The sequence below is a fragment of the Massilia sp. LjRoot122 genome, assembly GCF_964252725.1.
Lineage (GTDB): Bacteria > Pseudomonadota > Gammaproteobacteria > Burkholderiales > Burkholderiaceae_D > Telluria.
The window spans coordinates 340575-396011 of record NZ_CAXUPB020000001.1 but is presented as its reverse complement, the minus strand read 5'-3'; the positions used below and the strand labels follow the sequence as shown (position 1 = coordinate 396011).

The window sequence follows — 55437 nt, the reverse complement described above, 5'->3', positions numbered from 1 at the left end:
ACCGGGTCCACCTGCGCCGCGATGACCTCGTGCATGCGCAGGGTATCGGTCCAGCGCGCCTCGTCGCCGAAGCTGTCGAAGCGGAAAATCTTGCGTCCCTCGGCGACCAGGTCCGGGTCGAGCGGCGGCTCGGGCTTGTCGGGCCTGTCGTCGCTGCCGCAGGCAGCAAGGAAGCTCATGCCGAGCAGCGCCGGCACACGCAAAGTCCTGGTCAACATGGGAGACTCCCTTCGTGGGTACGGTTGAATACACCGTACACCGCGCACAGCCGGGCGGAGGCGATCTGGCGCAATGCGGGGGCAGCCGCGCTTCAGGACTGGCTCAGGGCATTCGACAGCAGCTTCGCGGTGATATCCACGATCGGGATCACGCGCTCATAGGCCATGCGCGTCGGCCCGATCACCCCCAGGGTGCCGACGATGCGGCCGTTGACCTCGTAGGGCGCGGTCACCACGCTCATTTCGTCCATCGGCACCAGCTTCGACTCGCCGCCGATGAAGATCTGCACCCCGCCCGCCTTGCTCGACACGTCGAGCAGCTGCATCAGGCCGGTCTTCTGCTCGAACATCTCGAACATCTGGCGCAAGGAGCTCATGTTGGACGACAGGTCCGACACCGACAGCAGGTTGCGTTCGCCCGCGATCACCATGTCGTCGCCCTCGGCCATCGCCTCGCTGCCCGCCTCCACCGCCACCTGCATCAGGCGGCCCATGTCGTCGCGCAGCTGGCGCAGCTCGCCGCCCAGGCGCTTGCGCACCTCGTCGAAGGTGAGTCCCGCGTAGTTCTGGTTCAGGTAATTGGCCGACTGGATCAGTTGCCCCGGCGTGTAGTCGACGTCAGTCAGCAGCAGCCGGTTCTGGACGTCGCCGCGCGGGTCGACGATCACCAGCAGGATGCGCTTTTCGGACAAACGGAGGAATTCGATCTGCTGGAACACCGATTCGCGCCGCGGGCTCTGCACCACCCCGGCGAAGGTCGACAGCGAGGACAGCATCTGGGCCGCGTTGGCGATGAGCTTCTGCGGATGATGGCTCGGCAGGCGCATGTTCTGGGCGCCGACCGCGTGCTCGTCGATGTGCTGCACGGTGAGCAGGGTATCGACGAACAGCCGGTAGCCGCGCGGGGTGGGAATCCGGCCGGCCGAGGTGTGCGGGCTGGACACGTAGCCCATTTCCTCGAGGTCGGCCATGATGTTGCGGATCGTGGCCGGCGACAGGTCGAGGCCGGAAATCTTCGAGAGCGCGCGCGATCCGACGGGCTGGCCGTCGGCGATGTAGCGCTCGACGAGGGCTTTGAGCAGGGTCTGGGCGCGGGGTTCGAGTTGCATGCTCATATTATGCACGCGTTGGTAGACGCGGCGCCAGTTCAGTCGTGCTCGCGCTTGAGCCAGTCCAGCAATCCGTCCAGGCTGTGCACCTCGGCGTCGGGCTTGACCTCATCCGGCAGGTAGTTCACCTGGCCGGTCCGGTTCATCCACACCGCGCGCAGCCCGGCGCGCTGGGCGCCGTAGACGTCGAGCCGCAGGTCGTCGCCCACGTAGACCGCCTCCTGCGGCGCCACATCCAGCAGCCGGCAGGCTTCCAGGAAGATCTTTACGTCCGGCTTGGCGACACCGAAGCTGGGCGCGGCCACCGAAGCGTCGAAATGGCGCGCCAGGCCGATCGTCTGCAGGTCGGCATTGCCGTTGGTGACGGAGCCGATCTTCACCCTGCCCTTCAGGCGCAGCAGGCCGGGCAGCACGTCGTCATAGGGGATCACCGCGTTGCGGGCGGCGAAGAATTCGGCCATGGCCTGCTCCACCTTGCCGGCATCCTCGCCGGCCTGCTCGAAGGCGGCGATCAGGCCGGCCCGGCGCAGGGCGCCCAGGTCGAGCTGGAATTCGGGCTGGCGCGCCAGCAGCTCGAGCCGGGCCTGGCGCAGCGTCTCGATCGTGTACTGCTGCGCCACCCGCGGCGCATGCGCGCGCAGCCAGGCGAACAGGATCTGCTCGGCCTCGATGATCACCGGGGCGATCGGCCACAGGGTCTCGTCGAGGTCGAACAATACTGCTTTGGGCCAGGGGCGGCGCTGCGTCATGACGTGGTCGATTGGGAGATGGGTAGCTGGTCCAAGCATAGCGAGCACGCCCGTAGAAAGCAATCGGTCTCGGTTCCGGATCCCAAATACCGACGGTTACACCGTGATACAAAGGCAAACCGTCCAGCTGCTTGCCAAATGCACTAAAATGTTGGGCGATAAATGTTGGGCGATGAGCGTCCAACTGCGTGTCCGCTGATCACTTGCACACGCTTTGCACGTTCACCAGTCAGATTTTTTGGAGAAATTATGAAGAGTTCCTACCTGCGTGCCGGGGCTGCACTGGCATGCGCGCTGGCGCTGTCCGCGTGCGGCGGCAGCGATGGCGACCTGTATGTCGGCGGCACCTTCACCGGCGTGACCAAGCCCGGCCTGGTCGTACAGAACAACGGCGGTGCCGACCTGGCCATCAATCCGACCAACAGCGGCGTCGGCGAGTTCTATTTCCCGGAGCTGGTGGAAACCGATTCCAGCTACAACGTCACGATCAAGAGCTTCCCGAGCAACGCGGCCGACTGCCAGGCGACGGACAACAAGGGCAAGGTGGCGTTCAGCATCAATACCATCCGCATCACCTGCACCATCCGCCAGCATGAGCTGAAGGGCACGGTATCCGGCCTGGTCGGCAACAACCTGGTGCTGGTCAACGGCGCGGACCGCGTTCCGGTTCCCGCGGGCGCCACCTCCTTCAGCATGGCCAAGGTCAACGAAGATGCGCCCTACGGCGTCGCCATCCTGACCCAGCCCGACAACCAGACCTGCACGGTCGCCAACGGCACCGGCACGGTGGGCGCGAACGACATCACCAATGTGGCGGTCACCTGCGGTCCCCGCACTTAAACTGGAGCAACCTTCATGACGTTTTCCCTGATCCGTCCGGCAAGCATGCTGGCAATGGCAGTGACCCTGGCATCCTGCGGTGGCGGCGGCGACGATGATTACACCGTGGGCGGCAGCGTCGACGGCGTGGTCTACCCGGGCATGGTGCTCACCAATAACGGCACCAGCATCAACCTGGCCCCGCCCGCCAAGGCTGGCGACCCGGTCACCTTCAGCTTCCCGAACAAGCTCGAGTACGGCGACACCTACAGTGTGACGGTGTCCAGCCCGCCGCTGCACCAGAACTGCCGCGTCCACCAGTTCTTCCCGCTGAGCAATGCCGACACGGCCGGCCGCCTGGCGTCGATCAACGCACGCTTCGAGTGCTTCATCAATGAATTCCGGATCGGCGGCAAGGTCACCGGGCTGACCAAGGACAATACCGGCCTGGTGCTGACCAACGGCAGCACCACCGGCTCGACCATCATCATTCCAGCCGAAACCAACACAACGGGCGCTGCGTTCGACTACTTCATGGCGGGGTCGGTACCGTACAACCAGACCTACGGCGTGACCATCGTCACCCAGCCGAAGGGCCGCGTCTGCACGGTCGAGAACCCGACCGGCACCATGGGCGACGCCGACGTCACCAACATCAACATCAACTGCGTTCCGACCTGAGATATTCGCAAAACTTATGTCGAGTATGCGAAAGGGAAATTGGACTTATATGCTGTAACGCAGCATACTAACTCCTGTCTCCTCCAACTCTCCTCAGAAAAGAATTGGATTTAAGCCCGCCTCAACAGCGGGCTTTTTTTTCGCCTGCATATCCGGGTCAGGCCGGACGCTTGGCCGTTACCTTCACGACGGCGACCTGGGCATCGCCGACCGACACCTGGGCGTTGTAGGCCTCGGCGGCGCGGCTGTTGGCGGCCTGCGCGAAGCTGCTGGCGCCGGCGAGGACCAGGGCGGCGATGAAGATGGCTTCCATGTGCTTGAGGGTGTTCATTGTCGTGCTCCTTCGGTTGGCTGGTTGGCCGCTTCTTGATGTATTGCGGCTGTCGATGGATGCACTGTATCCAATGGGCCCCGAAGGCTCCAGCGGGCTGCGACGGACTGCAAAAAACGGCGGATGAAGGGACGAAATGCGGGATGCGCCGCGATTGTGCGGCGCAATGTAGAGCAGGGGTTTAAGTATTTGCCAGCTATGCACTGGCGATTACGATAATCGTTAGTCTTGGATCCGTCATCCCGGCGAAGGCCGGGATCCAAGTTTGCTGGCGTACCGCTTCTGCCAGCTAGTGCACGCGACAGCGGAACGCAACGGAATTGGGTTCCGGCCTTCGCCGGAACGACGTTGGTTACCTATACAGGTTTCTAATACCGCGACTTCGGCACTGATCAGAGCAGATTCGCCAACGCCACGTACTGCTCCAGCCCCACCGCCTCCGGCCGCGCCCCCGGATCGATCCCCGCCTCGACCAGCTGCGCCTCGGTGAACATCCCTGCCACGCAGTTGCGGATCACCTTGCGGCGCTGCGAGAAGGCCTTGGCCACGACCTTTTCCAGCGTGGCGCCATCGACTTCCAGCATCTGGCGCTTGGGGATCATGCGCACGATGGCCGAATCGACCTGCGGCGGCGGGTCGAAGGCGGTCGGCGGGACGATGAACAGCAGGTCCATGTCGTAGCGCCACTGCAGCATCACCGACAGGCGGCTGTAGGCCTTGGTGCCCGGCTCGGCCACCATGCGTTCGACCACTTCCTTCTGCAGCATGAAGTGCTGGTCCTCGACCAGCGGCGCGAATTCGGCCAGGTGGAACAGCAGCGGGCTCGAGATGTTGTACGGCAGGTTGCCGACCACGCGCAGCTTCTGCCCTTCCGGCACCGGAATCGAACCGAAATCGAATTTCAGCGCATCGCCCGAGTGCACGGTGAGCTTCTCGCGCGGGTAGGCTTTTTCCAGGCGCGCCACCAGGTCGCGGTCGAGTTCCACCACGTGCATATGGTCGAGCGACTTGAGCAGCAGCGCCGTCATGGCGGCCAGGCCGGGGCCGATCTCGACCATCGTCTCGCCGCGGGACGGCCCGATGGCGTCGATGATGTTGTCCAGGACGAGTTTGTCGGTCAGGAAGTTCTGGCCGAAGCGCTTGCGTGCGACGTGTTTCATGATTACTTTCTTGTTGTTGATGCCATCTGCATGGCGGCGCGGATCGCCTCTTCCATGCTGCCGCAGTCGGCCAGGCCCAGCCCCCGGGCCGCGAGGTCGAGCGCGGTACCGTGGTCGACCGAGGTGCGCACGATCGGCAGGCCGAGCGTGACGTTGATGCCGCGTCCGAAGGTGGCGTGCTTCAGCACCGGCAGGCCCTGGTCGTGGTACATCGCCAGTACGCAGTCGGCCCCCGAGAGGTACTTCGGCTGGAACAGGGTGTCGGCCGGATAGGGGCCGCGCGCGTCGATGCCGCGCGCCCTGGCCTCTTCCAGCACCGGCGTGATGACCTCGATCTCCTCGCGCCCCAGGTAGCCGTTCTCGCCCGCGTGCGGGTTCAGGCCGGTGACCAGGATGCGCGGCGCGGCGATCCCGAATTTGCCCTTCAGGTCGGCGTCGATGATGTCGATCACCCGCGCCAGGTTCTCGTGCGTCAGCGCGCCGGGGACATCCTTGAGGGGCAGGTGGGTGGTGGCCAACGCCACCCGCAGGTAGGGCTGATCGCCGCCCGGCTGCCCTGCCAGCATCATCACGACCTTCGGGGTAGCGGTCTTCTCGGCCAGGTATTCGGTATGGCCGGAAAAGGCCACGCCGGCGTCGTTGATGGTGCTTTTCTGGAGCGGCGCGGTGACGATGCCGTCGAACCAGCCTACTTTAGCGCCTTCGATCGCGAGGTCCAGGGTGGCCAGCACGGCGCGTCCGTTCTCGGCGTCCAGCCGGCCCGGCACCACGTGCGCGGCGAGCGGCACGTCGACCACGGCCAGCCGGTCCTTGCCGAACTGTGGCAGGCCGCCGTTACGCAGGGCCTGGATCGACAGTGCCGACAGGCGGATGGCGGGATCGATCAGGCTGGCGGTAAGCGCCAGGAAGGCGGCGTCGCCGACCAGCACGCAGTTGGCGGATTCGCGCAGCGCCCAGGCCGCGCGGATCGAGATTTCGGGACCGATGCCGGCCGGCTCGCCGACCGTGACCGCGAGGGTTGGCCGGGCCGCGCAAGGCCGGCGCAAATCGCCCGCGGTCATGGATTACTGCTCCTCGCGGAACTCGACGTAGGCGCGGTCGCGCACCTGGCGCATCCAGTCTTCCAGACCTTCCTGCATCTTGCGCTCGCGCAGGACCTGGCGTGCCGCGTTGCGTTCCTTCTGCGCGCTCTGGTCTTCGGACTTGCGCTCGGTAACGCGCAGGATGTGGAAGCCGAACGAGGACTCGATGACGTCCGAGATCTCGCCCGGTTTCAGGGTGCTCAGGGCCTGGTCGAATTCCGGACCGGCATCGCCCGGTTCCAGCCAACCCAGGTCGCCGCCCTTGGCCGCGCTGCCCGGTTCCTGGCTGTTCTGGCGTGCCAGGTCTTCGAAGGTGGCGGTCTTGTTGACGACCTTTTCCTTCAGTTCGAGCAGCTTCTTCTTGACGTCGGCCGCGGTCATGGTCGGCGTCGGCTTCATGAGGATGTGGCTGACGCGGGTCTGCTGGACCACGGCCGGCTCGTTCGCGGCGGCTTCGGCCAGCCTGCGCTTGTCGGCCACGCGCAGGATGTGGAAGCCGACGTTGGTCTTGATGATCGGGGTGACCTGGCCGGCATTCAGCTTGCGCAGCTCGGTCGCGAAGACCGGCGGCAGGCGGTCCGGATCGCGCCAGCCGATGTCGCCGCCCTTCAGGGCGTCGGGTGCGTCGGAATAGGTCGCGGCCATCTTGCCGAATTCGGCGCCGGTGCGCAGCTGGCGCGCCACTTCCTCGGCGCGCGCGCGGCGTGCGGCGATCTGCTCGGGCGAAGCGTTCTCGGGCACCGCCACCAGGATCTGGGCCAGGTTCATCTCGACCCGCTCGGCTGCGGCGGCCTTGGAAGCGGCGAGGTAGGTGTCGATCTCGGCTTCCGAGACCTGGATCTTGGAATCGACCTCATGCTCGCGCAGCTGCTGCATCATGATTTCGTTGCGGATGTCTTCGCGGAACTGGCCGTAGGCCAGACCCTCTTTTTCCATCTGGTTGCGCAGCTCCTGCACCGACATCTTCTGGTTCTCGGCGATGCGGCCGATGGTGGCGTCGAGCCGGCGGTCGTCGACGCGCACGCCCATTTCCTTGGCCAGCTGCAGCTGGGCACGCTCGACGATCATCGACTCGACCACCTGGCGTTCCAGGGTGGTCTGGTCCGGCAGCTGCACGTTGCGCGCCTTCAGGTTCTGCACGGTCTGGGCCACGCGGTTGCGCACTTCGTTTTTCGTGATCACTTCGTCATTGACCACGACGTGGATCGAATCGATCACCTTGGCGCTGCTGGACGCCGGCGGCAGGAAGCCGCTGCCCGGCTTGGTGGCCGGGGCGGCAGCTTGGGCCATGACCTGGCCCGCGGTCAGCGCACACAGCAGGGCTGCGGCAAGCTTGAGTTGGTGCATACGGGTGGAACGCGTCATCGGGAAAGCACTCATTCAGGGTGAAGAATCATTCAATTGTCCGGCGGGGAGTGTACTCCACGGCGGTTAAGGCGTCCTTAAAAATCAGGGACGCCCCACATTCGTGTTCAGCTGCTGGTAGCCCGGGACGCTCTTGTTGAACGTCTCGAGCGGGTTGCCCGATCCCAGGCGCGACAGCCCATTGAGCTCGAGCTGGAAGAAGATCGGCGTCGAGGTGGTCTGGGCGGCGGTCACGAAGCGCTGGACGCCGGCGCGGAACACCCAGCAGTCGGCCTTGTACTCGAGCCCCACGAGGCTCTCGAGCAGCTTGCCCTTGCCTGGCGTCGCATTTCCCACGGTGTAGGAGCGCAGCGCGTAGCTCACGCGGCCGACGCCGTACCAGCGGGACGACAGGGGCCACTGGCCCGACAGGTCGACGTTGCGGAAGCTGCCACGCTGGTAACGGTATTCGGCGTTCAGGACCTTCATCGCGGCCGGCCGCCACTGCGTGCTCAGGTTCGAGCTGTACAGGTTGCTGCCGGTCGCGTCATATTGTACGCCGCTATCGAAGCTCCAGGTCTCGGAAATGCGGCCCGAGGCCGCCAGCAGCACGTCCGAGCGGCTCTGGTGCAGCGCTTCGCCCGGCAGGCGGACGCGCGGCTCCTTGAAGTACATGCGCTGGCCGAAGGCCAGGCGCAGGCGCTCGGCGCCGTCCGGCTGGATGAAGCGCGACACCAGGGCGGCGGTCAGCTGGTTGGCGTCGGACACGCGGTCCAGGCCGACATAGCGGTTCTCGCTGAACAGCTGGGCGTAGTTGAAGCCCGAGCGGCCGGTGTCGAATACCGGGAACAGGTCCTGGTTCTTGTACGGCGTGTAGACGTAGAACAGGCGCGGTTCCAGGGTCTGGGTCATGGCGCTCTTGAACAGCGTGGTATCGCGCTCGAACACCAGGCCGCTGTCGAGTGAGACGGTGTTCAGGCTGCGCGACAGCTTGGTCGGGCCGGTGTAGCCGTTGGCGCGGTCCAGGTCGTACTTGCTGTGGTGGCTGATGACTTTCGGCGTGATGAACCAGCCCGGGCGCACGATCGGGTAGCTGACCTGGGCCACGGCCACGGCACGGTTGCCGCGCAACAGGTCCGGGTGCCAGAAGCTGACCGCCTCGGCATCCACCGCCCAGTCGAAGCCCTTGACGTCGTAGCGGCCGGCGTGGAAGTTAATCTGCGGCATGCGGTCGTAGGGGCGCGGCACCGTCAGGCTCGGGTTGTTGGCCGCGGCCGGGTCTTGCAGCACCTGGTAGTTCTGGGCGCGCGCGCTCAGGTTCCAGTACTGGCCGACGAAGTCGGTGCGCACTTCGCGCAGCAGCTGGCGCTCGGCGCTGGCGGCCACGGTACGCGAGAAGTCGCTCGGGTATTCGTCGTCGGAAGCCGCATGCAGGTTCCAGCCGTAGGACCAGCCCGGGCCGAGTGCCTGGGTGTGGACCGAATCGACGCGCCAGCGGTCCTCGCCGGTCTCGCGGTCCTTGCGCAGGCCCTCGAGGTGGGTCTCGCCCTGGTAGGCACCGAGCCCGGTGACGCCGAGGTAGCGTCCGGTGGCGCCGAGCTGCAGGCCGCGGTCGAACATCATGCGCGGATACAGCGTCAGGTCGCGGTTGGGCGCGATGTTGAAGTAATACGGCACCATGATCTCGGCCTTGCCCTTGGAGCCGAAGCCCACGGTGGGCGCCAGCCAGCCGGAGCGGCGCGCGCCCGACAGCGAGAACGACAGGGCCGGGGTGCCGATGATCGGCACGTCCTTGAAATAGATGACGGTCTTGCCGGCCAGGCCGACGTCGCGCCCGCTGTCCAGGCGCAACGTGCTCGATTTCAGGTACCAGTCCGGATCCGGGCCTTCGCAGGTGCTGTAGGTGCCGTCGCGCACCAGCGCCACGTCTTCGCCGAGGAAGTCGATGCGCGAGGCATTGCCCTGGGCGTTATTCAGCTGCAAACGGTATTCGGGACGCAGCACGTAGCCCTTGCCGGTCTCCAGGTTCAGCTGCAGCTCGTCGCCCTTGTAGCGGTCGCCGAAGCGCCACATCTTGACGTTGCCGGTGGCCGTCACCTGGTCTTCGACGCGCATGTAGCAGGCGCTGTCGGCGGTCAGGCGGGTCTGGCCACGTGTCAGTTCGACATTGCGCTCGAGGTTCAGCTGGCGGTCGGGACGGCCGCTGATGTCCTCGGCGTGGATCGTGATCGGCAGGTCCTGCTCATCCGGGTGTGGCGCCGGTACTACGTTCTGTGCATGCAGGGGCAAGGACATGCCGGCCGCTGCGCTGGCCAGTACATACAATGCGAGCGCCTGGCGCGGGGGAAATGGGTGGGCCGAAAACCAGCTCATGGAGAATCTGCGTGCGCCATAAAGGGCGGTATTTTTGGGATGAATCCCTTATTATATGGGAATAATTTCGATCAACCCGTTTCACCAGGCCGCTTCATGTCTTCTTTGTATCAAAATTCCTCCACTTCCGGCAGCCAGGACGCGCGCCTGCAGCAGCTGACCGAATGGCTGGCATCGACCGGCCTGGTGGAAGTGGAAACCGGCCGCCCGGCATCCGCGGATGCCAGTTTCCGACGCTATTTCCGTTACGACGTTGTGCCAGCGATGCGCGAGAAGCTGGGCGCCACCCTGGTCGCCATGGATGCGCCGCCCGAGCGCGAGAACGTGCCGGCCTTCATCCACGTGCAGGGCCTCCTGATGGACGCCGGCGTCACGGTGCCGGCGATCGTCGACCGCAAGGTGGAGAGCGGCTTCCTGCTGCTGTCCGACCTCGGCGTGACCACCTACCTGCAGCGCCTCGATTCGGACAATGCCGCCTTCATGTATTCGGACGCGGTCGACGCCCTGCTCAAGTTCCAGCTGGCCAGCCAGCCCGGCAAGCTGCCGGAATTCGACCGCGCCTTCGTGCTGCGCGAGATGAACCTGTTCCCGGAGTGGTTCATCAACCGCCACCTCGGCGTGACGCTCGACGACAAGCAGCAGGCGACGCTGGACAAGGTGTTCGAAGCGATCACCGCCAACGTGCTGGCCCAGCAGCAGGTCTACATGCACCGCGACTTCCATTCGCGTAACCTGATGTGGCTCGAACAGGGCAACCCGGGCGTGCTCGATTTCCAGGACGCGGTCTACGGCCCGGTCACCTACGACCTCGGCTCGCTGCTGCGCGACGCCTACATCCAGTGGGACGAAGAGATCGTGCTGGACTGGGTGGTGCGCTACTGGCAGAGCGCCAAGCAGGTGGGCCTGCCGGTGAATCCGGACATCGACGCCTTCTACCGCGACTTCGAGTTCATGGCCCTGCAGCGCCACCTGAAGATCCTCGGGATCTTCTGCCGCCTGAACTACCGCGACAGCAAGCCGAATTACATGGGCGACCTGCCGACGGTGATGGAGTACGTGCGCCGCACCGCCAACCGCTACACCGAACTGAAACCGCTGCTCCGCCTCCTCGACGCGCTCGAGGACAAGGCGCCGGCGGTCGGCTACACCTTCTGACGACGGGTCCATTCTCATGAAAGCCATGATTTTCGCCGCCGGCCGCGGCGAGCGCATGCGCCCGCTCACGGACGCCTGCCCCAAGCCGCTGCTGAAAGTGCGCGGACGGCCGATGATCACCTACCACGTGCTGAACCTGGTGCGTGCCGGGATCACCGACATCGTCATCAACCACTCGCACCTCGGCCACATGATCGAGGAAGAGCTGGGCGACGGCAGCAAATACGGCGCCCGCATCGTGTACTCGCACGAACCGACCCCGCTCGAGACCGCGGGCGGCATCGCCAATGCCCTGCACCTGCTGGGCGACGAACCCTTCCTGGCGGTGTCGGGCGACATCTATGCGCCCTACTTCGATTTCTCGCAGGTGGTCGACGTCCTGAAGGACAAGGACATGCTGGGCATTCCCTACCCGCCGGATAAACGCGACATCGCCTGGCTGTGGCTGACGCCAAACCCCTGGCACAACCCGGACGGCGACTTCGCCCTCGACATGTACACCCTGCGCAACGAGGGTGAGCTGAAGTGGAACTTCGCGGGCATCGGCGTCTACCGTCCCGAGATGTTCGAGGGCATCAAGGCGGGCGAGTTCGTCAAGTTCGGTCCCCTGATGCGCAAGTTCATCGAGCAGGGCCGCGTGGGCGGCGAGCTGTACGATGGCCTGTGGGTCAACGTCGGCACCGCGCGCCAGCTGGAAGAACTGAACGCGCCGCTGGGAGCGGCCAAGACGGGGTCATGACCGCGGCCGCGGCTCCCTACATCGAACGCCGTGCGCGCCTGGCGGCGTGCATGCAGCCGGGATCGGTCGCGGTGCTGGCCACCGCGCCCGAGGTACTGCGCAACGGCGACAGCGACTATCCCTACCGGCACGACAGCTATTTCTATTACCTGAGCGGTTTTACGGAACCGGAAGCGGTGCTGGTGCTCGTCGCCGCATCAGGCGAGCTGCCGGCGCGCTCGGTCCTGTTCTGCCGCGAAAAGAACCTCGAGCGCGAGATCTGGGACGGCTACCGCTACGGGCCGGAGGCGGCGCGCCTCGCTTTCGGCTTCGACGAAGCCTTCCCTATCGGCGAACTGGATGCGCAGATGGGCAAGCTGCTGGCCAACGCGCCGGCGCTGTACTACGCCCTCGGCCACAGCGCCGCCCTGGATGCGCAGGTGAGCGGCTGGCTCAAGGCCGTGCGCGCGCAGGGCCGCAGCGGCATCGCGGCGCCCGGCACCACCCACCACCTGCTCGGCATCCTCGACGACATGCGCCTGCTGAAGGATGCGGACGAACAGGCGATCATGGGGCGCGCGGCAAGCATCGCCGCCGCGGCCCACGCGCGCGCCATGCGCTTCACGCGTCCCGGCGTCTTCGAGTACGAGATCGAAGCCGAGCTGCTGCACGAATTCCGCCGCAACGGCGCCCAGTTCCCGGCCTATACCCCGATCGTCGCGTCCGGCGCCAACGCCTGCGTGCTGCACTACAACCAGAACAATCGCCAGTGCCGCGAGGGCGAACTGGTGCTGGTCGACGCCGGCTGCGAGCTGGACGGCTACGCCTCGGACATCACGCGCACCTGGCCGGTGAGCGGACGTTTCAGCACGCCCCAGAAGCTCCTGTACGAGCTGGTGCTGCAGGCCCAGCAGGCGGCCTTCGCCGCCATCGTCCCGGGCCGGCCCTACAGCGGCATGCACGAAGCGGCGGTGCAGGTGCTGGCAAGCGGCATGCTGGACCTCGGCCTGCTCGATCGCCAGAAATATGCGTCGGCCGAGGACGCGATCGCCGACAAGGCCCACCTGCAGTTCTACATGCACGGCACCGGCCACTGGCTCGGCATGGACGTGCACGACGTCGGGCCCTATCGCGACCTGAGCGTCGCCGAGCGACCCTCGCGCGCCCTGCTGGCAGGGATGGCGCTGACGGTGGAGCCGGGCATCTACGTGCGGCCGGGCGAAGGCGTGCCCGAGCAGTTCTGGAACATCGGCATCCGGATCGAGGACGACGTGATCGTCACCGCGGATGGCTGCCGCATCCTGTCCGGCGACGCGCCGAAGAGCGTCGTGGAGATTGAAGCACTGATGGAGGAGCGTTGATGGCGGACGAGCGGATCGATGTCGATGTGGCGATCTGTGGCGCCGGTCCGGTAGGACTGGCACTGGCCGCCTTCCTGGTGCGGCGCGGGGTGGACGGCAAGCGCATCGCCCTCATCGACGGCAAGTCGCTGGGCCAGGCGATCAGCGATCCGCGCTCGATCGCGCTGTCCTGGGGCAGCGTGCAGCTGCTGGAGGAAGTGCGGGCCTGGCCGCTGCCGGCCACGCCGATCCACGAGATCCACGTCTCGCGCCGCGGCCAGCTTGGCCGCAGCCTGATGGACCGCGCCGAGCACAAGCTGCCGGCACTGGGTTACGTCGCGCGCTACGGCGCCGTGGTCGACGCGCTGGCGCGCGCCTGCGACCAGGCCGGCGTGGCCACGCTGCGCCCGGCGCGGGTCGAGTCCTTCGATGAAGAAGACAGCGGCGTAGCGCTGCGCCTGGACGACGGCCGCAGCGTGTTCGCGCAGGTGGCGGTGCAGGCCGAAGGCGGCGTGTTCGGCCAGCAGGAAAGCAAGGCCCGGCAGCGCGACTACGGGCAGACGGCCCTGATCGCGCGCGTGACCGTGAGCGAACCGGTCGCGCACCGCGCCTTCGAGCGTTTCACCGACGAAGGCCCGCTGGCGCTGCTGCCGCAGGACGATGGCGACGGCCACCAGTACGCGCTGGTGTGGTGCATGCGCCCGGAGCGTGCGACGGACGTCCAGTTGCTCGACGATGCCGCGTTCTTGAAGCAGCTGGGCGAGGCCTTCGGCACCCGCCTCGGCGCATTCACGGCCAGCTCGCCGCGCGTCGCCTTCCCGCTCGGCCTGAACGCCGAAGCGCGCGCCACCGCGCGCACGGTCGCGATCGGCAACGCCGCGCAAACCCTGCACCCGGTCGCCGGCCAGGGCCTGAACCTCGGCCTGCGCGACGCCGCCGTGCTGGCGCGCCAGCTGGCACGCGGCGCCACGCCGGAAGCGGTCGAGGCCTTCATGAGCGAGCGCGCGCAGGACCGGCGCCTGACGATCTCCCTGACCGACACCATGGCCCGCGCCTTCACCGGCGGCGGCCCGCTGCAGCCCTTGCTGGGCCTGTCGCTGGCCGCGCTGGACCTCGTCAAGCCCGCCCGCCTGCTGCTGGCCGAGCTGATGATGTTCGGCCGCCGCTGACCCACTAACTAAATAGGGTCAAGGGTAAACGCGCTCGACGGTGTTGTGCTTTGGGGTGGCATCTTCGTGGAACAGGTCGTCCAGATACTCGGCCATGCCATCTTCCGTGACGTCGTCGGGAATGATGAAGTCGGCCGGCCTGCACGTCCCGTTCGTGCCCGGGTAGAAGGCCTGCCATGATCCCGGCTGTCCTACAACGGCGATCAATTTGCCGAAGACCTTGAAGAACAGTATTTCCACGCCGCTTCGCGGCGCCGCCCAGACCAGCTCTCCATCCTGATATACCTTCGCTTCATGGCAGGGGAACACGTGATTCCCGCAGTGCTCGGTGAAGACTGCGATGGCGCGTTTTTCCTCGCTGACGATGGCTATGCAAAACTTGAAGTCGAGGCAAGAGCCGTCCATCAATTCAATGCGCACGAGCTGGTTTGGAAAGGACAACCATGGCCGAACCTGGTGGAACACGTCCTCTTCCGCCCTGCCAAAGTAGGTCGCGAGTTCCTTGGCCCACTCCTGTTCGATCTGCTCGGACAGCCTTGGTACGGGGAATCGATGCGTCATATAAAAAATAGGGTCAGCGTCGATTTATTACTCTGACCCTCATTTGTTTGCAGGGATAGTGATTACTCGACGGCCTTGACCATCGATTCGATCACCTTCTTGGCGTCGCCGAAGACCATCATCGTGTTCGGCTGGTAGAACAGGTCGTTGTCCAGGCCCGCGTAGCCGGAAGCCATCGAGCGCTTGTTGACGATGATGCTCTTGGCTTTGTAGGCCTCGAGGATCGGCATGCCGGCGATCGGCGATTTCGGGTCCTTGGCCGCCGGGTTCACCACGTCGTTCGCACCCAGCACCAGCACCACGTCGGTCTGGCCGAACTCGCCGTTGATGTCTTCCATCTCGACCACCTGGTCGTAGGGCACTTCGGCCTCGGCCAGCAGCACGTTCATGTGGCCCGGCATGCGGCCGGCCACCGGGTGGATCGCGTAGCGCACCTGCACGCCGTGCTCGGTCAGCTTGTCGACCAGTTCCTTCACCGAGTGCTGGGCGCGCGCCACCGCCAGGCCGTAGCCGGGGACGATGATCACCGATTCCGCGTTCTGCAGGATGAAGGCGGCATCGTCCGCCGAGCCGGATTTCACCGGGCGCTGTTCCTTGGCGCCGCCGTCGTCCACGACCGCCTCGCCGCCGAAGCCGCCCAGCAGCACGTTGAAGAAGGAGCGGTTCATCGCCTTGCACATGATGTACGAGAGGATCGCGCCGCTCGAGCCCACCAGCGAGCCGGCGATGATCAGCATCGAGTTGTTCAGCGAGAAGCCGATGCCCGCCGCCGCCCAGCCGGAATAGGAGTTCAGCATCGACACCACCACCGGCATGTCGGCGCCGCCGATCGGGATGATGATCAGCACGCCCAGCACGAAGGACAGCGCGGCCATGATGATGAAGGGGGTCCAGGCTGGCGCCACGTTGGCGTCGAAGCAGAACATCAGGCCCAGCGCGACGATCGCGATCGCCAGCACCAGGTTCAGGATGTGCTGCCCGGCGAAGCGCACCGGCGCGCCCTGGAACAGGCGGAACTTGTACTTGCCCGACAGCTTGCCGAAGGCGATCACCGAACCCGAGAAGGTCACCGCGCCCACGAAGGTGCCGATGAACAGTTCCAGGCGGTTGCCGAAGGGGAGCGGGGCGTCGCGGGTGGCGATGTTGAAGGCCCAGGGCTCGGACACCGCGGCGATCGCGATGCAGACCGCGGCCAGGCCGATCAGCGAGTGCATCGCCGCGACCAGCTCCGGCATCTTGGTCATCTCGACCTTCTTCGCCGCCACCGCGCCGATCGCGCCACCCACCACCACGCCCAGGATCACCAGCGGGAAGCCCATGCCATGGCCGGTCGCCAGTTCGGCCTGCAGCTTGAAGATCAGGGCCACCGTGGTCAGCACGGCGATCGCCATGCCGGCCATGCCGAAGCTGTTCCCGAGGCGCGCCGTCGACGGCGAGGACAGGCCCTTGAGCGCCTGGATGAAGCAGATCGAGGCCACCAGGTAGAGCAGGGTCACCACATTCATGCTGATGAAGTTCATGCCCGCTCCTCCGTCGCCGGAGCCTTGGCAGCCTTGGGCTCCTTCTTCTTGAACATCTCGAGCATGCGGCGCGTGACCATGAAGCCGCCGAACACGTTCACCGCGGCCAGTGCCACCGCGAGGGTGCCGGATACCTGCCCGGCCAGCCCTTCGGTGAGGCCGGCGGCCAGCATGGCGCCGACGATGATGATGGCCGAGATCGCGTTGGTCACCGCCATCAGCGGCGTGTGCAGCGCGGGGGTGACGTTCCAGACCACGTGGTAGCCGACGTAGATGGCCAGCACGAAGATGATCAGGTTGATGATGGTATGGCTGATTTCCATGCTTCGCTCCTCTTCTTATGTCCGCAGCACTGTCCCGTCGGCGCACACCAGGGTGGCGCGCACGATCTCGTCCTCGCGGTCGATCACGAACTTGTCTTCCTTGTCGATGACCAGCTTGAGGAAGTCCAGCACATTCCGTGAATACAGGGCGGAAGCATCGGCCGCCACCATGGACGCCAGGTTCGGTTCGCCGATGATGTGCACCCCGTGCTTGATCACCGTGCGGCCCAGCTCCGTCAGCGGGCAGTTGCCGCCCTGCTCGATCGCCATGTCGACGATCACCGAGCCCGGTTTCATGGCCTGCACCGTCTCTTCGGATATCAGGGTCGGCGCCTTGCGGCCCGGGATCAGGGCGGTGGTGATGATGATGTCGGCCAGTTTGGCGCGCTCGTGCACCAGCGCGGCCTGGCGCTGCATCCAGCCGGCCGGCATCGGCCGCGCGTAGCCGCCCGCGCCCTTGGCGATCTCGCGCTCCTCGTCGGTCTCGTAGGGCACGTCGATGAACTTGGCGCCGAGCGACTCGACCTGCTCCTTCACCGGCGGGCGCACGTCGGAGGCTTCGATCACGGCGCCCAGGCGCTTGGCGGTGGCGATGGCCTGCAGGCCGGCCACGCCGACGCCCATGATCAGGACTCGCGCCGCCTTGACCGTGCCGGCCGCCGTCATCAGCATCGGCATGAAGCGTCCATAGGTGTTCGCGGCCAGCATCACGGCCTTGTAGCCGGCGATGTTGGCTTGGCTCGACAGCACGTCCATCGACTGGGCACGCGTGATGCGCGGCGCGGCCTCGAGCGCGAAGGCGGTCAGGCCGGCGCCGGCCAGCGCGGCCAGGTTCTCGGTATCGAAGGGGTTGAGCATGCCGACCAGGACGCTGCCGGGGCGCATGCGGGCGAGTTCGCCGGCGTCGGGACTGCGCACCTTGAGCACCATGTCGGCGCCGAAGGCGGTGGCGGCGTCGACGATGGTGGCCCCGGCCGCTTCATAGGCGGCGTCGGGAATCGACGCCTTGACCCCGGCGCCGGCTTCGACCTGGACCTGATGACGCGCGGCCAGCTTCTTGACGGTTTCGGGAGTTGCAGCAACGCGGGTCTCGCCCGGCCTGGTCTCGGCCGGTATGCCAATTCTCATGAAGCCTCCGTTCGGTGGACACATCTGCCGACAATCTAACATGTAAACACAGCAATTGCTTAATAACAAATACTAAAAAGCCAATGTTCGATTGTGTCCACGAAGTCTGATGAATGCCAGCCGCACTGCCCAGTTATTTGCAATAGATCAAGGCCATTTAACGACAGGCAAGCGCACAGGAAGCGCCCCGGATGAGCGAAGATGCCCGCTGTCAAGGTAGAATGTCGGCTCATTTTCAAGGACGCGCATGACCGATATCTTCAAACCATCCGTGACCGTCGCCGCGATCATCGAGCGCGATGGACGTTTCCTGCTGATCGAGGAAGAGACGAGCGAAGGCGTGAAGCTGAACCAGCCGGCCGGGCACCTCGACCCGCACGAGTCGCTCGAACAGGCGGTGGTGCGCGAGGCGCTGGAGGAAACCGCGCACGAATTCATCCCGACCGCGCTGGTCGGCATGTACATGTCGCGCTACCATTCGAAATCGCGCGGTACCGACGTCACCTACCTGCGCTTCACCTTCTGCGGCCACGCCGGCCGCGAGCTGGACCAGCCGCTCGACGAGGGCATCCTGCGCACCTTGTGGATGACGCGCGACGAGATCGCCGCCACGGCCGAACGCCACCGCAGCCCGATCGTGCTGCAATGCGTGGACGACTACCTGGCCGGCCACCGCACCCCGCTGCACCTGCTGTATACCCATCCCTCAGTCTTCGAGGGCGGGATTTAAAAGAACGGAAACAGAAATGAGCAAGAAAAAAGTCGTGATCGGGATGTCGGGCGGCGTCGACTCCTCCGTCGCGGCGTGGATGCTGAAGGAACAGGGCTACGAGGTGATCGGCCTGTTCATGAAGAACTGGGAAGACGACGACGACTCGGAATACTGCTCGACGCGCCAGGACTGGATCGACGCGGCCAGCGTGGCCGACGTGGTCGGCGTCGACATCGAGGCGGTCAATTTCGCCGCCGAATACAAGGACCGCGTGTTCGCGGAATTCCTGCGCGAGTACCAGGCCGGCCGCACGCCGAACCCGGACGTGCTGTGCAACGCCGAGATCAAGTTCAAGGCCTTCCTCGACCATGCGATGAAGCTGGGCGCCGACCTGATCGCGACCGGCCACTATGCGCGCGTGCGCGAGAACGCGGGCCGCTTCGAGCTGTTGAAGGCCTTCGATCACACCAAGGACCAGAGCTACTTCCTGCACCGCCTGAACCAGGCCCAGCTCTCGAAGTCGCTGTTCCCGCTGGGCGAGATCCCGAAGACCGAGGTGCGCAAGATCGCCGAGCGCCTGGGCCTGCCCAACGCCCAGAAAAAGGACTCGACCGGCATCTGCTTCATCGGCGAGCGCCCCTTCCGCGAATTCCTGAACCGCTACCTGTCGCACAAGCCGGGTCCGATGAAGCTCGATACCGGCGAAACCGTGGGCGAGCACATCGGCCTGTCCTTCTACACGCTGGGCCAGCGCAAGGGCATCGGGATCGGCGGCCTGAAGTCGCGCAAGAACGCGGACGGCATCAGCGAGCCGTGGTTCGTGGCGCGCAAGGACGTGGCCACCAACACGCTCTACATCGTGCAGGGCCACGACCATCCGTGGCTGCTGTCGCCGAGCCTGGAAGCCGGCCAGGCCAGCTGGACTGCGGGCGAGCCCCCAAGCGCGCCTGGCGAAGGCCGGGTACTGTCGGCCAAGACCCGCTACCGCCAGGCCGACGTGGCCTGCACCGTGCGCGCCGACGGGATGGAGCGCTTCACGCTCGATTTCGTGGAGCCGCAGTGGGCGGTGACGCCGGGTCAGTCGGCCGTGCTGTATGACGGCGACGTCTGCCTGGGTGGCGGGATCATCGACACCAGCGCTGCCTGAGGCAGCCGCCGGCGCCATCGGGCGTCCATGGTAGTAAGCCTGCGCCTCGTCGCAGCCCGCCGCGCGCAGCAGCTGCGCCGCTTCCTCCGTCTCCACGCCTTCCGCCACCAACCGGTGGCCGAGGTCGTGCGACAGCTTGATGATTCATGCGGCAGCCGTATTATCGAAAGTGACGATTATGCGGGCATATTCAGGCTATGCAATGCTTGCGGCCAATAGTTTATGCGAGTTTCGCGCATTTTCGTCAAATATTGCCGGGATTCGGGTAGAATAAATATATCTACTACAAATCACCAAAAATATGAGCGAGGACGATCCGATCCTGACGACGCGGGAAGCAGCGGACATGCTGGGCGTTGCCGTCAGCACCACGCAGCTCTGGATGGAGAGCGGCGCACTGCCGGCCTGGAAGACGCCCGGCGGGCACCGGCGCGTGCGCCTGAGCGCGGTGCGCCAGCTGCAGGCGCGGCAGGATCGGGGCGCGGCCCAGGCAGGGTCCGACGGCGCAGCCGCCGCAGCCGTCCCGCTTGTGCCGGCCGCGCGGGCCTTCGAGGCGCTCTCCACCCACCCACTGCTCGATACGCCGCCCGAGGAAGTGTTCGACCGCCTGGTGCGGCTGGCCGCGCAGGTGACGGACTGCCCGATGGCGCTGCTCACGGTGCTGGCGGGACAGCGTCAGTGGTTCAAGGCGCGCGTCGGCCTCGAGTTGCGGGAGACGCCGCGCGAGTGGGCGTTCTGCAACCAGGCGCTGGCCACCGGCGAAGCCTTCATGGTGGGCGACGCCGCCAACGATGCGCGTTTCGCCGCCAATCCGCTGGTGACCCGGGCGCCGCACGTGCGCTTCTATGCCGGGGTGCCGCTGGAAGATGCGCAGGGGCGCCGCTTCGGCACCCTGTGCGTGCTGGACCGCGAGCCGCGCCGTCTGCGCGAGCGCGAATTGCACGCCCTGTGCGCACTGGCGGCGATCGCGTCGGACGAGCTCAAACGGCGCGGCTGAGCGCCGGCCCGGCTATTCCGCGCTGCCCGCGGCCGCCTGTTGCTTGCGGACGACCGCGATCACGGTATTGCGGATCGTCTTGAGCACGGCATCGGCCTTGAAGGGCTTGACGATGAAGCCGTGTACGCCGCGCCCCAGCGCATCCTGGATGGCGGCGGCATCGAGCGTGCCCGACACCATGAAGATCATCGCCTTCGGCAGCCGGGCGCGCAGTTCCTCGACGATGCGGCTGCCGTCCTCGACCTGCTCGCGCGCGATGCAGACGATCTGCGGACGGTGCTTCATCGCCAGGCCGTAGCCGAGCGTGCCGGTGTGCGTCTGCGCGACGACGTCGTAGCCGCCGTCGAGCAGCACGGTGTTGAGCAGGCCGCGCGCGATGGCGCTGCCGTCCACGATCACTGCCTTCAGCATCGCCTCTTCCCTTCAGTGTGATTCATAGGCCAGCATGTTCCAGGTCACGCCCAGCCGCACGTCCAGCTTGAGCTCGACCAGCCGGCGCGATATCGCGAGTATCTCCCGCTCGGCGCGCAGCCTTTCGCCCAGCGGGGTCTTGAGGATGCCGGCCCCGGCGACCACGGCGTCCAGGCTGCCGTAGGCATTGAGCAGGCGCGCCGCGGTCTTCATGCCGAACTTCGAGACGCCCGGCACGCCGTCGGTCGGGTCGCCCATCAGGGCCAGCAGGTCGTGCAGCAGTTCCGGTGCCACGCCGAAGCGCTGGCGCACCCAGGCGTCGTCATGCCATTCGTTCTTGAAGTGGTCCCACACCAGCGCCCCGTGCGCGATCAGGATGTGCAGGTCCTTGTCGGTGGTCGCCACGATGGCCTCGCCCCGCCCTTCCTGCAGCCAGCGCATGACGCCGGTCGCGATCACGTCGTCGGCCTCGACCTCGGGCAGCGCCAGCACGTGCAGGCCGGCCTGGCGCAGGCGTTCGTGGAAGTCCGGCAGGGCCTCGCGCAGCGGCGCGGGCATGGCGGCGCGTCCCTCGCGGTAGCGCGGGTAGAGGGTGTGGCGCCAGTTCGGACCGCCGTAATCGAAGGCCGCCAGCACGTGGGTGGGCGCATGCGCTTCCAGCACGTTGCGGAAGGACGAAAACGCATGGCGCAGCGCGATGCTGGCCTTCAGGTCGGAATCCGGTTCGGGGCTGGCTTCGTAGACGCGGCGCACGATGTTCAGGCCATCGATCGCGAGCAGCTTTCCCTGTTTGCTCATGGTGGTGGTTCGGTTGATGCGGCGCCGCCATGATAAACCGGACGGGCCGACCCGTACTATGCGTAATCGTATTTTCCGCCGCGCTCCAGCGCGCGCTGGTAGGCCGGACGCGCGTGGATCGTCTGGAGGAAGGCGGCCAGCTTCGGGTACTGGCTGCCGAGCCCGCCGCGCGAGGCGGCCGCTTCCAGCGCAAAGCTCATCTGGATGTCGGCGGCGCTGAACTCCTCGCCGGCGAACCAGCTTGATTTGCCCAACTCGCTCTCCAGGAAATCGAGCTGGCTGCGGATGTTGGGCATGATGAAGCCGGCCTTGACCTTGCGCGCGATCGCGCGCGCGATCGGTTTCGCGAAGAAGGGCATCGGGCCGTTCTCGACCTTGTCGAACACCAGCTTCATCAAGAGCGGCGACATGGCCGAGCCTTCGGCGAAGTGCAGGAAGTAGGTGTAGCGCAGGCGTTCCGGGGTGCCGGCGGCGGGCACCAGGCGCCCGTTGCCGTAGCGGCCGGTGAGGTATTCGACGATCGCGCCGGACTCCGCCACCACGGTGTCGCCGTCGGTGATCACCGGCGACTTGCCGAGCGGGTGCACCGCCTTCAGTTCCGGCGGCGCCAGCATGGTCTTGGGGTCGCGCTGGTACTTCTTGATCTCGTATTCCAGCCCGAGCTCTTCGAGCAGCCACAGGATGCGCTGCGAGCGCGAATTGTTCAGGTGGTGGACGACGATCATGGGCTGCTTCCGTGGAGTTTCGCGAGGCTGCCAGCTTAGCATGCTGTGCGCCTGCCGACGGACCCGCCGGCGTATCCTTGCACCATGAGCGGATCGGTCTACATCGGCATTTCCGGCTGGCGCTACCTGCCCTGGCGCGGCGTGTTCTATCCAAAGGGACTGGCCCAGCACCGCGAGCTCGCATACGCGGCAAGCCAGCTGCCCAGCATCGAGATCAACGGCTCCTTCTATTCGCTGCAGCGGCCGGAAAGCTACGCCGCCTGGCATGCGGCGACGCCGCCCGGCTTCGTGTTCGCGCTCAAGGGCAACCGCTTCCTGACCCACATGCTCAAGCTGAAGGACATCGAAGGCCCGCTGGCCAATGTGCTGGCCTCGGGCGTGTTCGAGCTGCGCGAGAAGCTCGGCCCCTTCCTGTGGCAGTTCCCACCGGTGGTGAAGTTCGACCCCCAGCGCTTCGAGCACTTCCTGTCGCTGCTGCCCCAGGACACCGATAGCGCCCGCGAACTCGCGCTGCAGTACCAGCCGCGCATGGAAGGCCGGGTCTCGCTCGAAGCCGGGCCGAAGCGGCCGATGCGCCACGCGGTGGAGATCCGCAACGAGAGCTTCCTGGATCCTGCCTTCATCGCCATGCTGCGCCGCTACAACGTCGCCCTGGTGGTGGCCGACACCGCCGGCAGGTGGCCGCTGTGCGAAGACGTGACCGCGGACTTTGTCTACATCCGGCTGCACGGCGACAAGGAACTGTATGCGAGCGGTTATGAAGACGCGGCCATCGCAGCCTGGGCCGCGCGCATCCATGCCTGGCGCAAGGAACGCGACGTCTACTGCTACTTCGACAACGACATCAAGGTGCATGCGCCCTATGACGCGCAGCGGCTGATCGCAGCAGTGGATGCCTTGGCGGCGCAAGCGGACTAGAATGGACGTCCACCCACGCAGTGAACGACCAGGAGGCTATATGAAATTGCTTCGCGTCAGTACCGCTGTTCTCGCCCTGCTGTTCTCTTCCACCGCCCTAGCCACCGACCCGGCGCCCTTGCCGGCCGCCGGCGGCATGCTCGTCAATAGTGCCGGCATGACGATCTACACCTACGACAAGGACGTACCGAACAGCGGCAAGAGCAGCTGCGTCGCGACCTGCGCCAAGAACTGGCCGCCGGTCATGGCCGAAGGCACGCCGCCGGCGCCCTACTCGGTCGTCACGCGCGAGGATGGCGGCAAGCAGCTGGCCCACAAGGGCAAGCCCCTGTACACCTTCGTGAAAGACAAGAAAGCGGGAGACAAGACCGGCGACGGCGTCGGCGGGGTCTGGCACACCGTCGCGGGGGATTAACTTAACGCCGTTCGTGGATCTTGATGACCCTGCCGCTGCCCTTGCCGGGCGGCGGCGCGGGCTCGGACGGCCCACAGGTATTGCAGCTGTTGCAGCCGCTGCCGCAGCTGGCCGAGGTGTCGAGCCACTTCACCAGCGTCGATTGCTTTCCGCCCTGCGACAGGCGGTGCACGATGGCGCGGCGCCAGCTGTCGGGCAGGTACTTCGCGCCGACGTAGAGCACGGCCAGCGCGACGATGATTCCGGCTACCAGCTCCTGCCACATGCTCAGCCCCCCGTGAAGTACAAGGTCACGCGGTAGACGATGAAGGCGGCCACGTAGGCCAGGCCGAACATGTAGCCGGCCATGATCCAGGCGTAGCGGCGGTTGCCGGTCTCGCGCGCCACCGTGGCCAGGGTCGGCAGGCAGTGCGGCGCATACACGTACCAGGTGAGCAGCGACAGGCCGGTGGCCAGCGACCAGGATTGCGCGATCAGCGGCGCCAGGGTGTTGCCGACTTCGTCGCCGCCCGACAGCGCATACACCTGGCCCAGGGCGCCGACCGCCACTTCGCGCGCGGCCATGCCCGGCACCAGGGCGATCGCGATCTCCCAGCCGAAGCCGATCGGGGCCAGCAGAAATTCCAGGGCGCGGCCGATCATGCCGGCCACGCTGTAGTACACCGGCGGATGGGTCGCGCCTTCCGGTGCGCCCGGGAAGCTCGACAGCACCCACAGCAGGATCATCATGGTGAGGATCAGGGTACCGACCCGCTTCAGGAAGATCTTGGCGCGTTCCCACAGGCCCATGGCCAGGGCGCGCGGCTGCGGCCAGTGGTAGGCCGGCAGTTCCATCATGAGGGCGTGCTGCTTGTAGTCGCTGCGGCGCTTCATGAACCAGGCCACCGCCATCGCGCTCAGGATGCCGGCCATGTACAGCACGAACAGCACCAGGCCCTGCAGGTTCATCAGGCCGGCGACCTCGCGGTCCGGGATGAAGGCGGCGATCAGGAGCGCGTACACCGGCAGGCGCGCCGAGCAGGTCATGAGCGGCGCGATCATGATCGTCACCAGGCGGTCGCGCGGGTTCTGGATGGTGCGCGCGGCCATGATGCCGGGGATCGCGCAGGCGAAGGAGGACAGCAGCGGCAGGAAGGCGCGGCCCGACAGGCCCACGCTGCCCATGATGCGGTCGAGCAGGAAGGCGGCGCGCGGCAGGTAGCCCACGTCTTCCAGCAGCAGGATGAAGAAGAACAGGATCAGGATCTGCGGCAGGAACACCAGCACGCTGCCGACGCCGGCGATGATGCCGTCCACGATCAGGCTGTGCAGCACGCCTTCGCCCAGCAGCAGGCCGACCTGCTCGCCGAGGGCGCCGACGCCCGCCTCGATCAGGTCCATCGGGGTGCCGGCCCAGCTGAACACGGCCTGGAAGATCAGGAACATCAGCGCGGCCAGCAGCACCGGGCCGAGCACCGGGTGCAGCACCACGTTGTCGATCTTTTCGGTCAGGTTGCCGCGGTCGGCGCCGCTGGAGACGGCGAGGTCGAGGATGCGGCGCACTTCGCGCTGGGTTTCCTCGACCGGCACCGCGTCGATCGCCGAGAGCGGATTGGCTTTGACAGGGGCGTCGAAGGCCATGCGGTCGAGTTCAGCCAGCAGGCCTTGTTCGCCGCCGGCCTGGATGGCGACGGTTTCGACCACCGGCATGCCCAGCGCCGCCGACAGCTTGGCGGTATCGATGGCGATGCCGCGCTTGCGCGCGACGTCGACCATGTTCAACACGAGCACCATCGGCAGGCCGAGGCGCTTGAGCTCCAGCACCATGCGCAGGTTCAGGCGCAAATTTGTCGCGTTTACCACGCACAGGATGGCGTCGGGCGCGGCTTCGCCGGCACGCAGGCCGGCCACCACGTCGCGCGTGATGGCTTCGTCCGGGGTCTGGGCGCTCAGGCTGTAGGCGCCCGGCAAGTCGAGCACGCGGAAGGCGCGGCCGGCGGGCGACGTAAAGCTGCCTTCCTTGCGTTCGATGGTCACGCCGGCATAGTTCGCGACCTTCTGGCGCGAGCCGGTCAAACGGTTGAACAGTGCGGTCTTGCCGCAGTTGGGATTGCCGAGTAGTGCGACCAGGGGCGTACGCGACGCCACCTGTTGTTCCATGACTCCCATCCGCTTATTCCGGCTTGATCGACACGAGGGCCGCTTCGAAGCGGCGCAAGGCGAAGGTGGACTCGCCGACCTTGACCGCCAGCGGGCCGCCCAGCACGCGCTTGAGCACGCGGATGCGCTCGCCCGGTACGAAGCCGAGTTCCATCAGGCGGCGCTGGACGTCGCCGGCGCCCTGCTGCTCCGCCGGTGCAAGGTGGATCACAGTGGCGCTCTGGCCAGGCTGGAGGGCGTCGAGGGTGGTGAGGCTGGGAGCTAAGGTCATGGTCGCGTCCGGATAGTAGGACTACATATGTAGCGCTGATGAGACAGATATGTGCATGATAAACCTAAATGCGAATTATTTCTATTTGCAGGGTGATCATTCTCGCCTGAATTTGCGCGCACATCACAAAAATCAGTTGCAAACGCCGCCGAGTTTCAGCAGAATAGAACACGAATGAGATTGATTCTCATTCATGTGATGATAATGGCAAGGAGCCGCAACGATGATCGTCTGTGTTTGCAACAACATTTCTGACCGCGAAATCCGCCAGGCGGTCGACCTCGGCATCTCCTCGGTCGCCGAACTGCACAAGGAACTGGGCGTCGGCACCATGTGCGGTAAATGCGTCAGCTATGCACGCGAAGTTCTCAACGAACACCTGGACAGCAAGACCACGATCACCGAAGTGCGCCGCGTTCCCCAAGCGGCCTGAGGCAAAATCGGCTCTCTCCTGCCCCGCCATGTGCGGGGTTTTTTTTCGTAGTGAGAAGCGTTCTCGCGATGGAACGAGAACGCTTACTATTACGGCGCATTTCGATGATTTTCCCTGCTTTTGAGGCGGTTTTTTCGGGATTTTCGCCGGTTTTTAGCCGATTTCCGACAGCTTGTTTGCTATCATGGTGTCTATCCAACATCACCGAAAGCATTCCATGAAGGGCGATCCCAACATCATCCGTCTGCTCAACGCGCAGCTGACCAACGAACTCACCGCAGTCAACCAGTACTTCCTGCATGCGCGCATGTACCGCCACTGGGGCTTCGGCAAGCTGGCGAAGAAGGAATACGACGAATCGATCGGCGAGATGAAGCATGCCGACAAGCTGATCGACCGCATCCTGATGCTCGACGGCCTGCCGAACCTGCAGGCGCTGCACAAGCTGCTCATCGGTGAATCGACCCAGGAAATGCTGGAATGCGACCTGAAGCTCGAGCGCGCGGCCCAGGTGACGGTCAAGGAAGGCATCGCGGCGGCGGAAGCGGCGGCGGACTACGTGACCCGCGACCTGTTCCTGATGATCCTCGAGGATACCGAGGAGCATATCGAGTGGCTGGAGACGCAGCTGGACCTGATCGTGAAGGTCGGCATCCAGAACTACCTGCAGAGCCAGATCAGCGAGTAAACCGCGCCGGCTCTTCAGCCTGGCGCCACTTCCTCATCCACTGGTCATACAAGCCGAGATCCCGCGGCACCGCGCCCGGGATCGCGCAGATCGCTCCCGCGAACTCGTTGGCCCTGGCCAGCGACACATCGAGCGGCCAGCCCCGCATCTTCCCCAGCAGGAAAATCGCCGAGAAGGCATCGCCCGCGCCGACCGTGTCGATCACGAAGGGCGGCGCCGGGTTATCGCGGTGCATGAGCACGTTCCCGTCCGCGCTGAAGTAGACCGAGCCGCGGTGGCCCAGCGTGACGATCAGCGCATCGAGCGAGAACATCTGCAGCAGCGCCTGGCACGAGGCGCGCACCTCGTCGGCCGACATTGCCGGCGCATCCGCCTTGATCTGGAAATACCAGCCGAACAGGGCCTGCAGTTCTTCCTCGTTGACCTTGGCGATATTCGCTTCCTGCAGCGAGCGCGTGACGACGCGCTCGTCCACCTGGCCCTCGCGCAGGTTCAGGTCGAGGTAGCGCAGCGCCGCCGTGGTCCCGAGCAGGGACATCAGGGTGGCGCGCGAGCGCTCGTTGCGCTGGGCCAGGGTGCCGTAATAGAAGATGCCGGGCTGCGCCTGGTCGAGCGCTGCCCGGGCCTGGGTGCGGTCGATGAAATCGTAGGCCTGGTTCGGCAGGATCGTGAAGCGGTGGCCGCCGCGCGCGCCGCGTTCGACCAGCACGCGGCCGGTCTCCTCGATGGCGTCGAGCTGCAGCCCGGCTTCGCTCATCGCGAAGCGCTCGAATTCGGCGCGCACCGCCAGGCCAGGCTTGTCCTTGCCGATGCGGGTGATCATCAGCTGCGGCGCCATGAAGGCGGCCAGGTGGCGCGCCACGTTGAAGGGCGCGCCGCCGACCACCTGCTCGGTGCTGAAGTCGTCGACCAGCGCCTCGCCGAAGATGACGGTGCTCACGCGACTGGAGGCGCAGTGTCGCGGAACGAAGGACGTTCGGCGAGTTTATCGGCCAGGCGCGCCAGGTTCGGGTAATCGCCGCGCCAGCCGATCTCGGGGAAGCGCAGGGCCAGCCAGCCCAGTGCGCAACCGACGGCGACGTCGGCCAGCGTGTAGTGGATGCCCATGCACCAAGCCGAATCGCCCAGTTTGGCGGACATCTCGTGCAGGCCTGCGTGCATCTTGCCCAATTGACGTTCGATCCACTTCGCGCTCTGCAGCTCCGGCGCACGATCGCGCCGCTCGACGAAGACCAGGACGGCAGCCTCGATGACGCCGTCGGCCAGCGCTTCCCATAGCTTGACTTCGGCACGGTCACGGCCGTTCGGCGGCAGCAGCTTGCAGACCGGGGAGATGGTGTCGAGGTATTCGGCGATCACGCGCGAGTCGTACAGCGTGCTGCCGTCTTCCATGATCAGGCAGGGAACCTTGCCCAGCGGGTTGACTTCCTGGATGGTGGTTTCCGGACCCCAGACGTTTTCCTGTTCAAAACTGAAGTCGAGCTTCTTGTCCGCCATGACGACACGGACTTTGCGCACATAGGGACTGGTGAGGGAACCGATGAGTTTCATACATGCCCGGAGTAGAAGATTGGATGCCAGTATAGCATCGCCGTTTCGGCGCTTGTCTGCGCCAAAGTAGCGTCGCGGCCGGCCGGCGTGGCCGCGCGCGCAAAGCCGGGGAAGCCACCCGGTGGTAAAATCCGCGTTTTTGCACGGACCGCCCGCCATGACCTCTACCGTTCCCTCATCTGCCCAATCGGCTACCCTGTCGGCCCTGTCCCCGCTGGATGGCCGCTACGCGTCGAAAACCGACAAGCTGCGCCCGATCCTGTCGGAAGCGGGCTTCATGCACCACCGCGTGAAAGTCGAAATCGCCTGGCTGCAGGCGCTGTCGCAGGCCGGCTTCCCGGAGATCAAGCCGTTCTCCGCGGAAGCGAACGCTCACCTCGAACGCATGGCCGCGAACTTCGGCGATGCCGAGGCGGCGCGCATCAAGGAGATCGAGGCGGTCACCAACCATGACGTCAAGGCAGTGGAGTACTGGCTCAAGGAGCAGGTGAAGGACGTGCCGGAGCTGGTCGCGGCGAGCGAATTCATCCACTTCGGCTGCACCTCGGAAGACATCAACAACACCTCGCACGGCATGATGCTCAAGAGCGCGCGCGACGGCGTGCTGCTGCCGGCCCTGCAGAACATCATCGCCAAGCTGACCGAGATCGCCCACACCAATGCGGCGCTGCCGATGCTGTCGCGCACCCACGGCCAGACCGCCAGCCCGACCACCCTCGGCAAGGAATTCGCCAACGTGGTCGCGCGCCTGCAGCGCGCCGTGCAGCGCATCGCCTCGGTCGAGATCCTCGGCAAGATGAACGGCGCGGTCGGCAACTACAACGCCCACCTGTCGGCCTACCCGGGCTTCGACTGGCCGGCCTTCTCGAAGGAGGTCATCGAGAACCGCCTGGGACTGGTCTTCAATCCCTACACCATCCAGATCGAGCCGCACGACTACATGGCCGAGATGTTCGACGCCATCGCGCGCGCCAACACCATCCTGCTCGACCTGAACCGCGACATCTGGACCTACGTCTCGCTCGGCTACTTCAAGCAGAAGCTGCGCGCCGGCGAGATCGGCTCGTCGACCATGCCGCACAAGGTCAACCCGATCGACTTCGAGAACTCGGAGGGCAACCTGGGCCTGGCCAACGCGGTGCTGCGCCACATGGCCGAGAAGCTGCCGGTCTCGCGCATGCAGCGCGACCTGACCGATTCGACCGTGCTGCGCAACATCGGCGTCGGTTTCGGCTACGCGCTGCTGGCCTACGACAGCTGCCTGCGCGGCCTGAACAAGCTGGAAGTGAATGCGGCCCGTCTCGAAGCGGACCTGGACGCGAGCTGGGAAGTGCTGGCCGAGCCGGTGCAGACCGTGATGCGCCGCTACGGCATCGAGAACCCGTACGAGCAGCTGAAGGAACTCACCCGCGGCAAGGGCATCACCCGCGAAGCGCTGCAGGAGTTCATCGGCAAGCTGGCGGTGCCGCAGGAGGCCAAGGATCTTCTGATGCAGATGACGCCGGCGAACTACACCGGCCTGGCCGCGCAGCTGGCAAAAGCCATCTGATCGGCAGGGGGCCGGTCGCGGCCCCCTCCTCCTCCACCTACAAGCTCCACTCCAGCTTCACGCCCAGCCTGCGGTCGACTTCCGCCCGCGTCCCGGCCGCGCCGTACTCGGCGTGGCTGCCGTTCAGGTTCTGCCCCACCACCGACAATGCCAGATTGGGCGCCAGGCGCCAGCCGAAACGCGCGTCGAGCGCCCAGTAGGCGGGCACCGCGGGGTTCTCCAGCGCAGCCACTTTGCGCAGCGCCAGGTCCAGCTCGCGCCGGTCGTCGAAGCTGTACTGCGAGCGCAGCTGCAGCGTATGCTCCGGATCTTTCCCGGCAGTGCCGGGACTCACGCGGTCGGTGCTGCCCGGCTTCGTGTGCAGCCGTTCGCGCAGCGCCGTGAAGCCGGCCGACAGGCGCCAGGCGTCCGTCATCTGGTAGCTTCCCCACATCTCGATGCCGCTCGCCTTCCCTTCCATCAGGCTGTCGAAGGTGATGAAGGTCCGGGTCGGATCGACTTCCTGCGTGCGCAGGTGGTCGTACTGGTTATGGAACAGCGTGACGGTGGTCGACAGGCCGTCCATCGGCTGGCCGCGGTAGCCCACTTCGACCACGCGCGCCACTTCGGCCCGCACGCGCGGTCCGCCGCGCAGCAGATAGGGCGGGCGGCCGGGAATGAAGGCGTCCACGTCGAGCCGGGTCGGTGCGCGTACGGTGCGCGACAGCGCGCTCCACAGCGCGTGGCGCGGCGCCAGGCGCCAGGACAGGCGCGCGGTGGGCAGGAATTCGTTGCCGGTATAGTCGTTGCGCTCGATGCGGCCACCCAGGGTCAGGCTCAGGTCGGGCCTCAGTGCGATCTCGTCCTGGGCGAACAGGCTGGCCCAGGTCTGCTGTGTGTGCGCCGGCAGGAAGGCGATCACTTCGCTGTTCGCCACCTTGTCCCAGCTGTGGCGCAGGCTCGCTCCCCACACCAGGCTGTGGCGGCCCCAGGCCGGCAGCGTGTGCTGGACCTGCAGGTCGGCGATCTGCAGCGATTCGGTGAAGGTGGGCGGCACCTGGCGCCGTGTGTAGTCGAGATAGGCCTCCACTGACAGCTGCCCGCCGGCGGCCAGCGCATGTTCCCAGCGCGCGCTCAGGTTGGCGCCTTCGGTATCGATCTCGCCCAGGCGGAGCGCGGTGCCGCTGACCGATATCTCGCCCGGCTCGGGTTGTTCAAGCCGGCCGCGATACGCGTTGCCATTCACGCTGACACTGTCCGCCCCGCGCTTCCAGTCGGTCCGGAAGCCGAGCTGGGCCTGGCGCCAGGCATCGTTGACGCGTGCTCCCGCCTCCGTCTCGCTATGCGAGCGCTGCAGCACCTTGCCGTAGACGCGCCAGCTGGCCTCGCCGCTTTGCCCTCCCTGGCGGAATGCGGCATCGGCGCCATCGGTGGTCCCGCGCAGCACCGCCAGGCCGCCCTGGGTCGCCCCGGCCGGGCGCGTGGTAATGTTGATGACGCCGTTGACGGCGTTGACGCCCCAGAGGGTGCCGCCCGGACCGCTGATGACCTCGATGCGCTCGACGTCTTCCAGCATCAGGTCCTGCATGTCCCAGAACACGCCCGAGAACAGCGGCGCGTATACGGAGCGCCCGTCGATCATCACCAGCAGCTTGTTGGGGGCGCTGTTGCTGCTGCCGTTGAGGCCGCGTGCGCTGATCGCGTAGCCGAAGCTGGAGCGCTGCCCCACGTGCAGGTTGGGGGCGAGCCGCAGCGCTTCGGGCAGGCTGCGCGCCCCCGAGCGCCGGATATCTTCGCCGGTGATGACGAACACCGAGGCAGGCGCGTCGAGCAGGCGCTCCGGCTTCTTGGAAACGGACGTGATCTCGATGTTTGCCAGTTCTTCGATCGACAGGTCGGCCAGGCTGGCAGGTCGCCCGGACATGAGCTCTTCGGCAACAGCCGGCAGTGCCATCATCACGCCGAAGCAGCTTGCAATCAGACGCAGCGGGGGACGCAGGGAAAACAGAAAGGATGGTGCGCGCATAGCTTACTCCCCGGCATTAAAAGTATCCGCCAGCAATTAGTGATAACGGTGTTGTTTGCTGATTTTACATTCTGCTTGCTGCGCCTGGGCATGTTTTGCATTCCGTGCTAGTGTACTTAGCGGAAAAAATTACTCCCGGCAGCAGCGGGAAGTAAAGACTGGTATAGTTAGTTCTAACGCGTACAACTTTCCAAAATATAAATTTTATGTCCCGCTATACCATCCCGGCCATTGTTCTGCACTGGCTGATCGCGCTGCTGATCATCGGGACGTTCACGCTCGGCCTGGTCATGACCGATATCCCCGGCATCACGCCGGCCAAGCTGAAGTACTTCAACTGGCACAAGTGGGCCGGCGTCACCGTGCTCGCCCTGGCTGCCCTGCGCCTGCTGTGGCGCCTGTTCCGCCACCCGCCCGCCTACGCCGACCAGATGTCCGCCTGGCAGCGCGGCGCGGCCCATGGCCTGCACTGGCTGCTGTACGTCCTGATGTTCGCGGTGCCGCTGTCCGGCTACTTCTACAGCCTGTCGACCGGCTATCCGGTGGTCTGGTTCGGCGTGCTCGAACTGCCGGTCCTGATCGGTCCCGACCCCGCCCTGAAAGTGGTGCTGAAGGATGTCCACTACTGGCTCAACATGCTGCTCGCCGCGCTGGTCGGCGTGCACGTGGCGGCTGCGTTCAAGCACCTGCTCGTCGACCGCGACGGCGTGATGGCGCGCATGCTGCCTTTTTCCAAGCGTAAGGAGTTCTCATGAAGACAATCAAGGGCCTGCTGCTGGCCTCCCTGTTCGCCACTGCCTTCGCGGGTGCCGCGGTGCTGAAGACCGACCCTGCGAAAAGCAGTGTGACGGCCACCTTCAAGCAGATGGGCGTGCCGGTCGAGGCGAAGTTCAAGCAGTTCACGGCGCACATCGACTATGACGCCGCCAAGCCGGCCGCCTCGAAGGCGACGGTCGAGATTCAAACCGCCAGCCTCGACCTGGGCGATCCCGACTACAACAAGGAAGTCACCAAGAAGGAGTGGTTCAACACCGCCCAGTTCCCGAAGGCGAGCTTCGTGTCCTCGAGCATTGCCGCGGCCGGCGCGGGCAAGCTGAACGTCAGCGGCAAGCTGACCATCAAGGGCCGCAGCGCCGACGTGCGCTTCCCCCTGACCGTGAAAACGGAAGCGGGCAAACAGGTATTCGAGGGCCAGTTGCCGATCAAGCGGCTGGCCTTCAACATCGGCGAGGACGAGTGGAAAGACACGAGCATGGTCGCCGATGAAGTCGTCATCAAGTTCCGCGTCGCCGCGGCCCAGTAATCCACACGCAGCTCCACACTCAACACATCAGCAAGGAATAGTTCAATGAAAATCAAGCACCTGATCGCGGCCCTGGCCGCTTCGAGCACCCTCGGCGCCGGCTTCGCTTTCGCCGCCGACACCTACAAGATCGACCCGAACCACACCTACCCGAGCTTCGAGGCCGACCACATGGGCATCTCGGTCTGGCGCGGCAAGTTCAACAAGACCGAGGGCAGCGTCACCCTGGACCGCGCCGCCAAGACCGGCAGCATCGACATCGTGATCGACACCACCACCATCGATTTCGGCCACGAGGGCATGAACGCGCACGCCAAGAAGGCGGACATCTTCGATGTCGCCCAATTCCCGACCGCGACCTTCAAGGCCAAGTCGATCACCTTCACCGGCGACGTGCCCACCTCGGCCCAGGGCGAGCTGACCCTGCAAGGCGTGACCAAGCCGCTGGCCCTGACCATCAACAAGTTCAAGTGCATCGACCACCCGCGCCTGAAGCGCGAAGTGTGCGGCGCCGATGCCAGCGCCACGTTCAACCGCGGCGATTTCGGCGTCACCTTCGGCCTGCCGGCCTTCTCGCCGGAAGTGAAGCTGGCGATCCAGGTGGAAGCGGTCAAGCAGTAATCCCTTTCGCCAAAAGGAAAAGCCTCGGTGCCGTGAAGCACCGAGGCTTTTTTTACGCTAGCGAATCTGCTGCTTAGCGGCCGTCGCGGTCCGCATCACCCGGAATGGCGCGCTCGACCTTGTGCCATGCAGCGCGCGAGGCGTGCTTGGCCTGGTCCCAGCTCAGGCGCGAATTGCCCTTGGTGCGTTCCCATTCGCTCGACAGCTCGTTCTCGTGCATGTCGTAGCTGCCCGGATAGCGGCCGGCCGAGTTGTAGCCCAGCGCATAGGCTGGCTGATAGTCATCGTAGGTGTAACCCGGGGTGTAGTACGGCTGGGTCTGGTACTGGCCGCGCCAGTGGGCGTCTTCTTCCGCCGGGTTGACCATCTTGGCCACGCCCTTGCCGGCCATGCCGCCGACCGCCGCGCCGATGCCGGCACCCACCACCGCGCCGACCGGGCCGCCCACTGCGCCGCCGATCACCGAACCGCCTACCGCTGCACCTGCGCCGGCGCCGACGCCGGTGCCCAGGTGGTGGTCACGCAGTTCGTCGCCCGGTTTCGGGTTGACGACTTCGCCCGTACCCTGGCCGGCCGCGCCGCCTGCCAGGCCGCCGATGACCGCGCCCGCAGCGGTGCCGACCGGGCCCGCCACCGAACCAACCGCCGCGCCGACGGCTGCGCCGCCTGCACCGCCCACGCCCTGGGCCAGGTTATGGTCGTTCAGGTCGTCGCCCGCTTTCGGGTTCACGACTTCGCCCGCGCCACGGCCGGCCGCGCCGCCCGCCAGGCCGCCGACCACCGCACCGGCAGCCATGCCGATCGGGCCGGCCGCCGCACCCGCCATCGCGCCCACGGCCGCGCCGCTGCCGGCGCCGACGCCCTTGGCCAGATAGTGTTCCGACAGGTCGTCGCCCGCTTTCGGGTTGACGACTTCGCCGACGCCCTTGCCGGCCATGCCGCCGGTGACCGCACCGATGGCGGCGCCCGCCACGGTGCCGATCGGGCCGGCCGCCGAACCGATGCCTGCGCCAAGCGCCGCGCCGCCGAGCGCGCCGATGCCGGCGCCGATCACGTGGCTGCCGCCATTGTCGGTGAAGGATTGTTCGATATGACGGGCATCTTCGTCCGAACGGGCATTCACGCCCATCACGATGCCGCCGCGCTTGATGCCTTCTTCATAGTGTGCGGCGCGGTCTTCCGGAATGCCGGCACCGATCAGCGCGCCGATCAGGCCGCCGGTGAGGCCGCCGGCGCCGGCGCCGGCCAGTGCCGCTGCCAGCGGACCGGCCACCACCAGGCCGAGCCCCGGGAGTACGAGGGTGGTGCCGACAGCGGCGATGCCTGCCAGCACGGCGCCGATGGTGCCGCCGATGCCGGCGCCGATGCCGGCGCCTTCGGCGGCCTTGCTGCCCAGTTCAGTATCGGTGTCCTTGAAGTGCGTCTTGCGGGCTTCGTCCGACATCATCAGGTTGACGTCGTCCTTGGTGTAGCCACGGGTCGAGATCGAGGAATAGGCACGTTCTGCGCTGGCACGGTCGGGGAACAGGCCGGTGACCATGCGGGAATTCTTATTGGTGTTTTGGTTGTTATTCGAATCGTAGTTACTCATGGCGAATCCTTTCAGAAGGTTCAGGTGCTGGGTCCTGCAAACGGATAAACATTGCAAGTGTTGAAACCTTATTCCCCGCACCGGACCTCTTCTGTTCGCTGACGCACCCTACCCGTTTCTTTTCGCTCGACGGTTCGGAATGCCAGAACAGGCTTGGAGTTTCGCCGTCTAACGTTCGTTGCCGCACCGACCTGAAGGGGACTGGTCTCTAGACTTTTCTCCATGGCCACGGCAATTCAATCGGCCTGGGGGTATGTTTTCTTACACTTGAAGGAGGTACACCATGTTATTCATCATTTGGATCGTTGTCGGTGGCATTCTGGGCTGGCTCGCCAGCATGATCATGAAGACCGACGCAGAACAGGGCATGATTCTCAATGTCGTGGTTGGTATCGTTGGCGCCTTCCTGGGTGGCTGGCTCCTGTCGCCGCTGTTCGGCTCGGGCACCATCAACTCCGACGACTTCAGCGTCTCGTCGCTGCTGGTCTCCTTCCTGGGCGCTGTCATCCTGCTGGCCATCGTGAACCTGCTGCGTCGCGGCCGTGTTCGTTAATCAGCAGTGATGTGCTCTTCCTAAAAACCAACGCTTCATGCGTTGGTTTTTTTACGCCCGCATTCCCTTTATGTCACCCAAACGATTCTGGACCATCCTTGTCACGGCCGCCCTCACCCTGGTCGGAGGCGTGCTCGCGCTCAATTTCATGCCGAGCGAAAAGCAGATCGAGGCCCGCCTGGTCCGCCTGTACGATACCAACGACCCGCAGTTCCGCCGCTCGCTGGGCGTCCTGCTCGGCCCGCCCATTCTTGAAGGTAACAAGGTCGAGGCGCTGCTGAACGGCGACCAGATCTTTCCCTCCATGCTCGAAGCGATCCGCTCTGCCAAGAAAACGATCACCTTCGAAACCTATATCTACTGGTCGGAGTCGATCGGACGCGAATTCGCCGATGCCCTGATGGAACGCGCCCGCGCCGGAGTGAAAGTGCACGTGATGCTCGACTTCATGGGCAGCGTGAAAATGGACCTGGCCCAGATCGACGCGATGAAAGCGGCCGGCGTGCAGGTGCAGCGCTACCACAAGCCTGTTTGGTGGAAACTGGCGCGCCTGAACAACCGCACCCACCGCAAGCTCCTGGTGATCGACGGCAAGGTCGGCTACACCGGCGGGGTCGGCATCGCCGACCAGTGGCGCGGCAATGCCCAGGACGAAAAGCACTGGCGCGACACCCATTTCCGCATCGAAGGCCCGGTGGTGGGCCAGGTCCAGGCCGTGTTCAACGACAACTGGCTGAAAGCCACCGGCACCGTCCTCGACGGTCCCGATTATTTCCCGGCCCTGCAGCACGTGGGCGACATGCCGGCCCAGATGTTCTCCAGTTCGCCGACCGGCGGCAGCGAATCGATGCACCTGATGTACCTGATGGCGATCACCTCGGCGCGCAAGACCATCGACCTGGCGGCCGCTTATTTCGTGCCCGACGACCTGACCATCCGCACCCTGATCGAGGCGGCGAAGCGCGGCGTGCGCGTACGCATCCTGATGCCGGGCAAGATCATCGACTCGGACCTGGTAAAGGCGGCCTCGCGCGAGCGCTGGGGCGAACTGCTGGCCGCGGGCGTGAAGCTGGCCGAATACCAGCCCACGATGTACCACGTGAAGGCGCTGATCGTCGACAAGCTGCTGGTGTCGGTTGGCTCGACCAACTTCGACAACCGCTCCTTCAGCATCAACGACGAGGCCAACCTGAATGTCGTGCACGAAGGCTTCGCGCGCGAACAGAGCGCCATTTTCGAGGACGACTGGCGCCGCGCGAACCCGGTAACGAAGGTCGAATTCCGCGAGCGTTCATGGTGGGATCGCATCACGACGAGCATCAGCTCGCTCATCAGCGCCCAGTTGTAAACACATTCTTTTGAGAAAAAAAGTATCGCTTTGTCTGAACGAAATATTGGTTGACGATGCATATGTGGATTACGGATACTCTCGGATGCTCCGCGGAGCCCACGAGTTCCCATCCCAACCAGACAGACGCGAATGAAAAAGACCCTCCTCTCGCTCGCCATCCTCACCAGCTTCGCCGCACACGCGGACGAAGGCATGTGGATGCCGCAGCAGCTGCCACAAGTAGCCAAGCAACTGAAAGCCGCCGGCCTCAAGCTGGATCCGTCCACCCTGACCAAGCTGACCGAATTCCCGATGGGCGCGATCGTGAGCCTGGGCGGCTGCTCGGCCTCGTTCGTCTCGCCGCAGGGCCTGGTGGTCACCAACCACCACTGCGTGTACAACAGCGTGGCGGTCAACTCGACCCCGGAACGCGACCTGCTGGCCAACGGCTTCCTGGCCAAGACCTTCGCTGAAGAACTGCCGGCCGCCCCGGGCAGCCGCGTCTACGTGACCGAGGAAGTGGCGAACGTCAGCAGCCAGGTCATCACCCCGGAAGTCGCCAAGCTGAGCGGCAAGGCGCGCATCGACGCCATCGAGAAGAACCAGAAGAAACTGGTGGCCGAGTGCGAACAGTCGGCCGGCTACCGCTGCACCGTGGCCAGCTACTACGGCGGCCTGGAGTTCTACCGCCTGAAGCAGCTCGAGATCCGTGACGTGCGCCTGGTGCACGCACCGCCGGCCGGCGTCGGCAAGTTCGGCGGCGACACCGACAACTGGATGTGGCCGCGCCACACCGGCGACTACGGCTTCTACCGCGCCTACGTGAGCAAGGACGGCAAGGCCGCCGAGTTCTCGAAGGACAACGTGCCTTACCAGCCGAAGCACGTGCTGAAGGTCGCCGCCCCGAGCGCCAGCGCCAAGGAAGGCGACTTCGTGATGGTGCTGGGCTACCCGGGCCGCACCAACCGCCACCGCCTGCCGTCGGAAGTCGCCTCGACCTTCGACTGGAACTACCCGGCGTTTGTTGCGGCATCGGGCGAGACCCTGGCGATCATCGAGCGCGAGACCAAGACCGATCCGGCCGCCAAGCTGAAGTACGCCGGCCAGATCGCCAGCGTCAACAACTACTACAAGAACCGCAAGGGCATGCTGACCTCGTACGCGAACAGCGATTTCCTGCAGCGTAAGACGGCCGAGCACAATGCCCTGAAGGCATGGGTCAACGCCAACCCGGCCCGCAAGGCGCAGTACGCCGCCGACATCGAGCAGGCCGAGAAGCTGATCGCCGAGCGCGACGCCAACGCCAAGAAGGGCTTCTACCTGGGCTACGCGCAGCCGAAGTTCCTGTCCTCGGCACGTTCGCTGTACCGCCTGGCCAACGAGCGCACCAAGCCGGACGCCGAGCGCAAGTCGGGCTTCCAGGAACGCGACCTGCCGCGCTGGAACTCGGTCATCGCCGGCCAGGACCGCACCTACGACGAAAAGGTCGACAAGGCGCTGGTGCTGAACTTCCTGAGCAAGTACAACGCGCAGCCTGCCGCCGAGCATGACGCCGCCTTCGACGCCGCCCTGGGGCTGCGCGCCGGCATGAGCGAGGCCGAGCTGAAGGCCGCACTGGACCGCATCTACGCCGGCTCCAAGCTGGCCAACAAGGAAGAGCGCAGCGCGTGGCTGAAGAAGTCGCCGGCCGAATTCCAGGCTTCGAACGACAGCTTCATCAAGGCCGCCGTCGCCATGTACGACGCCGGCATGAAGGATGAAGCCAAGGAAGAGGAACTGGCAGGCAAGATCCAGCAAGCCTACGGCAACTACATGCGCGCCAAGATCGCCTACATGAACAGCCGCGGCCAGGCCGTCTACCCGGACGCCAACGGCACCCTGCGCGTCACCTTCGGCAAGGTCGCCGGCCGTGACGTCGGCGCCGACGGCACCGGTTCCTGGACCGCGTTCACGACCCCGAAAGGCATCGTGGCCAAGCACACCGGCGAAGGCGAGTTCAACGCACCGGCAGCCCAGCTGGCGGCGATCCAGTCCAAGGACTTCGGCAAGTACGTCGATCCGAAGCTGAAGACCGTGCCGGTCAACTACCTGGCGACGCTGGACATCACCGGCGGCAACTCGGGTTCGGCTGCGCTGAACTCGAAGGGCGAACTGATCGGCCTGGCCTTCGACGGCACCCTGGATTCGATCATCTCGGACTGGGACTTCAACAAGGCCATGACCCGCTCGATCCAGGTCGACAGCCGCTACATACTGTGGAACATGAAGCATGTGGACAAGGCCGACAACCTGCTGAAGGAAATGAACGTGCAATAAAGCGTCCTGCTGGCGCCTGCGGGCGCCACGCATGAGGAAGCCACGCCGCCGCAAGGCCGCGTGGCTTTTTTATTGGCGCGTGGGGATCAGCACATCATCGCTTCCAGCTCGGCCGCGATCTGCTGCGCCAGCTGGTGGATGTGGAAGCCGTCGACGAAGCCGTGGTGGGCCTGCACCGAGAACGGCAGCTCGAGGCGGCCGTGTGCGCCATCCCTGAATTTCCCCCACGCGAACGAAGGAATGTCCGGCTGCGCCAGCGAGGCGCTCGGATGCTGGATCGAGGTGAAGGCCAGCCAGGGGATGCAGGTGACGAAAACCTGCTCCCTGGCCTCGCGCGGCGTCCTGGCGGCGTATTCCATGTTCAGGGCCGCCATGCTGCTCGCCTGCTCGCGCGCAGCGATGCCGCGTGCGACGAACTCGCGCAAGTCGTCCGACCAGTCGAACTGGGCGAAGTTCAGGTCATTGTGCTGGTTGACCACCGTGAAGGACGGGATCAGGCGGTCGATGCGGATCACGTCGCCGTCCAGGATGCGGTAGCGGAAGTTCTCGACCTTCAGCACCGCGCGCAGCACGGCGCACAGCAGCACGTGGAAAGGCGCCAGGCCCTGTTCCTTGCACCAGGGCCGGAAGTCCGGCAAGTCGAGCGGGAAGCAGATGTTGACCGCGGCGCTCTCCATCGCATCGAACAATGCGAAGCGGTCGCGCCGCCTTTCGAAATTCTCCAATCCGGTACTCCGCTTACTGCGCCTTGTTCAGGCGGCTGTGGCGCACGCTGTACAGGAAGTAGGTCGCCACCGCCACGCCCATCCAGATGAAGAATACGCGGAAGGTGGCCGGCGACAGGTCCTTCATGATGTACAGGCAGGCCAGCACCGACAGGCCGGGGATCACGTAAGGGCCGAAGGGCACGCGGAAGTTGCCTGGCTCGCCGCGGCCCTGCTTGGCGCGGATCACCGGCACCGCGATCGACACCACGATGAAGGCGGTCAGCGTGCCCATGCTCACCATGTCCCACAGGAAGGTGGCGTCGACCAGGCCGGCCACCGCGCCCACCACGAGGCAGACGATGATGGTGTTGCTGACCGGGGCCAGGGTACGCTTGTTCACCTTCTGGAAGGTCTTCGGGATCAGGCCGTCGCGGCTGATCGCATACAGGATGCGGGTCTGGCCGTAGATCGTCACCAGGGTCACCGAGAACACCGACACCACCGCGCCGAGCGACAGCACCAGGGCCGGCCAGGCCTGGCCGGTGACGTTCTGCAGGATCACCGACAGGCCGGCTTCCTGGCCCGCGAACATGCGCGCGGGCTGGGCGCCCATCGCGGCGAAGGCCACCAGCAGGTAGAACACGGTCACGATCAGCAGCGCGGCCAGGATCCCGATCGGCACGTTGCGGCGCGGGTTGTTGGTTTCCTCGCCGGCGGTGGCGATGGTGTCCAGGCCGATGAAGGAGAAGAACACGGTGCCCGCGGCGGCGGTCACGCCGGCCATGCCCACGTAGCCGCTGTCGGGGTCGGGGCTGAAGAAAGGCGTGAAATTGGCGGCGTCGAAGCCGGTGAAGGCGATCACCGAGAAGAAGATCAGGATCGCCAGCTTGACCAGCACCATGATGGCGTTGGTGGTCGCCGATTCCTTGGTACCGCGGATCAGCAGGATGCAGCACATCGCCACCAGGATCACCGGCGGCAGGTTGAAGTTGCCCGGGTTGAAGTGGACGTTGTGGTGGTCCGACACGAACATCGGCGAACGCAGCTGCGCCGGGATCTCCCAGCCGAAGGCGTTCACCAGGAAGTTGTTCAGGTAGTCCGACCAGCCGATCGCCACCGCGCTTCCGGCCAGACCGTACTCGAGCAGCAGGCAGGCCGCCACGATGAAGGCGGCGAACTCGCCGACGGTCGCATAGGCGAAGGAATACGAGGAACCTGCGGCGGGAACGCGGCCCGCCAGCTCGGCGTAGCACAGCGCGGTCAGGCCGGCGGTGAGGGCGGCCAGCAGGAAGGACAGGATAACGGCCGGACCGGCCTTCGGCACCGCCTCGACCATGGTGAAGAAGATACCGGTGCCGATGGTGGCGCCGACCCCGATCATCGTCAACGGAAACAGGCTGAGCGAGCGTTGCAGGCCACCGCCGGTGCTGCTGTCTTCATGGTGACGTTCAGCCTGTTTGGTACGAATCAGCTTTTGGCCCAGGGTCAGATTCACGGCAAGTCCTTTGGTGGCGCGGCCTGTCGCAGCGCGGTTTGTCTCGGTTCGGCTGCTTGATAGAGCGCCAATCAAACCAGCGATTATAGGGGTTTTGAGTTCTCGCAATAAAAATGTTTGCTCAAAGATGCATTTGCTCAGCATCTTTTGGTAGAATGCTTGCGTCCGCACGGATCAGCCCATCCAGTCCGGACCATTTTTTCAGCTTTAAACATGCATTGTCTATGCATCTATTAAGGAAAACACCATGATCTCGAGCGCTTCCCGCCCCTACATCGACGCCTCCGTCCCCGTCCTGCGCGAGCACGGCCTGGCCATCACCCCTACCTTCTACCGCAGCATGTTCGCGGCCCATCCGGAGCTGACGAAGCTGTTCAACATGGGTAACCAGGCCAGCGGCGCGCAGCAGCAATCGCTGGCGTCGGCGGTGTTCGCGTATGCCGCCAACATCGGCAACGCCGCGGCGCTCGGCCCGGTGGTGAGCCGCATCGTGCACAAGCACGCCTCGGTGGGCATCCGTGCCGACCACTACCCGATCGTCGGCCACCACCTGCTCGGCGCGATCAAGACCGTGCTGGGCGATGCCGCCACCGAGCCGCTATTGAAAGCCTGGGAAGAAGCCTATACCTCGCTGGCGCGCCTGCTGATCGATGCGGAAGCGAAGATGTACGAAGAGGCCGGCGTGCAGCCGGGCGAGACCCGCGCGATGCGCGTGACGGAAGTGGTGCGCGAGAGCGACAACGTGATCTCGATCCGCTTTGTCCCGCTCGACGGCGGCGCCCTGCCGGCCTTCAAGGCCGGCCAGTACGTGAGCGTGGCGGTGGACTTCAAGGACGGCCGTCGCCAGCTGCGCCAGTACAGCCTGTCGGATGCGAACGGCAAGGACAGCCTGCGTATCTCGGTCAAACGCGAGGATGGCGGCGCCCACCCGGCCGGCGAGGTCTCGACCTGGCTGCACGACAATGTCAACGTGGACGACGTGCTGCACGTGACCCATCCGTTCGGCGACTTCCTGCCGGATACCGAATCGAACGAGCCGGTGGTGCTGCTGTCGGCCGGCGTCGGCATCACGCCGATGATCGCGGCGCTGAACCGCATCGCGATGGTGAATCCGGAACGCCGCGTGATCTTCGCCCATGCCGCCCGCAACGCGGCCCACCACGCGCATCAGGCTGATGTCGCCGCCGCCCAGGCGCGCATGCCGCACCTGCACGTGCTGAGCTTCCACGAGGAAGGCGAGCTGCCGGGTGTATTGAAAGGGAAGATGGACCTGGAGCGCCTGCCGTCGTGGCCGCGTACCGAGACCGAGGTCTACATGTGCGGCCCGCTGCCCTTCATGCAGGCCCAGTGGAACGCCCTGCTGGCGGCAGGTGCCCCCGCAAGCCGCCTGCACCGCGAGGTGTTCGGTCCGGACCTGCTGGACAACCTGCTGTAACTCCCCCCATCAATCCAGCAGGTGCACGTTACGGCCCGTGACGCTGCTCCTGGCTGGATGCCCGTACACCCGGATACCGCCCGACCCGCCGCCGTGCGCAATCAGCGATTGCTTGACGGTGGCGCGGATCCCGCCCGAACCGTCGGCCGCCAGGTCGGCGTCCTGGGTCGACAGGCCCGCCAGGTCGACGCTGCCCGAGCCCGCGACGCGCGCGTTCAGCGAACGCACCGCGCCGCCGGCCTGCAGCACGCCCGAACCGGCCACCGAGACGCGCGCATAGTCGCCGCGGATCTCGCCGATGTTCATGCGACCCGAACCCGCCAGGCTCAGGTCCGCGCTGGCACTGCGCAGCTCACCCGCATCGAGGACGCCCGAACCGCTCACGCGCGCCTGCAGGCTGTCGACCTTCCCTGCCAGCCGCACCTGTCCCGAACCGCTCTTGCGCACCGCCAGCGGTGCGCCGTCCAGGCCCGACACCACCACCTGGCCCGAGCCCGAGGCGCGTACCTCGGTCAGGCGCGGGGTGGTGTAGACGATCCGTACCGGCGTCTTGCTGCGCAGGCTGCGCTCGTTGGCGATCTTCAGCGTATTGCCGCTCGCCTCGGTGCGGATATAGGGCAGCAGGTTACCGTCGGCTTCGACCAGCAGCGAGGGCGCCGGGCCGACGCGCACCTCGACCTGCATCGAACCGCTCACTTCCAGCTCACCGTGCGCAGCCACCTGGCGCTGGTCGCGCGCCGCAATGCCGTCGCCCTCGACCGCGCTGTCGCTGAACACCGTCCGCATGCGCACGTCGCCGTCGTTCGGCGACACGATGATGGCGCAGCCGCCCAGGGAGGCGAGTGCGGCGACGGCAGCGAGGGCAAGTAAGGCACGTGGCGTACGCATGGCGGGAATCCTTTGTGGTGGTTGAAGCTGCGACTGTAACAAGCCCTCCATCCCGCCGCCCTCCCCGTGCGACAGGCTGCAGGAAATGCTCCCTGAACTGCGCTCCTATCCCACACGCATACTGCCGAACAGCTCCTTGTGTTCACGCGGCTGCGAGCGCCAGTACTGGGGCGGCGCGGCCACCTGGGCGCCCAGCTCGGCCGCCGCATGCCAGGGCCAGCGCGGGTCGTACAGCATGGCGCGCGCCAGGCCGATCAAGTCGGCCTGGCCCTGCTGCAGGATGCTTTCCGCGTGCTGCGCTTCGGTGATCAGGCCCACGCCGATGGTCGGCATGCCGGTCTCGCGCTTGATGCGCTCGGCGAACTCGACCTGATAGCCCGGCTTGACCGGGATCTTCTGCAGCGGCGACAGGCCGCCGGTGGAGACGTGGATGAAGTCGCAAGCGCGCGCCTTGAGCGCCTGGGCGAAGCGCAGGCTCTGCTCGATCTCCCAAGCGCCTTCGACCCAGTCGGTGGCCGAAATGCGCATGCCCACCGCCATCTCGCGCGGCACGGCGGCGCGCACGGCCTCGAAGACCTCGAGCGGGAAGCGCATGCGGTTCTCGAGTGAACCGCCGTACTCGTCGTCACGGGTATTCGACAGCGGCGACAGGAACTGGTGCAGCAGGTAGCCGTGGGCGGCATGCAGCTCGATGCCGTCGAGACCGAGCGCGTGGGCGCGGACGGCGGCGGCGACGAACGCTTCCTTGACGCGCACCAGGCCCTCGGTCTCGAGCGCCAGCGGCGCGACCTCGTCCTGCCCGTGCGCCAGGGCGGACGGCGCGACGCTCTGCCAGCCGCGTGGCTGGTCGGGAGCGATCTGGGCGCCGCCTTCCCACGGCACCTGGGTCGAGGCCTTGCGGCCGGCGTGGGCCAGCTGGATGGCGATCTTGATGGGCGAATGGCGGCGCATGGCGCGGATGACGGGAGCCAGCGCTTCCTGGTGGGCGTCGGACCACAGGCCCAGGTCGTCCGGAGAGATGCGGCCATGCGGCGTGACGGCCGTCGCTTCGATGATGAGCAGGCCGGCGCCGGACAGGGCCAGGTTACCGAGATGAATCATGTGCCAGTCGGTCGGCAGGCCGTCGACGGCAGAGTACTGGCACATCGGCGCGATGGCGATGCGGTTGGGGAGTTGCAGGGGCCCCAGGCTGACTGGGGAGAAAAGCATGCTGCTCATGAAGCCTCCGCTTGTTCGGGCAAAGGCTTCAGTCTAGTGCAGTGGTAATTTTGATGCTGCGACGTTGGTGAGGAACTTGGATCCCCGCCTGCGCGGGGAGGCATGGCCGCCGGTGGCGGGCATGACGGTCTTAAAGCCAACACAATAAATACGTCGTTCCCGCGCAGGCGGGAACCTAAGTTTGCTTGATCAGCCAATCCGCGTGACCATCAGCCCCGCACGCAAACCAACCCTGACATCCGGATTCGGAAACACCACCAGCTCCTCGTCGTGCTCCACACGGTACACCGTGTCCCCATCCGTCGCGATCACCTCACCCTTCTTCATCGGCGTGAAGTTCCAGGTCTCGCGCCCCACCGACATGCTGAAGGCATCCGACAGCTTGATCACCTGGCGCGCCGTCGCGAACACGTGCGGCGCCGCCCTGGCCGGCAGGCCGGGCAAGCCACGCAGCAGACGGTCGAGCGCTGCGGAAGCATCGGCGAACTGCGACAGGTCGTTCTGCCCCAGCGTCCCGACCCGCCCCAGCTCCACGGTGCTGCCCGCGGCGCCATGGTGCTCCGCGGAGTAGTAACTATAGGTGCCCACCGACTTCGGATTCATGATGACGGCGCCGATCGCCGCCTGCCCCAGCCAGTCGATCAGCGCCTTGCGCGGCGCATCGGGAATGATCTCGGGCACGATCGCGAACATCGGATAGTGCGAGGGCCGGATCGCCGTGTGCAGGTCGAGATGCCAGCGCTGCGGCCCCGCACCCTCGAAGAAGGCGCAGGTGGCGGCGATGAGCGCGTCGGCCCGCGCCGCTTCGAAAGCAGAGGCCAGCGAACCGCGGTCGGCACGGAACATGCGGTTCAGGTCCGCATCGATGAAGCGTTTGCCGGCCGCGATCGCGTCGATGTTCCCGACGCAGAGCATCAGGTCCACCGCCAGTTCTCGCGGCGTGCGCGACAGGGCTTCGAGCAGCCAGGCCACCATCTCGATGGGCCCGGTCTCGTCGCCATGCACGCCCACCGACACCAGCACGGCGGGACGCTGCCGATCCTGCGCAGCGCCTTTCACCGTGATGATGCCGGGCGCCGGCAGGCCGACCGTGAAGCCGGCCTCCGCGAAGCGCTGCGCGACCGCGCCGAAGTCGGCTTCGGCCAGGGCGCGCACCGCTTCCGGCAGCGCAGGGTTTGCGGCTGCGCTCATACCTTATGCAGCCAGACGGTCCGGGCTCGAACCTTCCGACAGCGCCCAGACGTCGAGCATGGCCTGCTCGAGCTCGACCGGCTGTGCGAAGCCGGTCAGGCCGCGCGCCTTGGTGACTTCGCCAACGGCTGCCAGCGGGTCGCCGCCCATGCCGGCACGCTCGATCACCTGCAGCAGCAGGCGCTGCTGGGTGCGGCGCAGGGCCTGCATCGCGTAGTTGCGCAGCTGTTCCTGCGACTTGCTCTGCGCCGGCAGCTTGAGGCCGCGCTCGAGCGTGTCGATGCCGGCCTGCTGGCGCAGCGCCATGCCGACCTGCAGGAACTGGGCCAGGCTCATGCCGCTCGGACGCTGCACCGACACCGCTGCGAACAGGAAGGTGGCCAGCGACTCGATGGTCTCGACCGCCTTCCAGGCCGCGGTGAACGAGGCCGGCAGGCCGCTGTGGCCATCGGCTTCCGAACGGGCCGGGGTCAGGCTGCGCAGCTGGTCGGCCTGGCCGAACAGCGTGGACAGCTCGGCCATGCCGTCGGTGCCGGCCGGGAGCGACAGCACGCCTTCGATCACGGCGCGCAGCAGCGCACGGGTACGCGCGTCGACCGCCATCGAGACGTCACGCGGCACTTTCAGCGCATCGGCGTCGAGCGCGTCGAACACAGGCGCCAGGTGCAGCGCCGACCAGGCGCGCGCCCAGCCCTTCACTACTTCGGTTTCCTCGACGCGGTGCTCGGCGGCCAGGTCGCGCAGCATCAGCGGACCGCAGCGGTTGACCGCTTCGTTGGCCAGCACGGTTGCCAGGATGGCGTTCGCCAGCGGATGGTTCAGCGGGTTGCGGGTGGCGACCAGCTGGGCCGGGAAGTAAGGACGCAGCAGCGACTCGGCCCAGGATTCGCTCGTCAGGTCGAGCGCCGACAGGGTGCGCTTGAAGCGGTTCTTCACGTTGGCGATGACCACCGCCAGTTCCGGCGCGCTCAAGCCCAGGCCCAGGGCCTTGCGGCGCTGCAGTTCGGTGTCGCTCGGCAGCTGCTCCAGTTCGCGGTTGACCGCGCCTTCCGATTCCAGGTTGGTGATCAGGGCGGCGTAGCCGTCCACCACCGAAGCCGTGGTTTGCGCCTGTGCTTCGCGGGTCAGCAGGTGGGTCTGCAGGGTGTTGTCGCGCAGGACCAGGTCTTCCACGGCGCCGGTCATTTCGTTCAGCACACGGTTGCGGTCGGCTTCCGGCAGCTCGCCGGCATTGACTTCGGTGTCCAGCCAGATCTTGATGTTGACTTCGTGGTCGGAGCAGTCCACGCCCGCCGAGTTGTCGATCGCATCGGTGAAGATGCGGCCGCCGGCCAGGGCGAATTCGATACGGCCGGCCTGGGTCGCGCCCAGGTTGCCGCCTTCGGCCACCACCTTGCAGCGCAGTTCGTTGCCGTTGACGCGGATGCGGTCATTGGCGCGGTCCTTCACCTGCGCATGGGTTTCATTGGACGACTTGATGTAGGTACCGATGCCGCCGTTGTAGAACAGGTCCACCGGCGCCAGCAGGATGCGGTGCATCAGCTCTTCCGGCGTCAGCGCGGTTTCCTTGATATCCAGCGCTGCACGGACTTCCGGGGTCAGCTCGATCGAGCGTGCGGTGCGCGGGAACACGCCGCCGCCCTGCGAGATCAGGCCCTTGTCGTAGTCTTCCCACGAGGAGCGCGGCAGCGCGAACATGCGCTGGCGCTCCTTGAACGATGCTTCGACGTCCGGGGTCGGATCCAGGAAGATGTGGCGGTGGTCGAAGGCTGCCAGCACTTTCAGCTGGCGCGACAACAGCACGCCGTTGCCGAACACGTCGCCCGACATGTCGCCCACGCCGACCATGGTCACCGGGGTGGTGCTCATGTCGTGGCCCAGTTCATAGAAGTGGCGCTTGACCGCTTCGAAGGCGCCCTTGGCGGTGATGCCCATCTTCTTGTGGTCGTAGCCGTTCGAGCCGCCCGATGCGAAGGCGTCGCCCAGCCAGAAGCCGCGCTTGACGGCGATGCTGTTGGCGATGTCCGAGAAGGTCGCGGTGCCCTTGTCGGCGGCCACCACCAGGTAAGGATCGTCCTGGTCGTGGCGCACGGTGTTTTCCGGCGGGACGATGGAACCGCGTACGCGGTTGTCGGTCACTTCCAGCAGGCTGGCGATGAACTCGCGGTAGCATGCTTCGCCTTCGGCCGCCACCACTTCACGCGCGGCGCCGGTCGGCATCTGCTTGCACACGAAACCGCCCTTCGAGCCGGCCGGCACGATGACGGCGTTCTTCACCATCTGCGCCTTCACCAGGCCCAGCACTTCGGTGCGGTAGTCTTCCATGCGGTCCGACCAGCGCAGGCCGCCGCGGGCGACCGGGCCGCCGCGCAGGTGCACGCCTTCGAAGCGGCGCGAGAACACGTAGATCTCGCGGTACGGACGCGGTTCCGGCGCCAGCGCCAGGTTGCTGGTGTCGACCTTGAAGATGATCTTCTCGCCGTCGTTCTGGAAGTAATTGGTGCGCACGGTGGCCAGGGCCAGGTCGACCAGGGCCGCCATGATCTCTTCGGTGTCGGCGTGGTTCACGGTCGACAGGCCGGCCTTCAGGGCGGCCAGCTTGGCGGTCCCTAGACCGTGCTCGGAGTCGCCGACCTTTGGATCGAAGCGCAGCAGGAAACCGGTGACGAAATCCTTCACCAGGGCCGGCTGGGTGCGCAGGGTCTCGGCCATGTAGCGCACCGAGAACTTGGAGCCGAGCTGGCGCCAGTAGCTGATGTAGGCGCGCACCAGCTGCACTTCGCGCATCGACAGGCCGCCTTCGATGGTCAGGCCGTTCATGCGGCCGTCTTCGGCGTTGTTGTTGAACAGCGCGGTGAACAGTTCTTCGGCCACCGGGATGACGCCCGGCTTGACCAGCTTGGCGCCGCTTTCGTCGTCCACCGCCAGCGCGGTGACGTGATGGCGGGCGCCGTCGGTGGTGGTGAACGACCAGGTCTGCTCGCGGTCCACGGCAATGCCCGCGTTCTGCAGGGCCGGCAGGATGCGCGACAGCGAAGGTACGACCTCTCCCGAGTACAGGCGGATCGAAGCGTCGATGCCGTTGGCGTCGTCGCCCGGTTCGACGCGTGCGACGACACGGTCCGGCTGGCCGTTCTTCAGCAGGGCCTGCAGGTCGCGGAAGGCGGTTTCCGGCGCGGTGTTGGTGACGAAGGAGACCGGCAGGTTGGCGCCGAGCTTGCGCAAGCTGCTACGCAGACCGGCGTCTTCGATGGTGTTGGTGACGGCGGCGAAGCGGTCATGCCAGCCGTCCAGCACCGCCAGCAGCGGCTGCTGGATGTCGGTTTCGAGGTCGAGCGGGTAGCGGGCGGCGTGCGCGATCAGGTACACGCGGGCCAGCGGGCCGTCGGCCACCAGGGTCTGCACGCGCACTTCGCGCGCGCCCGAGCTGTCCTTCAGGGCCGAGGCCAGGCTGGACGCCACCGCGGCGCTGTAGCGCTCGCGCGGCAGGTAGACCAGCACGTTCAGGTGGCGCGCATACACGTCGCGGCGCGCGAAGACTTTCGGGCGCGGCTGCTTGTACATCGACACCACCGAGCTGCACACCTGGGCCAGCCATTCCGGATCGGCTTCCAGCGCTTCGGTGCGCGGCAGCGATTCGAGGATCTCGACGAATTTCTCGGCGCGGAAGCCTTCCTGGCGCACGCCGGCGATCGACAGCACCTTGGCGACGCGGCCGCGCGCGAACGGCAGGCGCGCCAGCGGGGTCGAGGTGGCGGCGCGGGTGAACAGGCCGACGAAGCAGTGCTCGCCCAGGATCTTGCCCTGGGCGTCGGTGTTGCGCACGCCGATGAAGTCGAGCGGCTGGTCGCGGTGCAGGGTGCCTTCGACGTCGGCCTTGACGATCGACAGGGTGTCGGCACGGCGCGACAGGGTTTCGAAGTCGCCCGGGATGTTGGCCAGGCAGGTGCCGTAGACCGGGTGGGTGGTGTCCTGCAGCACGCCGATGCGGCTCGGGATGTCGCGCTCGAGTTCACGCGCGCCTTCCTTCACCACGTAATAGGCGTAGCCGAAGGGCTCGAAGCCCTCGTTCTTGGCCCACTCGAGGAAGGCGGCCACTTCCTGGCCTTCCGGGGTGCCGCCGTTGGCGGCTGCGGCGGCCACCGCGGTCATGCGGTCGGCCAGCTTGACTGCGTCGCGGTGCACGGTGGCGGCATCGTTGGCGACCATGCGGATGCGCGCGGTCAGGGCGTCGAGTTCGGCGAATTCGAGTTCGTCGCTCATCAGGATCAGGACGATCGATTCCAGCGGCGCGCCGGCTTCGCCGACGGCGGTCGCCAGGCCGTTGGCGTCACGGCGCACCGGCAGCACGGCGTTCATCACGCCGGCCGCGGTCTGGCGCTCCTTGCGCAGGGCCATGACGAAGGAGTCGACCAGGTAAGGCATGTCGTCGTTCAGGATCAGCAGCGCGGTGGCCATGCCGCCACGTCCGTCGGAGTAGCGCATCTGCGCGATCTGGCAGCCAGGGCCGCTGCGCTGGGCCAGCTGCGAGAAACCTTCCCACAGCACCGGCGCCAGGCTCTCGGGCGCGGTGCCGGCCAGGTCTTCGTCGTCGAGGGATCCGAGCCAGGCGCTGATGAGCGCGCCCACCTGCGCATTGGCGCCGGCGGCGGACTGGTTTGCGTTGACCAGCGTGAGCGTCTGGCTGCGCAAATCTTGAGGCATGTCTTTCATGGTTGCTTCTCCAAAGTTTGTGTGCCGGGGCGCGCTCTTGCTTGTGGCTTCGCGCCGCCCTGGCTTTATATGGACGGGGGTGTCCCGTCCGAATCCGTTATTAAAACATGCCCGCCGGGTCTTACGACAGGTCGTACAGGCCCGGCAGGCCGAGGATGCGTTCGAGTTCCTCGAGCGCCGTCATGCATTCGATCGCGAGCTGCGGGTCGGCCAGGTCCTTCGGCTCGATGCGGTCGCGGTAGTGCTTCTCCACCCAGGCGGTCAGCTGCACGTACAGGGCTTCGGTCATGATCACGTCGCCGTGCATCGCCTGCGCCTCGTCCTCGGTCAGGGCCACGCGCAGGCGCAGGCAGGCCGGCCCGCCGCCGTTGCGCATGCTCTGGCGCAGGTCGAATTCCAGCAGCTCGTCGATCGGGCCGTCGCCGGCCACCATCCCGGCCAGGTAGCGCGACACCGCCTCGTTCTCGCGGCATTCGTGCGGCACCACCAGCGCCATGCGGCCATCCGGCCGGGTGAGCAGCTGGCTGTTGAACAGGTAGCTGGCCACGGCATCGGCCACCGGCACCTGGCCCGTCGCGACGCGCACCGGCACCAGGTCGGTATCGACGGCGCCCAGGGCGCGGCGCAGCGCGTCCAGCGTGCCCGCTTCGTCGACGAAGGCCTGGTCATGGTAGAACAGCACGTTGCCGTTGCCGACCGAGATCACGTCGTTGTGGAACACGCCCTGGTCGATCACGTCCGGATTCTGGAAGGCGAACACGGTGCGCGCCGCATCCAGGCCGTGCAGGCGGGCGACCGCCTGCGAGGCTTCCAGGGTCTGGCGCGCCGGGTACTTTTTCGGGGCCGGAGCCGAGGGATCGAACTCGGCGCGGCCGACCACGAAGAATTCCACGCCGGCCGCGCCATGCGCTGCGGCGAAACGGGTGTGGTTGGCGGCGCCCTCGTCGCCGAAGGCCGGCACCGGCGGCAGCGCGTCATGCACCACGAAGCGGCTGCTGTCGCCGAAGATGGCGCGCAGTGTGCGGGTGGCCTGCACGTACTCTTCCGAGCGGTGCAGCTTGTTGTTCAGGTTCGCCGGCGTGAAGTGCACGCGGCCGTCGGCGGTGTCGGCCGAGGGGCTGACGGTGGCCGCGTTGGCGGTCCACATCGGCGCCGCGGAATACGCGCAGGCCAGGATCACGGGCGCTTCGCGGAAGGCGCGCGCCAGCACATCGGCGTCGGTGCCCGAAAAGCCGATGCGGCGCAGCAGGCGGAAGTTCGGACGCGCCTGCGGCGGCATCACGGCCTGGGCGTAGCCGCGCGCGGCCAGTTCGCGCATCTTGGCCAGGCCCTGCAGGGCGGCCTGGCGCGGGTTGGAGGCGCTGCGCACGTTGCTGAACGAGGCGACGTTGCCGAACGAGAGACCGGCGTAATTGTGGGACGGGCCAACCAGGCCGTCGAAGTTGTATTCGCGGGCAGTACGCATGGGTCTCAGAAGGTCAGGCCGGGCGACAGCTTGGCCGGCAGTTCGAGTTCCGCCGTCTCGATCGAAGCGACCGGGTAGGCGCAGTAATCGGCGGCATAGTAGGCGCTCGGGCGGTGGTTGCCCGATTTGCCGACGCCGCCGAAGGGGGCCGAGCTGGCCGCGCCGGTGGTCGGGCGGTTCCAGTTGACGATGCCGGCGCGGGCACGCACCGAAAAGCGCTTCCACAGTTCCTCGGACGGCGACAGCAGGGCCGCGGCCAGGCCGTATTCGGTGGCGTTGGCCACGCGCAGGGCCTGGTCGAAGTCCTTCACCCGGATCACCTGGAGCAGCGGGCCGAACCACTCTTCGTCCGGGATGCCTTGCGCATCGGTGGTGTCGACGATGCCGGCGGTGACGAAACCTGCGTTCGGGTCGGGCTGCTTCATTTGCAGCAGCACCTTGCCGCCCTTGGCGGCCATGTCGGCCTGCGCCTCGACCAGGCGGGCGGCGACGGCTGCCGAGACCACCGGGCCCATGAAGGGCTGCGGCTCGGCCTTCGAAGGGCCAGGCTGCAGGGTAGCCGCGATTTTTACCAATCGGTCAAGGAAGGCCTGTCCCGCCGGCGTATCTTGAATAACCAGGCGGCGCGCGCAGGTGCAGCGCTGGCCGGCCGAGATGAAGGCCGACATCACGGTGTGGTGCACGGCGGCGTCCAGCAATGTGGGATCGGTCGGGATGTCCCACACCACCAGCGGGTTGTTGCCGCCCATTTCCAGCGCCAGCATCTTGCCCGGCTTGCCGCCGAACTGCTTGTGCAGGGCGATGCCGGTCTGGCTGCTGCCGGTGAACAGGATGCCGTCGATGCCTGGGTCCTGGCCGAGCGCCACGCCGGTGTCGCGGCCGCCGTTCACCAGGTTCAGCACGCCCTTCGGCAGGCCGGCCTGTTCCCACAGCTGCACGGTCTTCACCGCGGTGCGCGGCGCATACTCGCTCGGCTTGAAGACCACGGTGTTCCCGGCGATCAGGGCCGGCACGATGTGGCCGTTCGGCAGGTGGCCCGGGAAGTTGTAGGGGCCGTAGACCGCGAACACGCCGTGCGGGCGGTGGCGCAGCACGGCATTGCCGTCGGCGACCTTGCTTGCTGTTTCGCCGGTGCGGGCGCCATGGGACTGGACCGAGATGTCGATCTTGTTGGCCATGGTGGCCACTTCGGTACGCGCTTCCCACAGGGGCTTGCCGACTTCCTCGGCGATGATCGACGCCAGTTCCTCGCTGTGCTCCTTCAGCAGGTCGCGGAAGCGCGTGGCCACCAGAATGCGCTCTTCCAGCGGCGTCAGCGCCCAGGATTCGAAGCTGGCGCGCGCCGCGGCGGCGGCACGTGCGACATCTTCCGCCGTGGAGGCATTGCTGGTCCAGGTCTGGTTTCCGGTGGACGGATCGATGGTGACCAGCTCCAGGCCACTGCCGGCGAGCCACTCGCCGCCGATGTAGTTCGAGAGATTAGGCATTCGCGTTCTTCCTTGTGTTGAGGGGCAGCGTGCGTACTTCGTCGCCGGCCTGCACGTGCAGCTGCGACAGCTCCTGGGCCGACAGCGCGATGCGGGTGGCGCCGGGCACGGCACGGGTCAGGATCATGCGGAAATCGGTGAGCTTGGTGTTCGATACCAAGAGGTGTTCAGTCTCGCCTTCGTGGCTTCCTTCCTCGGCGACCGCCAGCACGCTGTCGCGCACCGCGCGCAGCTCGGACACGCGGCCCTGCAGCACCGGGCCGGCGTCGAAGATGTCGACGTAGCCTTCGTAGTACATGCCTTCGTTTTCCAGCAGCTTGCGCGCCGGCAGGGTCGAGGTGTGGACCTTGCCGATGACGTCGCGCGCCGACTCCGGCAGGTAGTCCACGTACAGGGGCTGGCGCGGCATCAGTTCGGCGATGAAGGACTTCTTGCCGAGTGCGGTGAGGCCGTCGACGTGGTCGAAGTCCATCTTGAAGAAGTGGCGGCCCAGGCCTTCGTAGAAGGGCGAGCTGCCGTTCTCGTCCTGGTAGCCGCGCATTTCGGCGATGATCTTCTCGGTGAACAGCTGCTGGAACTGGGCGA

Annotated in this window: 52 protein-coding genes (2 of these 52 running past the window's edge); 21 read left to right on the top strand and 31 right to left on the bottom strand. The window is 66.1% G+C overall.

All coding sequences use genetic code 11. From position 1 onward, the window contains the following. The 3 genes from ACSQ25_RS01770 to ACSQ25_RS01760 form a co-directional block, all read right to left on the bottom strand. Positions 1–218 carry the start of a c-type cytochrome gene (locus ACSQ25_RS01770; RefSeq protein ID WP_436103997.1) on the bottom strand. The gene continues 997 nt to the left of window position 1, outside the view, so the window shows 218 of its 1215 coding nt (coding positions 1–218); it begins with the start codon at positions 216–218; its stop codon lies off the left edge, out of view. A 92-nt stretch (positions 219–310) separates the two neighbouring features. After that, the gene (gene hrcA / locus ACSQ25_RS01765) at positions 311–1327 is read right to left on the bottom strand and encodes a heat-inducible transcriptional repressor HrcA (RefSeq protein WP_436103996.1); all 1017 of its coding nucleotides are present in this window, start codon (positions 1325–1327) and stop codon (positions 311–313) included. A gap of 38 nt (positions 1328–1365) precedes the next feature. After that, positions 1366–2076, bottom strand: coding sequence for an HAD family hydrolase (locus ACSQ25_RS01760; protein ID WP_436103995.1), 711 nt, complete (start codon positions 2074–2076; stop codon positions 1366–1368). A 249-nt stretch (positions 2077–2325) separates the two neighbouring features. Between ACSQ25_RS01760 and ACSQ25_RS01755 the strand changes: the two genes are divergently transcribed. After that, the gene (locus tag ACSQ25_RS01755; RefSeq protein WP_436103994.1) at positions 2326–2916 is read left to right on the top strand and encodes a hypothetical protein; all 591 of its coding nucleotides are present in this window, start codon (positions 2326–2328) and stop codon (positions 2914–2916) included. Positions 2917–2931: 15 nt separating this feature from the next. Further along, positions 2932–3576, top strand: coding sequence for a hypothetical protein (locus ACSQ25_RS01750; protein ID WP_436103993.1), 645 nt, complete (start codon positions 2932–2934; stop codon positions 3574–3576). Positions 3577–3733: 157 nt separating this feature from the next. Here ACSQ25_RS01750 and ACSQ25_RS01745 read toward each other — a convergent pair whose 3' ends face one another. The 5 genes from ACSQ25_RS01745 to ACSQ25_RS01725 form a co-directional block, all read right to left on the bottom strand. Then, positions 3734–3907, bottom strand: a complete 174-nt coding sequence (locus tag ACSQ25_RS01745; protein ID WP_436103992.1) for a hypothetical protein — start codon at positions 3905–3907, stop codon at positions 3734–3736. A 392-nt stretch (positions 3908–4299) separates the two neighbouring features. Then, positions 4300–5067: a 16S rRNA (adenine(1518)-N(6)/adenine(1519)-N(6))-dimethyltransferase RsmA gene (gene rsmA / locus ACSQ25_RS01740; protein ID WP_436103991.1), complete on the bottom strand. Its 768-nt coding sequence runs from the start codon at positions 5065–5067 to the stop codon at positions 4300–4302. 2 nt (positions 5068–5069) lie between these two features. Next, the gene (gene pdxA, locus ACSQ25_RS01735; RefSeq protein WP_436103990.1) at positions 5070–6128 is read right to left on the bottom strand and encodes a 4-hydroxythreonine-4-phosphate dehydrogenase PdxA; all 1059 of its coding nucleotides are present in this window, start codon (positions 6126–6128) and stop codon (positions 5070–5072) included. 3 nt (positions 6129–6131) lie between these two features. Further along, on the bottom strand, positions 6132–7514 hold the full coding sequence (locus ACSQ25_RS01730; RefSeq protein ID WP_436103989.1) for a peptidylprolyl isomerase: 1383 nt from the start codon (positions 7512–7514) through the stop codon (positions 6132–6134). Between the two features lie 84 nt (positions 7515–7598). Continuing rightward, positions 7599–9866, bottom strand: coding sequence for an LPS-assembly protein LptD (locus ACSQ25_RS01725; RefSeq protein WP_436103988.1), 2268 nt, complete (start codon positions 9864–9866; stop codon positions 7599–7601). Positions 9867–9962: 96 nt separating this feature from the next. Between ACSQ25_RS01725 and ACSQ25_RS01720 the strand changes: the two genes are divergently transcribed. From ACSQ25_RS01720 to ACSQ25_RS01705, 4 genes are read left to right on the top strand one after another with little or no spacing between them, the layout of a single operon-like run. Beyond that, complete coding sequence (locus ACSQ25_RS01720) at positions 9963–11021, top strand: aminoglycoside phosphotransferase family protein (RefSeq protein WP_436103987.1); 1059 nt, start codon at positions 9963–9965, stop codon at positions 11019–11021. A 16-nt stretch (positions 11022–11037) separates the two neighbouring features. Further along, positions 11038–11760: an N-acetylmuramate alpha-1-phosphate uridylyltransferase MurU gene (murU, locus tag ACSQ25_RS01715; RefSeq protein WP_436103986.1), complete on the top strand. Its 723-nt coding sequence runs from the start codon at positions 11038–11040 to the stop codon at positions 11758–11760. Continuing rightward, positions 11757–13100 carry an aminopeptidase P N-terminal domain-containing protein gene (locus ACSQ25_RS01710; RefSeq protein ID WP_436103985.1) on the top strand — a complete coding sequence of 448 codons (1344 nt, stop codon included), beginning with the start codon at positions 11757–11759 and terminating at the stop codon, positions 13098–13100. Before murU ends, ACSQ25_RS01710 begins: the two co-directional genes overlap by 4 nt. Next, positions 13100–14248, top strand: a complete 1149-nt coding sequence (locus ACSQ25_RS01705; protein ID WP_436103984.1) for a UbiH/UbiF/VisC/COQ6 family ubiquinone biosynthesis hydroxylase — start codon at positions 13100–13102, stop codon at positions 14246–14248. Before ACSQ25_RS01710 ends, ACSQ25_RS01705 begins: the two co-directional genes overlap by 1 nt. Positions 14249–14266: 18 nt before the next feature. Here ACSQ25_RS01705 and ACSQ25_RS01700 read toward each other — a convergent pair whose 3' ends face one another. The 4 genes from ACSQ25_RS01700 to ACSQ25_RS01685 all read right to left on the bottom strand — a co-directional run bounded on the left by ACSQ25_RS01700 (position 14267) and on the right by ACSQ25_RS01685 (position 17780). Further along, positions 14267–14809, bottom strand: coding sequence for a DUF7661 family protein (locus ACSQ25_RS01700; protein WP_436103983.1), 543 nt, complete (start codon positions 14807–14809; stop codon positions 14267–14269). A 62-nt stretch (positions 14810–14871) separates the two neighbouring features. Continuing rightward, complete coding sequence (locus ACSQ25_RS01695) at positions 14872–16329, bottom strand: NAD(P)(+) transhydrogenase (Re/Si-specific) subunit beta (protein WP_436103982.1); 1458 nt, start codon at positions 16327–16329, stop codon at positions 14872–14874. Next, complete coding sequence (locus tag ACSQ25_RS01690) at positions 16326–16652, bottom strand: NAD(P) transhydrogenase subunit alpha (protein ID WP_436103981.1); 327 nt, start codon at positions 16650–16652, stop codon at positions 16326–16328. Before ACSQ25_RS01690 ends, ACSQ25_RS01695 begins: the two co-directional genes overlap by 4 nt. A gap of 15 nt (positions 16653–16667) precedes the next feature. Continuing rightward, positions 16668–17780: a Re/Si-specific NAD(P)(+) transhydrogenase subunit alpha gene (locus ACSQ25_RS01685; protein ID WP_436103980.1), complete on the bottom strand. Its 1113-nt coding sequence runs from the start codon at positions 17778–17780 to the stop codon at positions 16668–16670. A gap of 247 nt (positions 17781–18027) precedes the next feature. On the opposite strand from ACSQ25_RS01685, the gene ACSQ25_RS01680 reads away from it, so the two are divergent. The 3 genes from ACSQ25_RS01680 (at position 18028) to ACSQ25_RS01670 (ending at position 20636) form a co-directional block, all read left to right on the top strand. Further along, positions 18028–18510 carry an NUDIX hydrolase gene (locus ACSQ25_RS01680; RefSeq protein ID WP_436103979.1) on the top strand — a complete coding sequence of 161 codons (483 nt, stop codon included), beginning with the start codon at positions 18028–18030 and terminating at the stop codon, positions 18508–18510. Between the two features lie 16 nt (positions 18511–18526). Next, complete coding sequence (gene mnmA / locus ACSQ25_RS01675; protein ID WP_436103978.1) at positions 18527–19639, top strand: tRNA 2-thiouridine(34) synthase MnmA; 1113 nt, start codon at positions 18527–18529, stop codon at positions 19637–19639. A 301-nt stretch (positions 19640–19940) separates the two neighbouring features. Next, a complete protein-coding gene (locus ACSQ25_RS01670; protein ID WP_436103977.1) occupies positions 19941–20636 on the top strand; it encodes a GAF domain-containing protein in 696 nt (231 codons plus the stop codon). A gap of 12 nt (positions 20637–20648) precedes the next feature. Here the strand turns inward: ACSQ25_RS01670 and ACSQ25_RS01665 are convergent, their stop codons facing one another. From ACSQ25_RS01665 to ACSQ25_RS01655, 3 genes are read right to left on the bottom strand one after another with little or no spacing between them, the layout of a single operon-like run. Continuing rightward, positions 20649–21047 carry a response regulator gene (locus ACSQ25_RS01665; protein ID WP_436103976.1) on the bottom strand — a complete coding sequence of 133 codons (399 nt, stop codon included), beginning with the start codon at positions 21045–21047 and terminating at the stop codon, positions 20649–20651. Positions 21048–21059: 12 nt separating this feature from the next. Continuing rightward, entirely contained in the window at positions 21060–21845 is a 786-nt protein-coding gene (locus ACSQ25_RS01660; RefSeq protein ID WP_436103975.1) for a 5'-3' exonuclease, read from the bottom strand. Positions 21846–21901: 56 nt separating this feature from the next. Further along, positions 21902–22570 carry a glutathione S-transferase gene (locus ACSQ25_RS01655; RefSeq protein ID WP_436103974.1) on the bottom strand — a complete coding sequence of 223 codons (669 nt, stop codon included), beginning with the start codon at positions 22568–22570 and terminating at the stop codon, positions 21902–21904. A gap of 84 nt (positions 22571–22654) precedes the next feature. Here ACSQ25_RS01655 and ACSQ25_RS01650 point away from each other — a divergent pair, with 84 nt between their 5' ends. Continuing rightward, the gene (locus ACSQ25_RS01650) at positions 22655–23488 is read left to right on the top strand and encodes a DUF72 domain-containing protein (RefSeq protein ID WP_436103973.1); all 834 of its coding nucleotides are present in this window, start codon (positions 22655–22657) and stop codon (positions 23486–23488) included. A gap of 40 nt (positions 23489–23528) precedes the next feature. Further along, entirely contained in the window at positions 23529–23903 is a 375-nt protein-coding gene (locus ACSQ25_RS01645) for a hypothetical protein (RefSeq protein ID WP_436103972.1), read from the top strand. Between the two features lies 1 nt (position 23904). Here the strand turns inward: ACSQ25_RS01645 and ACSQ25_RS01640 are convergent, their stop codons facing one another. Genes ACSQ25_RS01640 through ACSQ25_RS01630 form a run of 3 tightly spaced genes read right to left on the bottom strand, consistent with a single transcriptional unit; the run spans position 23905 to position 26313 of the window. Then, on the bottom strand, positions 23905–24168 hold the full coding sequence (locus tag ACSQ25_RS01640; RefSeq protein WP_436103971.1) for a DUF6587 family protein: 264 nt from the start codon (positions 24166–24168) through the stop codon (positions 23905–23907). A gap of 2 nt (positions 24169–24170) precedes the next feature. Next, complete coding sequence (feoB, locus tag ACSQ25_RS01635; protein WP_436103970.1) at positions 24171–26051, bottom strand: ferrous iron transporter B; 1881 nt, start codon at positions 26049–26051, stop codon at positions 24171–24173. Positions 26052–26055: 4 nt separating this feature from the next. Next, the gene (locus tag ACSQ25_RS01630; RefSeq protein WP_436103969.1) at positions 26056–26313 is read right to left on the bottom strand and encodes a FeoA family protein; all 258 of its coding nucleotides are present in this window, start codon (positions 26311–26313) and stop codon (positions 26056–26058) included. A gap of 223 nt (positions 26314–26536) precedes the next feature. Here ACSQ25_RS01630 and ACSQ25_RS01625 point away from each other — a divergent pair, with 223 nt between their 5' ends. Further along, positions 26537–26746: a (2Fe-2S)-binding protein gene (locus ACSQ25_RS01625; protein ID WP_258827121.1), complete on the top strand. Its 210-nt coding sequence runs from the start codon at positions 26537–26539 to the stop codon at positions 26744–26746. Positions 26747–26963: 217 nt separating this feature from the next. Further along, positions 26964–27434: a bacterioferritin gene (gene bfr, locus ACSQ25_RS01620; protein WP_436103968.1), complete on the top strand. Its 471-nt coding sequence runs from the start codon at positions 26964–26966 to the stop codon at positions 27432–27434. Here bfr and ACSQ25_RS01615 read toward each other — a convergent pair. Continuing rightward, positions 27424–28374, bottom strand: coding sequence for a PfkB family carbohydrate kinase (locus ACSQ25_RS01615; protein ID WP_436103967.1), 951 nt, complete (start codon positions 28372–28374; stop codon positions 27424–27426). The genes bfr and ACSQ25_RS01615 overlap by 11 nt on opposite strands. Next, positions 28371–28985, bottom strand: a complete 615-nt coding sequence (locus ACSQ25_RS01610; protein WP_436103966.1) for a glutathione S-transferase N-terminal domain-containing protein — start codon at positions 28983–28985, stop codon at positions 28371–28373. The genes ACSQ25_RS01615 and ACSQ25_RS01610 overlap by 4 nt, the downstream gene beginning before the upstream one ends. 157 nt (positions 28986–29142) lie before the next feature. Here ACSQ25_RS01610 and purB point away from each other — a divergent pair, with 157 nt between their 5' ends. Next, the gene (purB, locus tag ACSQ25_RS01605; RefSeq protein ID WP_436103965.1) at positions 29143–30534 is read left to right on the top strand and encodes an adenylosuccinate lyase; all 1392 of its coding nucleotides are present in this window, start codon (positions 29143–29145) and stop codon (positions 30532–30534) included. Positions 30535–30571: 37 nt separating this feature from the next. Here the strand turns inward: purB and ACSQ25_RS01600 are convergent, their stop codons facing one another. Further along, complete coding sequence (locus ACSQ25_RS01600; RefSeq protein ID WP_436103964.1) at positions 30572–32437, bottom strand: TonB-dependent receptor plug domain-containing protein; 1866 nt, start codon at positions 32435–32437, stop codon at positions 30572–30574. Between the two features lie 308 nt (positions 32438–32745). Between ACSQ25_RS01600 and ACSQ25_RS01595 the strand changes: the two genes are divergently transcribed. Genes ACSQ25_RS01595 through ACSQ25_RS01585 form a run of 3 tightly spaced genes read left to right on the top strand, consistent with a single transcriptional unit; the run spans position 32746 to position 34463 of the window. Continuing rightward, a complete protein-coding gene (locus ACSQ25_RS01595; RefSeq protein WP_436103963.1) occupies positions 32746–33294 on the top strand; it encodes a cytochrome b in 549 nt (182 codons plus the stop codon). Continuing rightward, positions 33291–33842, top strand: coding sequence for a YceI family protein (locus ACSQ25_RS01590; protein WP_436103962.1), 552 nt, complete (start codon positions 33291–33293; stop codon positions 33840–33842). Before ACSQ25_RS01595 ends, ACSQ25_RS01590 begins: the two co-directional genes overlap by 4 nt. A 45-nt stretch (positions 33843–33887) precedes the next feature. Then, the gene (locus tag ACSQ25_RS01585; protein WP_436103961.1) at positions 33888–34463 is read left to right on the top strand and encodes a YceI family protein; all 576 of its coding nucleotides are present in this window, start codon (positions 33888–33890) and stop codon (positions 34461–34463) included. 73 nt (positions 34464–34536) lie between these two features. On the opposite strand, the gene ACSQ25_RS01580 is transcribed toward ACSQ25_RS01585, so the two are convergent. Next, positions 34537–36054 (bottom strand): hypothetical protein, encoded by a 1518-nt coding sequence (locus tag ACSQ25_RS01580; RefSeq protein WP_436103960.1) that lies wholly within the window; start codon positions 36052–36054, stop codon positions 34537–34539. Between the two features lie 283 nt (positions 36055–36337). Between ACSQ25_RS01580 and ACSQ25_RS01575 the strand changes: the two genes are divergently transcribed. The 3 genes from ACSQ25_RS01575 to ACSQ25_RS01565 all read left to right on the top strand — a co-directional run bounded on the left by ACSQ25_RS01575 (position 36338) and on the right by ACSQ25_RS01565 (position 40253). Further along, positions 36338–36607, top strand: a complete 270-nt coding sequence (locus tag ACSQ25_RS01575; protein ID WP_436103959.1) for a GlsB/YeaQ/YmgE family stress response membrane protein — start codon at positions 36338–36340, stop codon at positions 36605–36607. A gap of 70 nt (positions 36608–36677) precedes the next feature. After that, positions 36678–37955, top strand: coding sequence for a cardiolipin synthase (gene cls / locus ACSQ25_RS01570; RefSeq protein WP_436103958.1), 1278 nt, complete (start codon positions 36678–36680; stop codon positions 37953–37955). Between the two features lie 132 nt (positions 37956–38087). Continuing rightward, positions 38088–40253: a S46 family peptidase gene (locus ACSQ25_RS01565; RefSeq protein WP_436103957.1), complete on the top strand. Its 2166-nt coding sequence runs from the start codon at positions 38088–38090 to the stop codon at positions 40251–40253. Between the two features lie 86 nt (positions 40254–40339). On the opposite strand, the gene ACSQ25_RS01560 is transcribed toward ACSQ25_RS01565, so the two are convergent. After that, complete coding sequence (locus tag ACSQ25_RS01560) at positions 40340–40978, bottom strand: CatA-like O-acetyltransferase (RefSeq protein ID WP_436103956.1); 639 nt, start codon at positions 40976–40978, stop codon at positions 40340–40342. A gap of 13 nt (positions 40979–40991) precedes the next feature. Then, positions 40992–42455 carry an APC family permease gene (locus ACSQ25_RS01555; RefSeq protein WP_436103955.1) on the bottom strand — a complete coding sequence of 488 codons (1464 nt, stop codon included), beginning with the start codon at positions 42453–42455 and terminating at the stop codon, positions 40992–40994. A 247-nt stretch (positions 42456–42702) separates the two neighbouring features. Here ACSQ25_RS01555 and ACSQ25_RS01550 point away from each other — a divergent pair, with 247 nt between their 5' ends. Further along, a complete protein-coding gene (locus tag ACSQ25_RS01550) occupies positions 42703–43890 on the top strand; it encodes a globin domain-containing protein (protein ID WP_436103954.1) in 1188 nt (395 codons plus the stop codon). Positions 43891–43899: 9 nt separating this feature from the next. Here the strand turns inward: ACSQ25_RS01550 and ACSQ25_RS01545 are convergent, their stop codons facing one another. The 7 genes from ACSQ25_RS01545 to astA form a co-directional block, all read right to left on the bottom strand. Beyond that, on the bottom strand, positions 43900–44778 hold the full coding sequence (locus ACSQ25_RS01545) for a head GIN domain-containing protein (protein ID WP_436103953.1): 879 nt from the start codon (positions 44776–44778) through the stop codon (positions 43900–43902). Positions 44779–44883: 105 nt separating this feature from the next. Then, entirely contained in the window at positions 44884–45996 is a 1113-nt protein-coding gene (locus tag ACSQ25_RS01540) for an NADH:flavin oxidoreductase/NADH oxidase (RefSeq protein WP_436103952.1), read from the bottom strand. Between the two features lie 189 nt (positions 45997–46185). Then, entirely contained in the window at positions 46186–47187 is a 1002-nt protein-coding gene (locus ACSQ25_RS01535) for a succinylglutamate desuccinylase (RefSeq protein ID WP_436103951.1), read from the bottom strand. A 3-nt stretch (positions 47188–47190) separates the two neighbouring features. Then, complete coding sequence (locus tag ACSQ25_RS01530; protein ID WP_436103950.1) at positions 47191–51900, bottom strand: NAD-glutamate dehydrogenase domain-containing protein; 4710 nt, start codon at positions 51898–51900, stop codon at positions 47191–47193. A gap of 121 nt (positions 51901–52021) precedes the next feature. After that, positions 52022–53365 carry an N-succinylarginine dihydrolase gene (gene astB, locus ACSQ25_RS01525; protein WP_436103949.1) on the bottom strand — a complete coding sequence of 448 codons (1344 nt, stop codon included), beginning with the start codon at positions 53363–53365 and terminating at the stop codon, positions 52022–52024. 5 nt (positions 53366–53370) lie between these two features. Beyond that, positions 53371–54852: a succinylglutamate-semialdehyde dehydrogenase gene (gene astD / locus ACSQ25_RS01520; protein WP_436103948.1), complete on the bottom strand. Its 1482-nt coding sequence runs from the start codon at positions 54850–54852 to the stop codon at positions 53371–53373. Further along, positions 54845–55437 carry the 3' portion of an arginine N-succinyltransferase gene (gene astA, locus ACSQ25_RS01515; protein WP_436103947.1) on the bottom strand. It continues 442 nt past the right edge of the window, so the window shows 593 of its 1035 coding nt (coding positions 443–1035); the start codon falls outside the window, past its right edge — the gene reads right to left on this strand; it ends in the stop codon at positions 54845–54847. Before astA ends, astD begins: the two co-directional genes overlap by 8 nt.

Bases quoted from the DNA above. Each gene is read 5' to 3' on its own strand.
- hrcA (WP_436103996.1), bottom strand. From the start codon at position 1,327: ATGCAACTCGAACCCCGCGCCCAGACCCTGCTCAAAGCCCTCGTCGAG.
- ACSQ25_RS01760 (WP_436103995.1), bottom strand. From the start codon at position 2,076: ATGACGCAGCGCCGCCCCTGGCCCAAAGCAGTATTGTTCGACCTCGAC.
- ACSQ25_RS01755 (WP_436103994.1), top strand. From the start codon at position 2,326: ATGAAGAGTTCCTACCTGCGTGCCGGGGCTGCACTGGCATGCGCGCTG.
- ACSQ25_RS01750 (WP_436103993.1), top strand. From the start codon at position 2,932: ATGACGTTTTCCCTGATCCGTCCGGCAAGCATGCTGGCAATGGCAGTG.
- ACSQ25_RS01745 (WP_436103992.1), bottom strand. From the start codon at position 3,907: ATGAACACCCTCAAGCACATGGAAGCCATCTTCATCGCCGCCCTGGTC.
- rsmA (WP_436103991.1), bottom strand. From the start codon at position 5,067: ATGAAACACGTCGCACGCAAGCGCTTCGGCCAGAACTTCCTGACCGAC.
- pdxA (WP_436103990.1), bottom strand. From the start codon at position 6,128: ATGACCGCGGGCGATTTGCGCCGGCCTTGCGCGGCCCGGCCAACCCTC.
- ACSQ25_RS01730 (WP_436103989.1), bottom strand. From the start codon at position 7,514: ATGACGCGTTCCACCCGTATGCACCAACTCAAGCTTGCCGCAGCCCTG.
- ACSQ25_RS01725 (WP_436103988.1), bottom strand. From the start codon at position 9,866: ATGAGCTGGTTTTCGGCCCACCCATTTCCCCCGCGCCAGGCGCTCGCA.
- ACSQ25_RS01720 (WP_436103987.1), top strand. From the start codon at position 9,963: ATGTCTTCTTTGTATCAAAATTCCTCCACTTCCGGCAGCCAGGACGCG.
- murU (WP_436103986.1), top strand. From the start codon at position 11,038: ATGAAAGCCATGATTTTCGCCGCCGGCCGCGGCGAGCGCATGCGCCCG.
- ACSQ25_RS01710 (WP_436103985.1), top strand. From the start codon at position 11,757: ATGACCGCGGCCGCGGCTCCCTACATCGAACGCCGTGCGCGCCTGGCG.
- ACSQ25_RS01705 (WP_436103984.1), top strand. From the start codon at position 13,100: ATGGCGGACGAGCGGATCGATGTCGATGTGGCGATCTGTGGCGCCGGT.
- ACSQ25_RS01700 (WP_436103983.1), bottom strand. From the start codon at position 14,809: ATGACGCATCGATTCCCCGTACCAAGGCTGTCCGAGCAGATCGAACAG.
- ACSQ25_RS01695 (WP_436103982.1), bottom strand. From the start codon at position 16,329: ATGAACTTCATCAGCATGAATGTGGTGACCCTGCTCTACCTGGTGGCC.
- ACSQ25_RS01690 (WP_436103981.1), bottom strand. From the start codon at position 16,652: ATGGAAATCAGCCATACCATCATCAACCTGATCATCTTCGTGCTGGCC.
- ACSQ25_RS01685 (WP_436103980.1), bottom strand. From the start codon at position 17,780: ATGAGAATTGGCATACCGGCCGAGACCAGGCCGGGCGAGACCCGCGTT.
- ACSQ25_RS01680 (WP_436103979.1), top strand. From the start codon at position 18,028: ATGACCGATATCTTCAAACCATCCGTGACCGTCGCCGCGATCATCGAG.
- mnmA (WP_436103978.1), top strand. From the start codon at position 18,527: ATGAGCAAGAAAAAAGTCGTGATCGGGATGTCGGGCGGCGTCGACTCC.
- ACSQ25_RS01670 (WP_436103977.1), top strand. From the start codon at position 19,941: ATGAGCGAGGACGATCCGATCCTGACGACGCGGGAAGCAGCGGACATG.
- ACSQ25_RS01665 (WP_436103976.1), bottom strand. From the start codon at position 21,047: ATGCTGAAGGCAGTGATCGTGGACGGCAGCGCCATCGCGCGCGGCCTG.
- ACSQ25_RS01660 (WP_436103975.1), bottom strand. From the start codon at position 21,845: ATGAGCAAACAGGGAAAGCTGCTCGCGATCGATGGCCTGAACATCGTG.
- ACSQ25_RS01655 (WP_436103974.1), bottom strand. From the start codon at position 22,570: ATGATCGTCGTCCACCACCTGAACAATTCGCGCTCGCAGCGCATCCTG.
- ACSQ25_RS01650 (WP_436103973.1), top strand. From the start codon at position 22,655: ATGAGCGGATCGGTCTACATCGGCATTTCCGGCTGGCGCTACCTGCCC.
- ACSQ25_RS01645 (WP_436103972.1), top strand. From the start codon at position 23,529: ATGAAATTGCTTCGCGTCAGTACCGCTGTTCTCGCCCTGCTGTTCTCT.
- ACSQ25_RS01640 (WP_436103971.1), bottom strand. From the start codon at position 24,168: ATGTGGCAGGAGCTGGTAGCCGGAATCATCGTCGCGCTGGCCGTGCTC.
- feoB (WP_436103970.1), bottom strand. From the start codon at position 26,051: ATGGGAGTCATGGAACAACAGGTGGCGTCGCGTACGCCCCTGGTCGCA.
- ACSQ25_RS01630 (WP_436103969.1), bottom strand. From the start codon at position 26,313: ATGACCTTAGCTCCCAGCCTCACCACCCTCGACGCCCTCCAGCCTGGC.
- ACSQ25_RS01625 (WP_258827121.1), top strand. From the start codon at position 26,537: ATGATCGTCTGTGTTTGCAACAACATTTCTGACCGCGAAATCCGCCAG.
- bfr (WP_436103968.1), top strand. From the start codon at position 26,964: ATGAAGGGCGATCCCAACATCATCCGTCTGCTCAACGCGCAGCTGACC.
- ACSQ25_RS01610 (WP_436103966.1), bottom strand. From the start codon at position 28,985: ATGAAACTCATCGGTTCCCTCACCAGTCCCTATGTGCGCAAAGTCCGT.
- purB (WP_436103965.1), top strand. From the start codon at position 29,143: ATGACCTCTACCGTTCCCTCATCTGCCCAATCGGCTACCCTGTCGGCC.
- ACSQ25_RS01600 (WP_436103964.1), bottom strand. From the start codon at position 32,437: ATGTCCGGGCGACCTGCCAGCCTGGCCGACCTGTCGATCGAAGAACTG.
- ACSQ25_RS01595 (WP_436103963.1), top strand. From the start codon at position 32,746: ATGTCCCGCTATACCATCCCGGCCATTGTTCTGCACTGGCTGATCGCG.
- ACSQ25_RS01590 (WP_436103962.1), top strand. From the start codon at position 33,291: ATGAAGACAATCAAGGGCCTGCTGCTGGCCTCCCTGTTCGCCACTGCC.
- ACSQ25_RS01585 (WP_436103961.1), top strand. From the start codon at position 33,888: ATGAAAATCAAGCACCTGATCGCGGCCCTGGCCGCTTCGAGCACCCTC.
- ACSQ25_RS01580 (WP_436103960.1), bottom strand. From the start codon at position 36,054: ATGAGTAACTACGATTCGAATAACAACCAAAACACCAATAAGAATTCC.
- ACSQ25_RS01575 (WP_436103959.1), top strand. From the start codon at position 36,338: ATGTTATTCATCATTTGGATCGTTGTCGGTGGCATTCTGGGCTGGCTC.
- cls (WP_436103958.1), top strand. From the start codon at position 36,678: ATGTCACCCAAACGATTCTGGACCATCCTTGTCACGGCCGCCCTCACC.
- ACSQ25_RS01565 (WP_436103957.1), top strand. From the start codon at position 38,088: ATGAAAAAGACCCTCCTCTCGCTCGCCATCCTCACCAGCTTCGCCGCA.
- ACSQ25_RS01550 (WP_436103954.1), top strand. From the start codon at position 42,703: ATGATCTCGAGCGCTTCCCGCCCCTACATCGACGCCTCCGTCCCCGTC.
- ACSQ25_RS01545 (WP_436103953.1), bottom strand. From the start codon at position 44,778: ATGCGTACGCCACGTGCCTTACTTGCCCTCGCTGCCGTCGCCGCACTC.
- ACSQ25_RS01540 (WP_436103952.1), bottom strand. From the start codon at position 45,996: ATGAGCAGCATGCTTTTCTCCCCAGTCAGCCTGGGGCCCCTGCAACTC.
- ACSQ25_RS01535 (WP_436103951.1), bottom strand. From the start codon at position 47,187: ATGAGCGCAGCCGCAAACCCTGCGCTGCCGGAAGCGGTGCGCGCCCTG.
- ACSQ25_RS01530 (WP_436103950.1), bottom strand. From the start codon at position 51,900: ATGAAAGACATGCCTCAAGATTTGCGCAGCCAGACGCTCACGCTGGTC.
- astB (WP_436103949.1), bottom strand. From the start codon at position 53,365: ATGCGTACTGCCCGCGAATACAACTTCGACGGCCTGGTTGGCCCGTCC.
- astD (WP_436103948.1), bottom strand. From the start codon at position 54,852: ATGCCTAATCTCTCGAACTACATCGGCGGCGAGTGGCTCGCCGGCAGT.